62 protein-coding genes and 1 tRNA gene (1 of these 63 running past the window's edge) are annotated in these 57,491 nt (G+C 46.2%); 5 read left to right on the top strand and 58 right to left on the bottom strand.

Annotated elements, in window-relative coordinates:
* The 48 genes from HMPREF1039_RS01655 to HMPREF1039_RS01420 form a co-directional block, all read right to left on the bottom strand.
* Positions 1–1,075, bottom strand: the 5' portion of a protein-coding gene (locus HMPREF1039_RS01655; RefSeq protein WP_007390658.1) for a S1C family serine protease. Its footprint begins 35 nt before the window's first position; the window shows 1,075 of its 1,110 coding nt (coding positions 1–1,075); it begins with the start codon at positions 1,073–1,075; its stop codon lies off the left edge, out of view.
* 19 nt (positions 1,076–1,094) lie between these two features.
* On the bottom strand, positions 1,095–2,036 hold the full coding sequence (locus HMPREF1039_RS01650) for an MBL fold metallo-hydrolase (RefSeq protein ID WP_007390732.1): 942 nt from the start codon (positions 2,034–2,036) through the stop codon (positions 1,095–1,097).
* On the bottom strand, positions 2,026–2,178 hold the full coding sequence (locus HMPREF1039_RS08315; RefSeq protein WP_007390690.1) for a hypothetical protein: 153 nt from the start codon (positions 2,176–2,178) through the stop codon (positions 2,026–2,028). Before HMPREF1039_RS08315 ends, HMPREF1039_RS01650 begins: the two co-directional genes overlap by 11 nt.
* Positions 2,179–2,192: 14 nt before the next feature.
* Positions 2,193–2,681, bottom strand: a complete 489-nt coding sequence (gene deoC / locus HMPREF1039_RS01645; protein WP_007390627.1) for a deoxyribose-phosphate aldolase — start codon at positions 2,679–2,681, stop codon at positions 2,193–2,195.
* Between the two features lie 91 nt (positions 2,682–2,772).
* On the bottom strand, positions 2,773–3,528 hold the full coding sequence (gene deoC / locus HMPREF1039_RS01640; protein ID WP_007390657.1) for a deoxyribose-phosphate aldolase: 756 nt from the start codon (positions 3,526–3,528) through the stop codon (positions 2,773–2,775).
* Positions 3,529–3,706: 178 nt separating this feature from the next.
* Positions 3,707–4,630: a homoserine kinase gene (thrB, locus tag HMPREF1039_RS01635; RefSeq protein WP_007390716.1), complete on the bottom strand. Its 924-nt coding sequence runs from the start codon at positions 4,628–4,630 to the stop codon at positions 3,707–3,709.
* Positions 4,631–4,633: 3 nt separating this feature from the next.
* Entirely contained in the window at positions 4,634–5,920 is a 1,287-nt protein-coding gene (locus tag HMPREF1039_RS01630) for a homoserine dehydrogenase (RefSeq protein WP_007390652.1), read from the bottom strand.
* A 20-nt stretch (positions 5,921–5,940) separates the two neighbouring features.
* Positions 5,941–6,390: an ACT domain-containing protein gene (locus tag HMPREF1039_RS01625; protein WP_007390727.1), complete on the bottom strand. Its 450-nt coding sequence runs from the start codon at positions 6,388–6,390 to the stop codon at positions 5,941–5,943.
* Complete coding sequence (locus HMPREF1039_RS01620; RefSeq protein WP_007390680.1) at positions 6,387–7,316, bottom strand: NAD-dependent epimerase/dehydratase family protein; 930 nt, start codon at positions 7,314–7,316, stop codon at positions 6,387–6,389. The genes HMPREF1039_RS01625 and HMPREF1039_RS01620 overlap by 4 nt, the downstream gene beginning before the upstream one ends.
* A 12-nt stretch (positions 7,317–7,328) precedes the next feature.
* A complete protein-coding gene (locus HMPREF1039_RS01615; RefSeq protein ID WP_007390606.1) occupies positions 7,329–8,177 on the bottom strand; it encodes a ChbG/HpnK family deacetylase in 849 nt (282 codons plus the stop codon).
* A gap of 7 nt (positions 8,178–8,184) precedes the next feature.
* A complete protein-coding gene (locus tag HMPREF1039_RS01610) occupies positions 8,185–9,111 on the bottom strand; it encodes a ribonuclease HIII (protein WP_007390665.1) in 927 nt (308 codons plus the stop codon).
* Between the two features lie 8 nt (positions 9,112–9,119).
* Entirely contained in the window at positions 9,120–9,932 is an 813-nt protein-coding gene (locus HMPREF1039_RS01605) for a TrmH family RNA methyltransferase (RefSeq protein ID WP_007390595.1), read from the bottom strand.
* A 138-nt stretch (positions 9,933–10,070) separates the two neighbouring features.
* Positions 10,071–11,450, bottom strand: coding sequence for a pyruvate carboxylase subunit B (locus tag HMPREF1039_RS01600; protein ID WP_007390708.1), 1,380 nt, complete (start codon positions 11,448–11,450; stop codon positions 10,071–10,073).
* Between the two features lie 303 nt (positions 11,451–11,753).
* The gene (locus HMPREF1039_RS01590; RefSeq protein ID WP_007390734.1) at positions 11,754–13,160 is read right to left on the bottom strand and encodes a radical SAM protein; all 1,407 of its coding nucleotides are present in this window, start codon (positions 13,158–13,160) and stop codon (positions 11,754–11,756) included.
* A gap of 153 nt (positions 13,161–13,313) precedes the next feature.
* Complete coding sequence (locus tag HMPREF1039_RS01585; RefSeq protein ID WP_007390685.1) at positions 13,314–14,069, bottom strand: LytR/AlgR family response regulator transcription factor; 756 nt, start codon at positions 14,067–14,069, stop codon at positions 13,314–13,316.
* Positions 14,062–15,138 carry an elongator complex protein 3 gene (locus tag HMPREF1039_RS01580; protein ID WP_007390686.1) on the bottom strand — a complete coding sequence of 359 codons (1,077 nt, stop codon included), beginning with the start codon at positions 15,136–15,138 and terminating at the stop codon, positions 14,062–14,064. Before HMPREF1039_RS01580 ends, HMPREF1039_RS01585 begins: the two co-directional genes overlap by 8 nt.
* Positions 15,139–15,180: 42 nt before the next feature.
* A complete protein-coding gene (gene rnc, locus HMPREF1039_RS01575) occupies positions 15,181–15,891 on the bottom strand; it encodes a ribonuclease III (protein WP_007390736.1) in 711 nt (236 codons plus the stop codon).
* Between the two features lie 7 nt (positions 15,892–15,898).
* On the bottom strand, positions 15,899–17,155 hold the full coding sequence (fabF, locus tag HMPREF1039_RS01570) for a beta-ketoacyl-ACP synthase II (RefSeq protein ID WP_007390679.1): 1,257 nt from the start codon (positions 17,153–17,155) through the stop codon (positions 15,899–15,901).
* 26 nt (positions 17,156–17,181) lie between these two features.
* Positions 17,182–18,141, bottom strand: coding sequence for an NAD(P)H-dependent flavin oxidoreductase (locus tag HMPREF1039_RS01565; protein ID WP_176603332.1), 960 nt, complete (start codon positions 18,139–18,141; stop codon positions 17,182–17,184).
* A gap of 15 nt (positions 18,142–18,156) precedes the next feature.
* Positions 18,157–18,456 (bottom strand): acyl carrier protein, encoded by a 300-nt coding sequence (locus HMPREF1039_RS01560; RefSeq protein ID WP_007390598.1) that lies wholly within the window; start codon positions 18,454–18,456, stop codon positions 18,157–18,159.
* 44 nt (positions 18,457–18,500) lie between these two features.
* A complete protein-coding gene (fabG, locus tag HMPREF1039_RS01555) occupies positions 18,501–19,244 on the bottom strand; it encodes a 3-oxoacyl-[acyl-carrier-protein] reductase (protein ID WP_007390672.1) in 744 nt (247 codons plus the stop codon).
* Between the two features lies 1 nt (position 19,245).
* Positions 19,246–20,187, bottom strand: coding sequence for an ACP S-malonyltransferase (gene fabD, locus HMPREF1039_RS01550; protein ID WP_007390612.1), 942 nt, complete (start codon positions 20,185–20,187; stop codon positions 19,246–19,248).
* Between the two features lie 17 nt (positions 20,188–20,204).
* Positions 20,205–21,206 carry a beta-ketoacyl-ACP synthase III gene (locus HMPREF1039_RS01545; protein WP_039891664.1) on the bottom strand — a complete coding sequence of 334 codons (1,002 nt, stop codon included), beginning with the start codon at positions 21,204–21,206 and terminating at the stop codon, positions 20,205–20,207.
* Positions 21,190–22,218, bottom strand: coding sequence for a phosphate acyltransferase PlsX (plsX, locus tag HMPREF1039_RS01540; RefSeq protein WP_007390670.1), 1,029 nt, complete (start codon positions 22,216–22,218; stop codon positions 21,190–21,192). Before plsX ends, HMPREF1039_RS01545 begins: the two co-directional genes overlap by 17 nt.
* A gap of 15 nt (positions 22,219–22,233) precedes the next feature.
* On the bottom strand, positions 22,234–22,776 hold the full coding sequence (gene fapR, locus HMPREF1039_RS01535) for a transcription factor FapR (RefSeq protein WP_007390714.1): 543 nt from the start codon (positions 22,774–22,776) through the stop codon (positions 22,234–22,236).
* A gap of 147 nt (positions 22,777–22,923) precedes the next feature.
* Complete coding sequence (locus HMPREF1039_RS01530; protein ID WP_007390650.1) at positions 22,924–23,160, bottom strand: YdbC family protein; 237 nt, start codon at positions 23,158–23,160, stop codon at positions 22,924–22,926.
* 116 nt (positions 23,161–23,276) lie between these two features.
* Entirely contained in the window at positions 23,277–24,134 is an 858-nt protein-coding gene (locus HMPREF1039_RS01525; protein ID WP_176603331.1) for a YitT family protein, read from the bottom strand.
* Positions 24,134–24,550, bottom strand: a complete 417-nt coding sequence (locus HMPREF1039_RS01520; protein ID WP_007390596.1) for a RuvC family protein — start codon at positions 24,548–24,550, stop codon at positions 24,134–24,136. The genes HMPREF1039_RS01525 and HMPREF1039_RS01520 overlap by 1 nt, the downstream gene beginning before the upstream one ends.
* A gap of 9 nt (positions 24,551–24,559) precedes the next feature.
* The gene (locus HMPREF1039_RS01515) at positions 24,560–25,843 is read right to left on the bottom strand and encodes a DUF3084 domain-containing protein (protein WP_007390675.1); all 1,284 of its coding nucleotides are present in this window, start codon (positions 25,841–25,843) and stop codon (positions 24,560–24,562) included.
* 92 nt (positions 25,844–25,935) lie between these two features.
* Entirely contained in the window at positions 25,936–27,024 is a 1,089-nt protein-coding gene (locus tag HMPREF1039_RS01510; RefSeq protein ID WP_007390597.1) for an LptF/LptG family permease, read from the bottom strand.
* Between the two features lie 16 nt (positions 27,025–27,040).
* The gene (lptB, locus tag HMPREF1039_RS01505; protein ID WP_007390683.1) at positions 27,041–27,760 is read right to left on the bottom strand and encodes an LPS export ABC transporter ATP-binding protein; all 720 of its coding nucleotides are present in this window, start codon (positions 27,758–27,760) and stop codon (positions 27,041–27,043) included.
* A gap of 17 nt (positions 27,761–27,777) precedes the next feature.
* Positions 27,778–28,506: an LptA/OstA family protein gene (locus HMPREF1039_RS01500; protein ID WP_007390628.1), complete on the bottom strand. Its 729-nt coding sequence runs from the start codon at positions 28,504–28,506 to the stop codon at positions 27,778–27,780.
* 2 nt (positions 28,507–28,508) lie between these two features.
* Positions 28,509–29,060 carry an LPS export ABC transporter periplasmic protein LptC gene (gene lptC, locus HMPREF1039_RS01495; RefSeq protein WP_007390711.1) on the bottom strand — a complete coding sequence of 184 codons (552 nt, stop codon included), beginning with the start codon at positions 29,058–29,060 and terminating at the stop codon, positions 28,509–28,511.
* Positions 29,041–29,973 carry a lysophospholipid acyltransferase family protein gene (locus tag HMPREF1039_RS01490; RefSeq protein ID WP_007390647.1) on the bottom strand — a complete coding sequence of 311 codons (933 nt, stop codon included), beginning with the start codon at positions 29,971–29,973 and terminating at the stop codon, positions 29,041–29,043. Before HMPREF1039_RS01490 ends, lptC begins: the two co-directional genes overlap by 20 nt.
* An 18-nt stretch (positions 29,974–29,991) precedes the next feature.
* A complete protein-coding gene (locus tag HMPREF1039_RS01485) occupies positions 29,992–30,528 on the bottom strand; it encodes a KdsC family phosphatase (protein ID WP_007390737.1) in 537 nt (178 codons plus the stop codon).
* A complete protein-coding gene (locus HMPREF1039_RS01480) occupies positions 30,525–31,496 on the bottom strand; it encodes a KpsF/GutQ family sugar-phosphate isomerase (RefSeq protein WP_007390593.1) in 972 nt (323 codons plus the stop codon). Before HMPREF1039_RS01480 ends, HMPREF1039_RS01485 begins: the two co-directional genes overlap by 4 nt.
* Positions 31,497–31,513: 17 nt before the next feature.
* On the bottom strand, positions 31,514–32,359 hold the full coding sequence (gene kdsA, locus HMPREF1039_RS01475; RefSeq protein ID WP_007390693.1) for a 3-deoxy-8-phosphooctulonate synthase: 846 nt from the start codon (positions 32,357–32,359) through the stop codon (positions 31,514–31,516).
* Between the two features lie 3 nt (positions 32,360–32,362).
* Complete coding sequence (kdsB, locus tag HMPREF1039_RS01470) at positions 32,363–33,100, bottom strand: 3-deoxy-manno-octulosonate cytidylyltransferase (protein ID WP_007390720.1); 738 nt, start codon at positions 33,098–33,100, stop codon at positions 32,363–32,365.
* Entirely contained in the window at positions 33,097–34,233 is a 1,137-nt protein-coding gene (lpxK, locus tag HMPREF1039_RS01465; RefSeq protein WP_039891629.1) for a tetraacyldisaccharide 4'-kinase, read from the bottom strand. The genes kdsB and lpxK overlap by 4 nt, the downstream gene beginning before the upstream one ends.
* A complete protein-coding gene (locus HMPREF1039_RS01460; RefSeq protein WP_007390684.1) occupies positions 34,214–35,524 on the bottom strand; it encodes a 3-deoxy-D-manno-octulosonic acid transferase in 1,311 nt (436 codons plus the stop codon). Before HMPREF1039_RS01460 ends, lpxK begins: the two co-directional genes overlap by 20 nt.
* A gap of 12 nt (positions 35,525–35,536) precedes the next feature.
* Positions 35,537–37,291 carry an ABC transporter ATP-binding protein gene (locus HMPREF1039_RS01455; RefSeq protein WP_007390656.1) on the bottom strand — a complete coding sequence of 585 codons (1,755 nt, stop codon included), beginning with the start codon at positions 37,289–37,291 and terminating at the stop codon, positions 35,537–35,539.
* Positions 37,288–38,430 carry a lipid-A-disaccharide synthase gene (gene lpxB / locus HMPREF1039_RS01450; protein ID WP_007390726.1) on the bottom strand — a complete coding sequence of 381 codons (1,143 nt, stop codon included), beginning with the start codon at positions 38,428–38,430 and terminating at the stop codon, positions 37,288–37,290. The genes HMPREF1039_RS01455 and lpxB overlap by 4 nt, the downstream gene beginning before the upstream one ends.
* Before the next feature lie 8 nt (positions 38,431–38,438).
* A complete protein-coding gene (locus HMPREF1039_RS01445; RefSeq protein WP_007390695.1) occupies positions 38,439–39,254 on the bottom strand; it encodes an LpxI family protein in 816 nt (271 codons plus the stop codon).
* Positions 39,255–39,370: 116 nt separating this feature from the next.
* Positions 39,371–40,180: an acyl-ACP--UDP-N-acetylglucosamine O-acyltransferase gene (gene lpxA / locus HMPREF1039_RS01440; RefSeq protein WP_007390620.1), complete on the bottom strand. Its 810-nt coding sequence runs from the start codon at positions 40,178–40,180 to the stop codon at positions 39,371–39,373.
* A 197-nt stretch (positions 40,181–40,377) separates the two neighbouring features.
* The gene (gene fabZ / locus HMPREF1039_RS01435) at positions 40,378–40,821 is read right to left on the bottom strand and encodes a 3-hydroxyacyl-ACP dehydratase FabZ (RefSeq protein ID WP_007390691.1); all 444 of its coding nucleotides are present in this window, start codon (positions 40,819–40,821) and stop codon (positions 40,378–40,380) included.
* 14 nt (positions 40,822–40,835) lie between these two features.
* The gene (gene lpxC / locus HMPREF1039_RS01430; RefSeq protein WP_007390645.1) at positions 40,836–41,675 is read right to left on the bottom strand and encodes a UDP-3-O-acyl-N-acetylglucosamine deacetylase; all 840 of its coding nucleotides are present in this window, start codon (positions 41,673–41,675) and stop codon (positions 40,836–40,838) included.
* 167 nt (positions 41,676–41,842) lie between these two features.
* A complete protein-coding gene (gene argH / locus HMPREF1039_RS01425; protein WP_007390664.1) occupies positions 41,843–43,279 on the bottom strand; it encodes an argininosuccinate lyase in 1,437 nt (478 codons plus the stop codon).
* 21 nt (positions 43,280–43,300) lie between these two features.
* Positions 43,301–44,530, bottom strand: a complete 1,230-nt coding sequence (locus HMPREF1039_RS01420) for an argininosuccinate synthase (RefSeq protein ID WP_007390611.1) — start codon at positions 44,528–44,530, stop codon at positions 43,301–43,303.
* Positions 44,531–44,705: 175 nt separating this feature from the next.
* Between HMPREF1039_RS01420 and HMPREF1039_RS01415 the strand changes: the two genes are divergently transcribed.
* From HMPREF1039_RS01415 to HMPREF1039_RS01405, 3 genes are all read left to right on the top strand, one after another.
* On the top strand, positions 44,706–45,473 hold the full coding sequence (locus HMPREF1039_RS01415; protein ID WP_007390610.1) for a transglycosylase domain-containing protein: 768 nt from the start codon (positions 44,706–44,708) through the stop codon (positions 45,471–45,473).
* Positions 45,474–45,645: 172 nt separating this feature from the next.
* Positions 45,646–46,281 (top strand): lactate utilization protein, encoded by a 636-nt coding sequence (locus tag HMPREF1039_RS01410; RefSeq protein ID WP_007390692.1) that lies wholly within the window; start codon positions 45,646–45,648, stop codon positions 46,279–46,281.
* Between the two features lie 239 nt (positions 46,282–46,520).
* A complete protein-coding gene (locus HMPREF1039_RS01405) occupies positions 46,521–48,038 on the top strand; it encodes an L-lactate permease (RefSeq protein WP_007390607.1) in 1,518 nt (505 codons plus the stop codon).
* 63 nt (positions 48,039–48,101) lie between these two features.
* Here the strand turns inward: HMPREF1039_RS01405 and HMPREF1039_RS01400 are convergent, their stop codons facing one another.
* The 4 genes from HMPREF1039_RS01400 to HMPREF1039_RS01385 all read right to left on the bottom strand — a co-directional run bounded on the left by HMPREF1039_RS01400 (position 48,102) and on the right by HMPREF1039_RS01385 (position 53,124).
* Positions 48,102–48,662 carry a hypothetical protein gene (locus tag HMPREF1039_RS01400; RefSeq protein ID WP_007390694.1) on the bottom strand — a complete coding sequence of 187 codons (561 nt, stop codon included), beginning with the start codon at positions 48,660–48,662 and terminating at the stop codon, positions 48,102–48,104.
* Positions 48,663–48,868: 206 nt separating this feature from the next.
* Positions 48,869–52,360 (bottom strand): DNA polymerase III subunit alpha, encoded by a 3,492-nt coding sequence (locus HMPREF1039_RS01395; protein ID WP_007390640.1) that lies wholly within the window; start codon positions 52,358–52,360, stop codon positions 48,869–48,871.
* A 106-nt stretch (positions 52,361–52,466) separates the two neighbouring features.
* Positions 52,467–52,769 carry a DUF4417 domain-containing protein gene (locus HMPREF1039_RS07650; protein ID WP_235720017.1) on the bottom strand — a complete coding sequence of 101 codons (303 nt, stop codon included), beginning with the start codon at positions 52,767–52,769 and terminating at the stop codon, positions 52,467–52,469.
* Positions 52,759–53,124 carry a hypothetical protein gene (locus HMPREF1039_RS01385; RefSeq protein ID WP_007390728.1) on the bottom strand — a complete coding sequence of 122 codons (366 nt, stop codon included), beginning with the start codon at positions 53,122–53,124 and terminating at the stop codon, positions 52,759–52,761. The genes HMPREF1039_RS07650 and HMPREF1039_RS01385 overlap by 11 nt, the downstream gene beginning before the upstream one ends.
* Before the next feature lie 783 nt (positions 53,125–53,907).
* On the opposite strand from HMPREF1039_RS01385, the gene HMPREF1039_RS08550 reads away from it, so the two are divergent.
* A complete protein-coding gene (locus HMPREF1039_RS08550; RefSeq protein ID WP_407635199.1) occupies positions 53,908–54,036 on the top strand; it encodes a helix-turn-helix domain-containing protein in 129 nt (42 codons plus the stop codon).
* Here HMPREF1039_RS08550 and HMPREF1039_RS08100 read toward each other — a convergent pair.
* The 6 genes from HMPREF1039_RS08100 to HMPREF1039_RS01360 all read right to left on the bottom strand — a co-directional run bounded on the left by HMPREF1039_RS08100 (position 54,009) and on the right by HMPREF1039_RS01360 (position 56,956).
* On the bottom strand, positions 54,009–54,176 hold the full coding sequence (locus tag HMPREF1039_RS08100) for a hypothetical protein (protein ID WP_007390663.1): 168 nt from the start codon (positions 54,174–54,176) through the stop codon (positions 54,009–54,011). The genes HMPREF1039_RS08550 and HMPREF1039_RS08100 overlap by 28 nt on opposite strands.
* The gene (locus HMPREF1039_RS01380) at positions 54,176–54,505 is read right to left on the bottom strand and encodes a hypothetical protein (protein ID WP_007390706.1); all 330 of its coding nucleotides are present in this window, start codon (positions 54,503–54,505) and stop codon (positions 54,176–54,178) included. The genes HMPREF1039_RS08100 and HMPREF1039_RS01380 overlap by 1 nt, the downstream gene beginning before the upstream one ends.
* A 393-nt stretch (positions 54,506–54,898) precedes the next feature.
* Entirely contained in the window at positions 54,899–55,486 is a 588-nt protein-coding gene (locus tag HMPREF1039_RS01375) for a CdiA C-terminal domain-containing protein (protein ID WP_007390621.1), read from the bottom strand.
* Positions 55,487–55,544: 58 nt separating this feature from the next.
* On the bottom strand, positions 55,545–55,793 hold the full coding sequence (locus HMPREF1039_RS08610; RefSeq protein ID WP_050789546.1) for a DUF7675 family protein: 249 nt from the start codon (positions 55,791–55,793) through the stop codon (positions 55,545–55,547).
* Positions 55,794–55,801: 8 nt separating this feature from the next.
* Complete coding sequence (locus tag HMPREF1039_RS01365) at positions 55,802–56,683, bottom strand: hypothetical protein (RefSeq protein ID WP_007390710.1); 882 nt, start codon at positions 56,681–56,683, stop codon at positions 55,802–55,804.
* Between the two features lie 75 nt (positions 56,684–56,758).
* Positions 56,759–56,956, bottom strand: coding sequence for a hypothetical protein (locus tag HMPREF1039_RS01360; protein ID WP_007390604.1), 198 nt, complete (start codon positions 56,954–56,956; stop codon positions 56,759–56,761).
* Positions 56,957–57,383: 427 nt separating this feature from the next.
* Here HMPREF1039_RS01360 and HMPREF1039_RS01355 point away from each other — a divergent pair.
* Positions 57,384–57,460 (top strand) — tRNA-Pro (locus HMPREF1039_RS01355).
* Positions 57,461–57,491: the final 31 nt, after the last annotated feature.

Here is a 57,491-nt window from a genome sequence, read left to right as displayed (position 1 = left end):
AAACCACTGCGGCAGAAAACGATCGGCCTTGCCGTTTTCCGTGTACCGTAACTTTTTCTCCAATATGATATTCGTTAAGCGCCCCTTGTAACGCATTCAAATTGGGCACCGGCCGCTCATTAATCCGTACCAATACGTCTCCGGCATGCACGCCCGCCCGCGCCAACGGGCCGTTCGCCACCAACTTATATACCAACACGCCGTCTTCTTCCAAGTCCAACCCGAATCGCAGTGCCATTTTGCTATCCATCCCGAAAAATCCTAAATACGGACGCCGTACTTTACCATTTTCAATGAGTTCTTTTAAAATCGGACGAGCCGCATTGACAGGAATGGCAAACCCCAATCCTTCCACTCCCGCTTTGGCAATTTTGGCACTATTAATGCCGATAACCTTGCCGGTAGCATCCACCAATGCCCCGCCGGAATTTCCCGGATTAATCGCCGCATCGGTTTGAATCAGGCGAAACGTATCTCCCAATGGGCCGAAAGCCCGATTCACGGAGCTGATCACGCCCGCCGTAACCGTTCCTTGAAATTCCAATCCGAGAGGACTGCCGATGGCAATCGCCGTTTCTCCCGGTTGTAAACTGTTACTGTCGCCAAAAACGGCTACAGGAAGATTTTTTTCCGTCACTTTAACCACGGCCAAGTCCGTTAACGAATCGCGCCCTACAACCGTGCCTTTTATCCTCTTCCCGTCCGCTAAGGAAACCGTCACCTGCGCAGCATTTCCTACAACATGTGCATTGGTCACAATATAACCGTTCGGTTCAAAAATAATGCCGGAGCCGATGCCCTCATTCACCGTCACTTCCCCGTGAAAAGGGTCGCGAGTATACACTTGCGCGGTAATCCCCACAACGGCCGGACCGACTCGTTTAACGGCCTGCACAATTGCCGTATTTCGTGCCGCTGTCAACGAGGCTTCCACTCGTTGGCGAGGCGCATTTTGACCGGCCACCGCATTCCCGTCCACGGCATGATTCCCGCGCCAAATAAACCCGCCGAAGGCGCCTACGGCGATTAACGCAATCGCAAAAATAGCGGTTACGGTTTGTTTATGCTTAATCATATGTGCCTCCCTGTCCGCATCAATATGTACGCTGCCGCTGTCCGAAGTCCGGATGTTCCATCCGTACGGCGCCGTGCTGACCGGCCAAACGTAAAATGACATCTTGTCCGACCGCTCTGCCGCCTTGACTCAAAATCGTGCGCACCGTGCGTAACGCTAAAGACGGCGTATTATTTGTTTCACTGCGATGCGCCAGCAACACTTGCATCCTTCCTTTATTCGGAACTTCCCGTAAAAACGCGGCCGCCGTACGATTGGACAAATGCCCCAACTGCCCTAAAATACGCTGTTGTAAATAATACGGATACGCGCCGTTCCGCACCATTTGTTCATCATGATTGGCTTCCAATATAAAAATATCCGAATATGCCGCGGCTTGCAAAACCGCCGGCGTAATTTTCCCCAAATCGGTCGCCAACGTAACTTTTACTTGTTCATGATATACGGAATACCCTACAGGACGAGCCGCATCGTGAGAAATGGCAAAAGGAACGATTTGCATTTCTCCCACCTGCGTCCGACGCATTACGGGCATAAACCGATTTTGGTGCCCTACAACCGCATTCCCGATCGCCTGCCAGGTTTCCCGCGTCGTATATACAGGCATTTGCGACTTTTTCAGCAGAGTCCGCAACCCGCTTACATGATCCTGATGTTCATGGGTCAAAAATACGGCATCAATATCCGCCAACGTACATCCGTACCGTCGCAATCCCGTTTCCACACGACGACAGCTGATCCCCGCATCAATCAGGATTCTTGTATTGCCGCAGCGAATATATGCACAATTTCCCTTACTGCCGCTCGCCAACATGCTTACCAGGCAATCCTTCTTCCGCATCGTTTCTTTACGAACCGGCACGGATTCCGGCGTTCCCGCCGCCGTATTCAACAGGTGACGTTGTCGTATACAACCGACCGTATGTGCCAAATCCTGCAAGGTTTGCTCATTATCCCTCATGCAGAGCGCCCTCCATAATCCGCACACTCGCCGACGTACCCAACCGCGTCGCGCCGGCGGCAATCATCCGCATAGCCGTCTGATAGTCACGAATCCCGCCGGCCGCTTTGATTCCTAATGCGGGAGCAGCCCAGCTTGCCATCCGGGCAACATCTTCTACCGTAGCGCCGCCGGGCGCAAATCCGGTAGACGTTTTGACAAATGCGGCACCCGTTTCTCCGGCAAGGTAACATACTTGTTTTTTTCTTTCTCCGTCAAATATGCTGTTTCCAAAATCACTTTAACCGGTCTTCCTTCCGCCGCAATCACCACTCTTCGCATATCGTCCGCCACATAGTCCCAATCTCCCATTTTGACGCGACCAATCGCTACCGTCATATCCACTTCATCGGCGCCGCAAGCTATTGCATAAGCGGTTTCCGCCGCTTTTACCGCCGCCCCGGTCGCCCCCAAAGGAAAACCGACAACCGTAGTAATGCGGATATCCGTATGTTGTAAACATTGTTTGGCATACGTTATATACGAAGGATGAACGCAAACCCCGAAAAATCCATATTGTTTCGCTTCGTTACATAAGGAAGCGATATCTGCCGCCGTAGCAACGGCCTGAAGATTCGTATGTTCAATATATCCGGCAATATTCATACTAAGACCTCTTTTATAATTAATTCTCATTTATATTATACCATAGTACCGATAAAAAAAGCCATGACCGCCCCGAATCACAGCTTTTTCCTTATTCGCGTTGCTGTTTTTCCTGTAAATATCGAAACAGTTCCTCCGGCGTCATCTTTTCAAAGGGATTCGTTTCATCCCAATCTTTATACAATCCCTGCGTCTCCGCTTCCGCAACGGCGGCACGCACCAATGCTTCCCCGCAAGTCGTGCCGAGGTTCGCGGCGCCGGCGGCCAGGACCTGTTTTCCTTCTTCATAATCGGTAATACCGCCCGCACTTACGGCGATTTTTCCTTCCCCCGACTTCCGCAACAACGTAATGTCCCCGACAGTTGTCGTATACGGGAAAAAACCGGAAACCGTACGCACGGAAGTCGCCCCCGCCAGAACGGCCATATGGCAGGCGCGTGCTTTTTCATAATCATTTAACAATCCCGCTTCCAAGATCACCTGAACCTCATGTCCGTCCGCCGCCTTAACCACACGGCGCATATCTTCCGTCACATAATCCCATTCCCCGCATTTGGCCCGTCCGACAGCCAACACCATTGCTACGCTGTCGGCGCCGTGCGTAATCGCATACGCACATTCTTCCGCCTTTACCGAAATAGCGGCGCCGCCCGACGGGTAGCCTACGGTGCAGGCTACCCGCACCGGCGCATGCGCTACTAAACTTTTGGCGTATTGTACATATATGGAATTAACACAAATACCGTAATAATGAAACCGAATCGCCTCTTCACATACTTTTTTAATATCCGCCGGCGTCGCATCGGGCGCCGTTTGCACCTGTTCTATATAGGACATAATATTCATCGTCATTCCCCCTGCCCGTCTCTTTTATCGTTGCCAGTATATCATATACGATAAAAAAAGTCATCTTTATAATCAGATGACTTTTCCTTCCCTTCCCCCTATAAACAGTGTCCATTTCACTATGTTGACGGGACGTTTTCTCCGTCCGAACGCCCCGTCTCGAAAAGTAGCCGAACCCTCAAACTACCGTACTGATTCTTGCCCCTTCCTCGTCACAATGCAAGATATGTGATTCCGTGCGTATATGATATGACGCAAACACTGCCGCCATCGCCGCCGCAATTTGCGGTGCGTTTGCCGTCGCTATAGCTATCAACGTGGAGCCCGAACCGCTAATCGTCGCGCCCTTGGCGCCGGCAGCCAATGCGGCTTGTAAGGCCTCTTTCCCGCCGGTAATAAGCGGTAACCGATACGGCACATGCAACATGTCCTGCATACCGTATTGTAATTGATCATACTGTTGTGCCCATAAAGATGCCAAAAAAAATCCCACCCGCCCTGCATTATATACCGCCGCGGCATGAGGTACCTGCTTGGGCAAAACCTTGCGTGCCGCCGCCGTCGGGACTTCCGCTTCCGGCACAACGACTACCGCCTGCAGCGCTTCCGGAAAAGGCAGCTTTTGACAGAATATACGCTTATTTTCTTGTATAGATACGGTTAGTCCCCCTAAAATGGCAGGCGCTACATTATCCGGGTGTCCTTCCATCAAGGTAGCTAAATCCAACAGTTCTTGCGTGGACAGAGAACCTTCCGTCACCGCATCGCCTAATAATAATCCGCCTACAATAGCGGTAGAGCTGCTGCCCAGGCCGCGATTAAGGGGAATGCGATTGACCGCACGTAAATGTCCTCCCGACGGCAGGACGGTATGTTTGGCCGTTGCCGCATATTGCATAGCGCGACCGATTAAATTGCGGGAAAAGTCACCGGATAAGGTGCCTTCTCCCTTTCCCGAAACCGTCACGGTTATCGTATCGACCTGCGAATCTGCAGTAAAATAAAAATCGTTATATATCGTTAAAGCCATGCCGAGCGAATCAAAGCCGGCTCCTAAATTGGCCGTAGTGGCCGGTATCCGTACGTGCCATGTTTTCCGCATAGGCTATACCTCAATGACGCGAATCGCATTCGCTATCGTATGTACACAAGTAAGTTCGGACAATTCTTTTAACGCCTTTTGTACCACGCAATGGGAAGATTGATCAATCAGCAATACGACTTCCGCAATATCTGCGGTTTCATCTTTTTGAATAAGCGAACGAATGCTGATATGATAGGTCGCCAAGACAGTGGCAATGCCGGCTAACACTCCGGTAGTATTTTGCACCAGCAAGCGTAAATAATACGGCGAGCAAATAGACGCTTGCGGTTTTAATTTCGCTTCATGACTGACAAAATCCCGCTGTCCCGTAACGCCGATATGTTCGTGCAAAACAACATTCATAATATCGCTGACAACGGCACTGGCAGTCGGCAAAGAGCCGGCGCCCGCACCGTAAAACATAACATCGCCGACACAGTTTCCCCGCACACAAATGCCGTTATAGGCATCGGCAACATTCGCCAACGGGTGCGTCTTACGAATAAATCCGGGATGCACATTGAGAGAAATCCCTTCTTTATCCTGGCGGGCAATGGCCAGTAATTTGATGACATAGCCCATTTCCAGGGCATTGCGAATATCTTCCGCCGTAATTTTTTCAATGCCCTCCACCTGCACATCACGAAACGTGACTTCCGAGTGAAAACCCAGTGTTCCCAGGATCGCAATTTTGCGGGCGGCATCATATCCGCTCACATCATTCGTCGGGTCCGCTTCGGCATATCCTTTTACTTGCGCTTCCCGCAGCGCTTCCTCATAGGTAATCCCCCGGCAAGTCATTTGTGTCAAAATATAATTCGTCGTACCGTTCATAATGCCGATAATTTCATCAATTTTATTGCCGTTAAGTGACGCATACATGGCCCGTACAATGGGAATGCCGCCGGCTACACTGGCTTCAAATTGAAAATCCACCTGTTTTTCCTTCGACAGTTTTAATAAAGGAATTCCGTAATCGGCAATTAAATCTTTATTCGCACTTACGACACTTTTCCCGCGTTTAAAGCATTCTTCAATACATTCCTTGGCAAAATCGGCACTTCCCATCACTTCTACAACAAGAGAAATTTCTTCGTCGTCTATAATATCCTGAAAATTATTCGTAAATAAAATGGCCGACGGTAAATTCATTTGTTCATATTTATTAATATCCCGAACCAATACCCGTTTGACCGTAATTTTAGTATTCAGCTGTTCCTCAATAATGGGGCCGTTCATTAACAATACATCAATGACACCTTTTCCCACCGTACCGCATCCCAATAACGCAATGGAGACTTGCTTCATGCGTACATACCCTCCTTTTTTTATGCCTGTCCGATAATTTCCACCTTAGTAATCCCGGATAAATTACGTAATCGCTTTACTAATTCATCGACAGGAATGCTTAAATTCTTAGTTTCCACAGAAATACTGACATCCGCCATACCCTGCAACGGAATCCCCTGATTAATCGTTAAAATACTTCCTTTGTGTAACGCAATGGCATGTAATACTTGCGACAATTCTCCGGGCTGATCATAAATCAATAATGCCAGCGTGACAATTTTTCCTTGTGATACTTCATAAAAAGGAAATACGTGATCCTTATATTTGTAGTACGCACTGCGACTTAAATCCATTTTTTGCACCGCTTCATGAATCGTCTGCCCCTGATGATGTTTGAGAAGCTCTTTGACTTTAATCGTTTTTTTTATCGCTTCCGGCAAAATATCTTCACTGACTAAATAAAATTTCTGCCCATTTTCTTTTTTCATTTCCCTACTTCCCCCGCAAAGTAACGATAGGTTTGCTGTAATCCGCCGAGCAACTTGGTAGTCGGTTCCCACCCCAAATCTTGCACGGCTTTTGTGTTGGCCAATACAGAACGATAAATATCGCCGGATCGTGCCGGTTCGTAGTGTACATGCGTAGGCGTGCCCGCTATGTATACCAACATTTCTTTCAACGCGTTGACCGTGGTTTCTATGTTCGTAGCGATATTATAGGTTCCCTCTGTCCCATTTGCCTGCAACGCACAAACATTTGCCCGGGCCACGTCTTTCACATATACGAAATCCCGGGTTTGTTCCCCGTCGCCAAAGACGGTTATCTCCTTCCCCTGCGCCAAGGCCTGAGAAAAGACAAACACGACGCCGCCTTCCCCGTTACCGCCTTGTCGTTCTCCATATACATTCGCATATCGTAAAATAACATAAGGCACTTGGAATATGTCATGGTACATGCGAATATACGCTTCCGCCGTGCATTTCGTCAACCCGTAAAAAGAAAGCGGCGTCGTCGCTTCCGTTTCCTTTAACGGCACGCGCGTATTATCGCCATATACTGCCGCGGAAGAAGAAAAAATAAATTTTCGCACCGTATGCCGCCGGCATAATTCCAAGATTCCCACCAAACCCATGACATTTAATTCCGCATCTTCCCACGGATGGGCTAACGAGTAAGGAACCATAGTTTGTGCCGCTTCATGGTATACCGCCTCAATGTGTTCTTGAGAAAAAATGTTTTCCATATATTCGCGGTCCCGAATATCCGCCTCATAAAACACGGCCTGCGGCGGTATATTTTCTTTTCTTCCTGTCGATAAATTATCAACGACAATCACCCGATGCCCTGCCGCAATGAGGGCATCGCCAATATGAGAACCGATAAAACCGGCACCGCCTGTAATTAAAATATTCATTTGCCCACCTCCTCAAGGTAGTTCGCCATAATGAATAAGCTGTATCTTTTTCTGCGATAATACGTGTCGAATATACGGCGATACTAACGCCCGATATTCTTCTTCCCAACGGTATCCCCACGCAAAGGTTTTCGCCATTGTCGCCGTACTGATCGCCGGATGCATCATAATTTCATGCACTCCGAACGGAAGATTTTTAAGAATATACCCTAAATGCGTTTCGTCCATTGAACCGCCGTCCAACATCCCCCAAAAATAATCACTCGTAGTATACCCGAATTGTCGTACTCCCCGCATCGCTTTTTCAGAAAGCCAGGTCAAGCCATTGCGTCCCATAATCCGCACCGGATTGCCGGTAAACGGTTTAAATAAGTACGATTCCCGCGGAATACGCACCCGATGCAACCCGTATTTTTTCATCAGCGCCTGTACTATTTTCCAAACCGGCGGTAACATATGCAGATGTTGATGACTGTCCACATGGGTCACCCGAATCCGAGCGCGCATAATTTTTTCAATTTGCGCATCCAATTCCCTGTATATTTCACCGTAATCCACTTTGCCCAACAATATATTTTTCATAACCGTACCGTAAGATTCCGGAAACACCCCTTCTTCCGTAACCAGCGAAGGCACTTCCTTCGGATCCAGAACCGGCGACAACGAGCCGACCAGACATAAGTGAATACCTATGCCCAATCCGGGATTGTCGTTTGCCGCCGTAACCGCTTCTTCATACGCCGCGCCGGCAGCCAACAACGACGTGCTGGTCAAAACGCCCTGTTGAAAAGCTTGTACAACCGCCCGGTTAACGGCGGTATGAATCCCGAAATCATCCGCATTTATAATTAATCGATTCATATGCACCTCAACGTACGCCATTAAAAGTCTTAAAATGCAACTTGCCCACCTGCTGCAATTCAGCGGCTGTATGGCCGGATAAAAACGTATCTATCGCCATTTGAATTCCCTGTGCGGCCCCCATAGGAAACGACATGCCGTAAAGCCGCCGCAACTCTTCCATGGCGGCGACAAAGGCCTCGCGAGCTAAAATAGAGGCGGCCGCTACCGCCGTATCCGCCTCGCCATGCGGAATTTGGATCACCGTATGAGTCTTTGCCAAAGTTCCCAATTCCTGCAACACATATCGTTCACTGCCGAACTTATCGACTATTATACAAGGACATTTGTGTTTTGACAATAAGCGGCGAATATTCCGAGCGTGAAGCTGTCCCAACAAATCATTTAAATTTTTACCGTTCTCTGCCAGGCAGACATACCTTCGGTTATACTCTTGCGGCATCACCACTTGTACGGAATAACGGTCTTGCAGACGTGTTTTTATGGTTTCCGCCAACCGTTTAATTTGTGTGCTTCGCACCATTTTACTGTCCCGCACCCCCAGGGCCCGCAACTGTGCCGCATCCTCTTCGGTCAAAATACACGCCGCGACTACCAGCGGACCGAACACGTCCCCCTTGCCGGACTCATCACAGCCCATGCGCAAAGAGGGCCGTATGCCTTGTAAGGCCGGTACCGCCGCCCCCGTCCCGTGCCGACTTTCTTCCCAACACCGGCGCAAAGCGGCGGCGGCATTTCCGTCTTTCCCCTGTGCCACAAAAGATAGGCCTTTTTTCTTACTATAATATATATTCGCTTGCGTTTTCCCGCCGGCGTTATCCCGACATACCACTTGGCAACCATAATTAATTTCTTTCCGGTTAAGTATTTCCCAACCCTTTTCCTGCAACAGTCGCACTAAATCCTGCACCGCCGCCTGTAACACACCTTCCATTACCGCTCCTATTCATATAAAAACCCTTGCCGTTCCCATGCTTTATACAATACGATACCCACAGCCGCCGCCAAATTCAGCGATTCCGTTTCCGGACGCATAGGAATCGTCACCGTTTCGGCACAAGCCTGTAAAAACGGGAGTGTCAAGCCGTTGCCTTCATTGCCGAACGCCAACACTCGCGCCTGCGCATAATCCAACTGCGTATAAGAAGATGAACCGCTTGCCGCGGCTCCCGTTAACCGTCGATGGGTCCGCAAACAATATGCTTGCAGCGTTTCCATATCGACATCCGTTACCAGAGGAATTTTAAAAACCGCCCCCATCGCACTGCGTAATACTTTATCATTATACACGTCGACACTGTCCCGACTCAGGACTACGGCGCCGGCATCGGCCGCGGCCGCCGTACGAATAATACTTCCCAAATTCCCCGGATCCTGCACGGACTGCAAATACACAATCGGTCGTTGCGGAGCAATCCTTTCCGTCAGGTCCAAGGCAGTCGTAAAATACGGCAATACTGCGGCAATCCCTTGAGGATGCTGCGTTTCTTTCAGTTTATCATATACCTTCGGGGCGACGACAAAGAACTGCCACGAAAGCCTCTTACCCAGCGCGTATAAGCCTTGAAACCGTTCGTGCGTCGCAGCTTGCGGCGTAATAAAGCATTGTACTGGCGACAATCCCTGCGCGGCGGCATCGGCAATGAGTCGCCACCCTTCCACTAATACTTTTCGTTGTTTCTGCCGTTCTTTTTTTTGCTTTAATGCACACGCTTTTTTAATCCTCTCATTTTCCCGAGAAGTAATTTCATCCATACTATAACTCCGTCTATCAATAAATTTTATACATATCACACCGGTACACTTTTATAATATGCTTTTTTTACCCTAAAAATCAACCGCTTCCGATATAATTTTATTCCCTAAAATAAAAATGGCCCATAAGGCCATTTTTTATTTTTGTTCCCCTATATCCGTTCCCGCGTTTCTTTCTGCACGCTGTTTAAAAAACGGTAAAGCAACTTCCGGGAACAACGCAAAACTTAGCACATCTTCCGGTGCGGCATCGGGAAATCCCTGTGCCGCCAATTCTTCTTTCGCCTTTCCTAATTCAGGCGCTATATCATCCGCCGGGCGATGATTGATAACCGGTTCGTCACCGATACACATTTTGCGAAATGCCGGGTCGAGTTTTCCCGGCACGCGACCGTATTTCCCCCGCACAATATCCCGCACTTCATTGGTAATAATTTTATACCGTCCGTATAACACATTCAAGGCCGCCGCCGAACCGGTAATCTGGCTGGTAGGCGTAACTAAGGGCGGATACCCCAAATCTTTTCGCACCTGCGGCATTTCCGCCAACACTTCATCAAAACGTTCTTCTGCACCTTGTCCTTTTAACTGGTTATACAAATTCGTCAACATCCCGCCGGGGATTTGATATTTACGCACAGCCGGATTAATTTGATCGGGCATGGTCAACTTGAATTCCGCCGCCAACTCTTTACGAACCTTTTTAAAATGCTCCGTCAACGGCCATAGCCGTTCCACATCAATATCGGTATCATAAATACTTCCCTGCAATGCCATGACCACCGATTCGGTAGGCGGCTGACTGGTAACTTCCCCGAACGGCGATAAGGCCGTATCAATAATATCCACGCCCGCTTCCACGGCTTTTAAATACGTCATTTCCCCCAATCCGCATGTACAGTGCGTATGCAACTCCAAGGGAACGGAAATATGTTTTTTCAACATGCGCACTAAATTATACGCATCATACGGCGTCAATAATCCCGACATATCTTTAATACAGATAGAATCCACACCCATTTCCTGCAATTCGACAGCGACTTCGGTAAAAGATTCCATCGTATGAATCGGGCTGATCGTATAGACCAACGCCCCCTGAATCTTCACGGCTTTTGTATCTTTTGCCGCTTTAACGGCCGCTTCCAAATTTCGCGGATCATTTAACGCATCGAAGACCCGAATAATGTCAATGCCGTTATCTACAGCCCGATTGACAAATTCATACACCACATCATCGGCATAATTACGATACCCTAAAATATTTTGTCCGCGAAACAACATTTGCAGCGGCGTTTTCTTGACATAACGCTTCAATGTCCGCAACCGTTCCCACGGATCTTCATCAAGAAAACGCATACACGTATCGAACGTAGCGCCTCCCCAACATTCCAAAGCATTATAGCCGACTTCATCCATTGCCTCCAATACGGGAATCATTTGTCGCAAGCGCATTCGCGTAGCCGCAATCGATTGATGTCCGTCACGTAATACGGTTTCCGTTATCTTGATTCTTGCCATTCCTTTTATTCCTCCACACCACTTTGCAATAACTGTATGATATTTGCACCGACTATTAATATATGGTCATAATTTTTTATTATTATAACACAAATAGAGAGAAAAAACACCTCCCGTCCCGCGCCCGCTTGAAGAGACGAAACCGAAAAAGACCCGCATACGCCTCCTGAAGATACGTATGCGAGTCTTTTTTCGTACGGTTCCGCGCTTCGTAAAAACGGCGCGTACCGCTGTCGCCGTCCCATGCGGTCGACAACTCTTTCTATATGAAGATGTGTCTTATGAACCGGTTCTATGCCGGACTTATTTTGCTTCCTTTTGCATATGATCCGTTTCCGTAAATGCTTCCGTACCGACTTGTGCCCATTGGTCTTTCGCTACAGGCGCCCAATGTTTGGCATAACTTACGCACTTTCCGCATAAGTGTTCCACCGGTTCCGGCGATTGCAAATCCGTCGAATGCGCCCCGCTGCGACGTACCATTTTAACCAAAAATTGCGGATTTTCCAACATCGGGCAAGGTTGTAAATGGTTTTTGTTGAACGGTTGATGCGCACCGTATTCTTTAAAGAGCGGTTGCTGTAAACATTCCAACAAGCTTTGTTTTTTAATATTGGCGCTGGAATAATGAATAAATACGCAAGGTTCCACGTCCCCGTTCGGATTAATGTGGCAGTAATTCCGACCGCCGGCTACGCAACCGTCAACGAATTGACCGTCGTTCTGAAAGTCCATGGCAAAAATAGGCTTGCCGCCTTCGACACTGCGAATTTCACGAATACGGTGAATCATGTATTCACGTTGTTCTTTGGTCGGCAACAAATCAATCGAAGCGTCATTGCCTACGGGCATGTAATGGAAGTACCAAGTATACCAGGCGCCCTTGCTGATAATCATATCAAGGAATTTATCCGAAGTAACGGTATCAATATTCTTGCTGGTATAGCAAATAGACGTTCCGAAAATCAACCCGTGTTCACGCAATAAATCCATGGCATGCATAACATGCTGGAAGCAACCTTTGCCCCGACGACTGTCGTTAACTTCTTCAAAACCTTCCAAACTGATGGACAAGCTTAAATTTCCTACCCGCTGCATTTCTTTACAAAATGCTTCATCGACCAGAGTACCGTTAGTAAAGGAATGAAATTCGCAATCATTGTGTTCTTCACAAAGACGAATTAAATCCGCTTTACGGGTTAACGGTTCACCGCCGGTAAACAGGTAGAAATGAATGCCCAAGGCTTTTCCTTCACGGACAATCTTGTCCATCACTTCATAATCCAAGTTTAACGTGTGGCCGTATTCTGCCGCCCAGCAGCCGATGCAGCGCAAATTGCAGGCACTGGTCGGGTCAAATAAGATGGCCCAGGGAATATTACATTTGTACTTTTGTTTAGCCGCATCCCTGGTTTTCAAACCGAAGAACCCCGCTTCAAACCCCAAATTCATGACAGCATGCTTCACAACATTGCGATCCAATTCATTTAAGGCCCGGTTTAAAAAGCGCAGCCACTTGCCGTCGGACTGAATCAATCGCCGTGCGTCATCAAAAGATTGTTCTTGGAATAGCGTACCGAAATATTTTTGCATAACATCCGTCAAATGAAGTAACGTCTTTTGACGATCTTTAAGGTCACGTTCATCCAAAATATGATCAACAATCTTTTCAACGACTTTCATTTCTGTTTCATGTAATAAATTAATCATAATAAATCCACACTCCTTTATTAGCAAGTACACACATGATACCCCTTTAACCGTTGCAAATAAAGTACTTGCGACTTAAACCGTCCATATTTCCGCGTAAACCGCCATATTGATGGATAAACAAAATGAGAGCCTTTTCGGCTCTCATTTTGTTTACATTTTAATATGTTCTTTAAGAATCTCGATGTACGCCCGTCCCACCGGTATTTCCACCTCTTCGGCACCTTTTAAAATCAATAAATAGCCGCGTTTAAACCAAAGTTTGATTTGCTTAATATATTCTACATTAACGATATAATTACGATGGCAGCGAAAAAAAAGACTATGCGGCAATTGCTTTTCTATATCCCGTAAACTGATACGCATTTCATGGCAATCGCCGTTCTTCATGGAAATGTACGCATAACGATTTTTGCTGAAAATAAAACGGATATTCAAACAATCAATCACTTCCATCGTATCACCTTTATCTACTGCCAAATGACGTAACTCGGAAGTTTCATCCGTACCGACCGCTTTTGTTTCCATCATTTCTTCCGCTCGTAAAATCCAATGGCAGCGCTTGGATACATGTTGAATTTTCTTTTTATCCAACGGTTTTAAAACGTAATCCAAGGCATCCACCAAAAATGCTTCGGCGGCAAATTTTTCTGAAGACGCCAAAAAAACAATAAGCGGGTGTTCTTTCATCTTTACTAATGTTCTGGCTATTTCCACACCGTTAATTCTCGGCAATTCCACGTCTAAAAATACGATCCCCGGAGCTTGCGTCATAATTTGCGCCAATGCGTTCTCTCCATCTGAACAGACCGGCTGAATACAAAAATTGGGATCCAATTCCGCCAGCCAATCCTGTAATTGTTCGGCAATCGCTAAATCCGCTTCCGCAATAATAACTTTCCTATTCATAACTCCCCTCCTTTTTCGTGATTAAAACTCCCCCCGTATCTACATCTATAGTATACACCATCTGTCCGTAATGAACAAAAATTCTTTTATTCGGCAGGTCTTTTCCTGCCTGCCAAATAAAAGGAACCCGGTAACGCCATAAGCAATACTTATAGGTTATATTACGATATCCCCGGACACGCGAAGTCTCGGAAGGTGCATAGTATATATGAACGGATGTGCATAGATTCAGCCGATCCAATAACGAAAATAATTGTCTTCTATATCGATAGGTATCAATTAGTTCTCCCATTGCCGGCGTATACGCCCCGGCCAACACTTGCTCCCCGTCATCCAATACTTTCGTAGCCTGCAATCCCGTACGTATGACGGGAATGCCGTGTTCCAGCAACCGTTGTTTCAGATAGGCGCCCCGTCGAATCCCTTCCGCCGTCGTTAACGGCCGATAAAGTCCCTGTCTGTACTGCGCCGCCAACTCGGTTTCGGCAAGCACCGCCACCGGATAAATCCGGGCCGCATCGGGTTGCAACGCACAAACCGCCGCTGCCGTTTGCTGTAAACTCCGTTTGTCTTCTCCCGGCAATCCCGGCATCAATTGGTGCCCGACCAGCAAGCCGTATTTATGTAACCGCCTCGTGGCCTGTACCACATCGGTTGCCGTATGCCCGCGTTTAGCCCGTTGCAATACGGTATCATCCATAGACTGTACACCCAATTCCACCGTGTTCACGCCGAATCGAAGCAATCGTTCTATTACTTCTTTCCCCACCGCATCGGGACGTGTGGAGCAACGAATGCCGTGAATCTTGCCTTGTCGCAACGCTTGAGTTGCCGGTTCCAACAAGCTTTCCTGCAGCGCGGTCGGAACGGCCGTAAAACTGCCGCCATAAAAGGCGACTTCCCAATGCCGCGATAGGGTTGCCGCTTGCATATATTGTTGTATAGTTTCCTTCACAAAGGTTGCCGTAGGCACACGATGTTGACCGGTAATCTTCCATTGATTACAAAACACGCACCGATACGGACACCCTATATGAGGAATAAAAATAGGAATAATCGATGTTTTCATAAAAACTCCCAAAAAAAAGAGATGTGGCAGTATACCACACCTCTAAATTGCATGTAACCGCAACAACGCTTGCCGGGCGGCATGCTGCTCAGCCATTTTTTTACTTTTACCGCAGCCTTCTCCCAATACTTTCCCGTCTGCCGCAACCTGCATTGTGAAGGTTTTATCATGATCGGGACCGCTTTCTTTACAAAGGCTGTACGTAATATGATGTTCCCCGTCTCGTTGAATATATTCTTGAAATAACGTTTTATAATCCTGATCATAGTGGCCGTTCTCTACTAATGCCAAATAATCCCGAAGGTGTCGCAAAATAAACTTACGCGCTTCTTCATAAGAAGCATCCATATAGACCGCCCCTACCACCGCTTCAAAAGCATCCGCCAAAATACCGGGCCGTTCTCGTCCGCCGGAAGAAATTTCGCCATGCCCGAGAAGTAAATACTTTCCCATATGAAACGCCGAGCACACCGCCGCCAATGGCGCTTCGCTGACTATACTGGCACGCGCTTTGGACAGTTCGCCTTCCTGCATCTGCGGATATTGCAGAAACAAATATTCGCCCACTACTAAATCCAAAATGGCATCCCCTAAAAATTCCAACCGTTCATTAAAATACCCGTGACGTATTTTATGTTCATTCGCATAAGACGAATGAGTCAACGCCTGATCCAACAATAACAGATTTTGAAACGGCGGCAAGCCCACCGTTCGGAGGAACTCTTCCAACTGTTTTTTACGTGTGTTATCCATACCCGCTTTAGGCATCCGCATATTTTTTGAACACCAAGGTGGCATTGTGTCCGCCAAAACCGAAAGAATTGGACAAGGCTACGCGAACTTTCTTGGCCACTGCTTTTCCGGGCACATAATTCAGGCCCAACGCTTTTAATTCCTCTTCCGATTCCACTAAGTTAATCGTCGGATGAACCTTATCGCTGACCAAGGTCATGGCACACGCAATCGCTTCTACGGCACCGGCGGCGCCCAACAAGTGTCCTGTCATGGATTTCGTCGAACTTATCAGCAATTCTTTTGCATGGTCTCCGAAAACACGTACTACCGCTTTGGATTCATTCAAATCATTCAAATGCGTCGATGTTCCGTGGGCATTAATATAATCGACGGCTTCCGGCGCAATACCGGCATCCGCTAATGCGGAAGCCATGCATTTGGATTGCTGCAGACCGTCCGGTGCGGGCGCCGTAATATGATAAGCGTCCGCATTGCTGCCATATCCGGACAACTCGCAATAAATACGGGCGCCACGCTGTTTTGCATGTTCCAATTCTTCCAAAACAACAATCCCGGCGCCTTCACCCATAACAAAGCCGTTCCGATCTTTGTCAAAGGGACGAGAAGCATGTGCCGGATCATCGTTGCGCGTACTCAACGCTTTCATAGAGGCAAAGCCCGCAACCGATGCGGGAGAAACGGCCGCTTCCGTACCGCCCGCAACCGCCGCAAACAATTCTCCGCGCTGAATCATCCGAAACGCTTCCCCGATAGAGTTGGTTCCCGTAGCACAAGCCGTAACCACACTGATACAATGGCCTCGCAAACCGAAAGAAATAGACACTTGTCCCGAAGCCATATTGCCGATCATTTTCGGAACAACAAACGGATTCACCCGCGACGGTCCCTTGTCAAATAAGCCCTTATACAAGTTGTGCAAGGTTTCAATCCCGCCGATCCCGGTGCCCACAACCGTACCGATACGATCCCGATCTTCCGCATCCAAATCCAATCGGGAATCATCTAACGCCATTTTTGCCGCCGCCACTGCATATTGCGTCGACAAATCCATATGCCGAGCTTCTTTTTTATCAATACCGTAATCTGTGGGCTGGAAATCTTTGACTTCTCCGGCAATTCTCGCCGTATATTCTTCGGCATCAAAATGAGTAATCGGTCCAATACCGTTTTTTCCGGCCAACAAGGATTGCCAAAAGGTTTCCACGCCGATGCCTACAGGAGAAATAACACCCAGGCCTGTAATTACTACTCGTTTTTCCAATCTCTTCACCTCATTATCACTATTTTTTATTCGGGGATTGCCGCCACTTCGCGTTTCAGATTGGCAAATATTTCTTTTACCGGCAAAATGTCATGTATTTCACGCATCCGCTTGCCGGAAAACACCAATCCGGTTTCCACATCGCCCTGTTGTGCCCGCGACAAAGCCCGGATAATACAGTACTTATGACTGCACTTTTTAAGACATACATCGCATTGCTTCGGTTTCGGTGCATCATCCAACATAATCCGTTCCGAAAACGGCGTCCGTATCGCCTGTCCCGGCAATCCGACCGGGCTGTGTACCAAGACAAAATCCTCCGGTTTATTTGCCCGAAGGTATACTTTTTTTAATTCTTCCGATCCATTGGACTCCACGCTGGCAGCAAATCGGCTCCCCATTTGTACGCCGTCGGCTCCCAACTTGAGCATCTCCATAATATCGCGTCCGTACAGTACTCCGCCTGCGCCGATAACCGGCAATTTCACAGCCGCTCGTACTTCCGGTACAATCTCCCGACTGGATCGGTTCGTTCCCAGATGCCCGCCTGCCTCGGCGCCTTCCACAATAATCGCCGCTGCACCCAGGGTTTGGGATATTTTAGCCAGTTTTGCCGAAGAAACAATCGGTACAATGGGAGTTCCGCTTTCCTTCCCCCAAGAGAACATATCTCTTGAAAAACCTGCTCCGGCAACAACCAGATCAATGCCTTCTTCAATAGCAACGGCAACCAATTCTTTAAATTGTCGCGCTGCAACCATCACATTAATGCCAACAATACCGCCGTTCGGAGTTAATTTTCGGGCCAGCCGAATTTCATGTCGCAATTCTTCAAACGGCATTCCTGAAGCCGCAATCAAGCCGATTCCGCCTTCATTTGCCACGGCTGCCGCCAAACGGGCCGTAGATAAACGGATGGCCATACCGCCTTGAATAATCGGCACTTTCGCTATGAGCTTACCTATTTTAAGTTCCGGCAGCTTCACCATGTTGTCCTCCTATCAAGATACCGCAAGGGGAGACCGCCCCGGTTCCCCTCCGGTTCTTATTGCGTTCTTACGCTTTTTTTCCTTTTCGATGTAATCCACCGTATCCTGTACAGTTTTGATTTTTTCCGCCACATCGTCGGGAATTTCAACATTGAATTCTTCTTCAAAAGCCATGATCAATTCCACGATATCCAAGGAGTCGGCGCCCAAATCGTCAATAAAAGCAGCGTCGAGTTTAACTTCCTTTTCGTCGACACCCAACTGTTCAACAACGATGCTTTTTACTTTTTCAAAAGTACTTTCTTCACTCATTATCAACTTCACCCCCTTTCATTGGAATATGCCATTGTATTATATTACATAATCATGCCGCCGTCTACATTTAACACTTGTCCGGTTATATATTGCGCTTCATCCGATGCTAAAAAGACCACCGCTTTTGCCACTTCTTCCGGCCGGGCCATGTATCCCAACGGAATGGAAGCCAAAATACCTTTTTTCGCATCCTCACTTAAGACCGCGGTCATATCCGTTTCAATAAATCCCGGAGCTACCGCATTGACCCGAATGCGACGCGCAGCAAATTCTTTGGCAACGGCTTTGGTAAACCCGATCATCCCGGCTTTAGCCGCCGCATAATTGGCCTGCCCCGCATTGCCGATCTGTCCCACAATGGAGGTAATATTGACAATCGCGCCGCTTCGTTGTTTCATCATCCACTTGACCGCATTTCTGGTGCAATAAAAAGCACCTGTTAAATTCGTATCCAATACGGCCTGCCAATCTTCCGTTTTCATGCGCATAAGCAGCGTATCACGCGTAATCCCGGCATTATTTACTAAAATATCCACAGAACCGAAGTCGTCTTTTACTTCTTTGACCATAGCAGCCACCGCCGCTTCTTGCGACACATCACATTGAATAATCTTACCTTTACTGCCCGCCGCTTGAACCAGTCGCAACGTTTCTTCCGCCGCTTCCGTCCGCCCGGCATAAATAATGGCGACATTCGCTCCCGCCTGTGCCAATTGCTCGGCAATAGCGCGCCCGATACCGCGGGATCCGCCCGTAACAATAGCTGTTTTACCCGTTAATTGCATATCAGTTTCCTCCCTGAAAAAACGCCGCTGTTTTTTGCAATGACGCAATGTCTTCCACATTTTCACTATGAATAGACCGATCAATCTTTCGATTAAACCCGCACAACGTTTTTCCCGGTCCGACCTCTACAAATACGGACGCCCCGAATTGCTGTATCGTTTTTGTGCAATCTACCCAAAGTACCGGACTGGCAGCTTGTTTTATCAACGCATCCTTAATCACAGCCGCGTCCGTTTCCATTTTACCGTTTACATTAGCCACCACCGGAATAGCGGCGGGTTGAATAGTAATCTGCGCCAACACTTCCGCCAGCCGATGTGCCGCCGGAGCCATTAAAGAACTGTGGAAAGGGGCGCTTACATGCAGCAGAACCGCTCTTTTCGCGCCGGCCGCCTTTAATTCGGTAATAGCGATTTCTACCGCTTTTGCCGTACCGGCAATAACAATTTGCCCGGGGCAATTAAAATTCACCGCTTCCACTACGCCGCCTTGTGCGGAAACGGCGGCACAAATTTCTTTGATTTTATCGCCTTCCAATCCCAACACGGCGGCCATCGCTCCTTCTCCTAAAGGTACCGCCTCTTGCATAAACTGCCCCCGTGCCCGAACGGTTCGAACGGCATCGGCGAAGGACAGCGATCCTGCCGCCACCAAAGCGGAATATTCTCCTAAACTATGACCGGCGACAATATCCGGCATAATCCCTTCCGCACGCAATACCCGAAAACATGCCGTACTGGCAGTTAAAATCGCGGGCTGTGTATTACAGGTTTTCATCAGTTCTTCGTCCGGCCCTTCAAAACATAAGGAGGTCAGCGAAAAGCCCAACGTATCATCAGCTTCCTCAAATACTTCTCTAACAATACTGTATGAATCATATAAATCCTTTACCATCCCTACCTTTTGTGCCCCTTGTCCGGGAAAAACAAAAGCTTTTTTCATTGATTTTCACCTCAATTTCAACGTATTGCCCATTTCATGGCTAAAGCCGCCCATGTTAAACCGGCACCGAATCCCGCCAAAACCACATTATCACCATACTTTATTCGCCCTTGCCGCTGCGCTTCATCCAGCGCAATCGGAATGGAAGCGCCGGAAGTATTGGCATATTTATCAATATTGACGAATACTTTTTCCATCGGCAGTTGCAACCGCTTTGCCGCCGATTGAATAATGCGTATATTCGCTTGATGGGGGACCATTAAATCCACATTTTCAGGCGCAATGCCGGCTCGCTCCAACGCATTCACCGCCGTCTGGCCCATAACTTTCACGGCAAATTTATAAACTTCCTTGCCATTCATTTTAATATAAGTCAACCCTTGTTTTCTGGCTTCTTCAGTCGGTAAAACGGCAACCCCGCTGGCGGGAATATTCAAATGCTCTCCGCCCCGACCGTCCGCGCCCATGTCCGTACCTAAAATGCCGAATCCCGCTTCTACCGGTCCCAACACCGCCGCGCCGGCACCGTCTCCGAATAACACACACGTATTGCGATCGGAAAAATCCAAAAAACGACTCAATACTTCGGCGCCTATAACCAACACATGGGTAAACATACCCGTTTCAATATATTGCGCCGCCGTGACGGCACCGTAGGCAAATCCCGAGCAGGCCGCATATAAGTCAAAAACTGCGGCGTGCTCGGCGCCCAAATTTTTTTGCACAATACATGCCGTTGACGGAATGGTAGTATCCGGCGTCAACGTACAAACAATAATCATATCTATATCTGTCGCAGTAATGCCGGCCATTTCCAACGCTTGCCGAGCGGCGATGGTACACATATCCGAGGTATTCATACCCGTTTCTGCGAAATGACGTTTACAAATTCCCGTACGAGATTGAATCCACGCATCGGAAGTATCTACAATCTTTTCTAAATCCGCATTTGTTACCGTCTTTTCCGGAACATAATGTCCGGTCCCTAAAATACCCGCGTAATTAGACTTCTTCACCATCGTATTGTTCAACTTGTTCCTCCTCGATACTTTTGCGAATATGGCCGACTACATCCTGTACCACCAATTCATCCGCAACGCGAATTGCATTTTTAATCGCCTTTGCCTTTGAACTGCCGTGACAAATGATAAAGCTGCCATTTACACCTAATAACGGGGCACCGCCGTACTCTGTGAAGTCCAAGCGTTTTTTTAAGGTCTTTAAAGCCGGATATACGGCCAAGGCCCCGAGTTTTGCAATAAAACCGCTATTTTTAATCGCTTCTTTCACTAATTTAATAATGAATAAAGCCATTCCTTCTCCGAATTTTAAAATGACATTTCCTACAAACCCGTCACAAACCACCACATCCACCGTACCTTCCGGAATGTCACGCCCTTCGACATTACCGAAAAACGAAATGGTTTTCAATTGCTCCAATACAGGGTACGTGGCCTGACACAACTCATTTCCCTTAGATGCTTCTTCCCCTATATTAAGTAATCCCACTTGCGGCTTATTTATGCCCAAAATATATTTGGCATAATGAGAGCCCATAATAGCGCCTTCAATCAGATGTTTCGGTTTGCTGTTGGCATTGGCCCCCGAATCCAAAAGAACCGTAATGCCTTTTTTGGACGGAATAGGGGTCGCAATACAAGGGCGTTCAATCCCCTTAATCCGTCCCAACCCCAATAATGCGGCGCTGACAGCGGCCCCCGTGCTTCCCGGAGCCACTACGGCATCACATTTTCCTTCCTTTACCAACCGCGTAGCTACCAGGATCGACGCATCTTTTTTCTTGCGAATGGCCTGTGCCGGATGTTCATGCATTTCAATTACCTGACCGGCATGAACAACAGCTATATGTATATTCTCCGCCGCGCCGTGTTTTTCCAATAACCGACGTATTTTTATTTCTTCTCCTACCAGCACAACATCCAATGAATATGCGTGCACGGCTTCAATCGCACCTAATACAGTTTCTTCCGGTGCATAGTCACCACCCATGGCATCTACAGCAATTTTCATTTAAAGCAACTCCAATTATTCTAATGATTCAATAATAAATTTAGTCCGAAAAACTTCTTTGCCGTTTTTTCGGATTTTGACCCAAATATAATGCTTTGAATCACGCCGGCGAATGACTTCCGCCATAGCCACCAACTTATCCCCTGCCGTAACCGGCTGCTTGTACTTAATATTGGCGATTGCCGTAATCACTACCGGCATATCCAATACTTTTCGGGCTAACGAGTTCGCTTGTGCATACAAAAATTGAGAACGGACAATATGCGCTTCATCTACCATATCTTCCGTTGCCGTCATAATTGAAATGGCGGTTTTTCCTACCGTACACTCCACGAGCTCGCCGACCAATGCTTCCGCACGCGGTTTCGTTTGTACCGCCTGTGCCCGCTTCTTGATACGAATCCGCATTTCCGGGATTCCCAGAGCCATCCGATCCAAACGAATCGTCGCCACGCTTACGGAAAACGCTTCCGCCAACTCTTCATCATTGATAAACGGATTTTCCGCAATTCGCTGTTGCAATAACGCATGTCGTTTTTCTCTCGCAATACGAACCATTTCATCACCTTTATTTATGACCAAGTATTAATAGTACATACAACTAGAGATTATATAATGATTTTCCCGATTTTGCAAGCAAACAGAAAAAGCATGCCCGCCGCGGCCGCTTTTCCCGGTGTCTGCAGGCATACTTTTTCCCGTATCTCAATACTTGTCAAAGTCCAAAGAATCCAATAAGTCCCGCAAGGCGATCGCTTCCTCTTTGGTCAGCGTAATCCCTTTTGTCATGGCTTGATATTCCGGTTCCCATGAACGCAAATCAAACTTCGGGGCGCGCTTATTCCAACTGATATACGTTAATTCCTTACGCCACCCGTCTTTGTTCTCCGATAATGTACCGCATACATCTTCAATGTTAAAATTCAGCTGCTTCTGTGCCATCTTATTCCTCCCGCTTTACAAACTTTGTCTTGTTATAGTTTTATACATTATTTTATATAATAGCAAATATCCGCATTCTGTCAATCACCCCGCCGGCAGTCTGCCAAAATTTTCTCTTACGGCTTACTCTCGGGTACCGAATGGTGGCGCTTAAAAAGTCCTCCGTGCGCCTCACTGATATCGAAAATAGATACAAAAGCCTGTGCATCCACTTGATATACGGCCTCTTTAATTTTCATCATTTCCAAACGGGAAACCACGCAATACAGTACTTTCGTGGTTTCCTTTTTATATGCCCCTTCACCATGCAGCAGCGTGACGGCACGTCCCATGTGATGCAACAGGTAATGCGCCACTTGATCATGGTGAGATGTAACAATAAGTACGCCTTTCATTTCCTCCAGCCCGTTCGTCACTACGTCAATCATTTTGTAGGCAATAAAATATGCGACTAACGAATACATAGCGCTGTCCCAACTGAAAACGAATCCGGCCGTTCCCAAAATAAATAAATTAAAGAACATAATAATTTCCCCTACAGAAAACGGCGTTTTCTTATCGACAATAATCGCCATAATTTCCGTACCGTCCAAAGACCCGCCCCAGCGAATAATCAAACCGACTCCCAAGCCGATAATAATTCCGCCGTAAATAGTGGATAAAAACGGATCGTATGTAACCGGGGTTAAATGTGCCCAATGCACGATTTTATTCCAAAAGGACAAACTCACCACGGAAAAAAGTGACAACAATGTAAAAACGGCGCCTATTTTTCTGTAGCCCACAATAAAAAAAGGAATGTTCAACAAGACAATAAAAATACTGAAACTCCAGCCGCTCACCTGCGCGGCCATAAGAGAAATGCCCACCACGCCGCCGTCAATAACATGATTGGGTACTAAAAACACATCCAACCCCAACGTATAAATCAAAGAGCCCAGGGCGAGTCCCAACGCACGCGGAATATATCTCATCATACGTCGCCTCCTTTGGCCTCCAAATAGCGTTTACCTATAATCCAAGCCACAAAATCGTCTACCGGCTCCGGCGGATATTGCCACGCCCGCGGAATAAATCGTCGCCATCCGCGTAACGGCGTATATTGAAAATACAAGCGCCGCCCTTCTACAGTCGTAAATTTTTCATTAACCAAGGAAAAGTCAATGGGTACCCTGTTGCTCTGCAGCCATTGTTCCACCTGCACCTGTAACGGTTTATGATTAGTACCGTCTCCCATCACAATATGCGCGATCGTGTATTGTTGTGTTTTATCTTGCAAAACGGAAAGCAATGCGGCAGTAGGAATAATATGTTTTTCAACCAACGTGCCGTCCTGTCTGATAACGGCAATCCCTGTTTTTTCCGATCCCGGATCAATAGAAAATATCATACGCAGCCCTCATCCATTAACCGGCGCAATAGACAACACAATGGGCAGCGGTCCCGCCGTATAGGTATCCGCGGCACATACCGCGGTAATGCGCAGCGGCACATTACCGTATTGTTTTATTTCCGTAATCGCCCGGAACATATCGGTTGCCGGCAACGTACCCACATTGCCGGTTAACGGATCCGGCAACACGCCCCGACTCCGAGCTTCCTTGTTAACCATACGTAAAATTCGCATTACTTCCAGTTCCGCATTCCCGCGAATATCCTGCGGATTAAGCCGGCCTTCATAGACAACTTCATGTTGTCTGTAAATTAATTTATTATCATATAACTGCACATGCACCAACGCCGGCTCCCCTACAATAATATTGCCGGCCGCAATGACTCGTACCAATTTCGGCTGCGGTCCCGCATGTTGCAATACTTTGGCAGTCTCTTTAAATTCTTCGGGGGAAATATATACCAAAACGGCCTGAGTATCGCGAATTCCTAATTGACTGCAAATCATACGATTGGTCATTTGCATCGCTTTACTTAACTCTTCCCGGGCCTGTATTTCTTGTCCGCCACCGTGAACCACCGTACTGGACAGCACTTCTCCTACACGAAACATAACCGTACCTTCCCGAATATGCGTCATAGATTCTTTTAATAACTGAATCCGCTTGTCCAAATGTTCAATCGTTTGTACCATCTGCGTTTTCGTGTTTTCCAATTCCGTCAATTCTCGTTGCGCCGCCGCTTTATCCGCAACCGCCGAATTTTTATCTCGTTCCGCCTGTTCCCGTTGCCGTTTCGCTTCCTTCAAGGCCAGTTGAATGAACGATAATTGCTTTGCTTGTTCATCTCGTGCCAGCTGTGCTTGCTGCAAATTTACCTGTGTGACCCGCAACTGTTTCGTTTTTCCATCCAATTGAACTTGTTGTTGTTGTAATAAGTGCGTTTTTTCCTCAATCAGCCGATTCTTTTCACCGACAGTTATACTCAATATTTGTCCTTGTGTAATCAACCGATCCCGTTGTTCCTGCAATGCCTCTTTTTGACGTTGTAATTGTTGCATTCCGAATAGCGCAATTCGCACATTTTTTGATAAAACGGACATGATGCCCAACGTAACCGCGGCAATACAAACCCCGGTAATAATCGTAATTAAAATAGAAGAATATTTAGGTCGCAACCCCAATAATTTCACTCTTCTTTTTCCTACCCGCGAGCCTATTTTATCTCCCAAATACGCAATAAAACCACCCATAACGGCTAATATGACCAACATGACCGTCCCGTATTCCATGATACACCTCCTTTATATATCATATACTATTGTGCCGGATATGTCATGACTTATTTTCTCAAGAAAAAAAGCTCCCCCGGGAGCTATCTTTCTTACTGCATTTTCCGTATCATCAAGAAAATTCCCACGGAACCGCAAATAATATCCGGTAAAAAAGCCGCCGCCGCGGGAGCAATCGTGCCGCCGTTTCCCAAGGCATCGGCAAGCGTCATAATGGAATAATAAATAAAAATCGTGACCACACTGATCCCGAAGCCGATAGAAGAACTTCCTCTCTGTTTTTGCAAGCCCAGCGGCGCCCCGATCAACGCACATACCAGACTGGCCAAAGGTAAGGCAAAACGATTATACATTTCTACTTTCAACTTGTTTACATCCACGCCATGAGCCGTTAATACTCGAATTTGTTGTCGCAATTCCCGAATGGTCAATTCTTCCGGTTTCTTTTGCGCCTCTTGCACTTTTTCGGGACGTTGCATAAACGGCAATTCTTGATTTTCAAAAGTCATCGTGCGAGAAGTATTATCATTAGACGAAACATCATATATACTCCCTTGATGCACTATCCACTTCTTTCCGTTCCACTTCGCCCGATCCGCTTTTTCCACTCGCACTAACCGATCCTGTTCAAACTCTTGTACCGTAATATCACGAAACTCTTTTTCCGTACCGTCATATTGACGGGCATATAATAACCCGTAAATATTCTGTCCATGTACATTTTTAATAATCACATGCTCTTGCGAAACCGGCAAAGCATGATGGCGGATTTCTTCATTAATAATACGATTGTACGCATTATTGGCACGCGGTACTACAAATTCATTAAAAGCCGTAGTCCCCAATGAAATAAAAAAAGCCGCCACCAATACGGGCATGGCCAACCGTACAAAATGTTGTCCTCCGGCTCGCATAACAATAATTTCACTGGCTGCCGATAATCGCCCGAACGCCATCAAAGCGCCCAATAAAACCGACATGGGAAACGTGAGCACCACAATAGACGGCAATGCCAATACCAGTACTTTGGCGGCCGCCGCGGCCGATGCGCCATATTCATTAATCATAGAGGCAATCCGATATAAGGTTCCCGTGCCCACAAATACAGCGGTAAAAGCACACACGCCGAATAAAAAAGGGCCGATAAATTCTTTCAGTATGTACTTATCTAAAATACGCATCCGTTTCTCTCCCGCCTTACATACAAAATTCTTCCCCTAAATAAAATTTTTTAGCCACCGGATCCGTCGCAATCTGCTCCGGCGTTCCCTCCAATAAAATTCGCCCTTCACTTAAAATATACGCCCGATCTACAATCCGCAAGGTTTCCCGTACATTATGATCGGTAATAAGCACACCGATCCCCCGTTTTTTCAAATGATTAATGATACTTTGAATATCATTCACCGCCAACGGGTCAATGCCCGCAAACGGCTCATCCAACAAAATAAAAGACGGATCGGTCACCAAACAACGGGCAATTTCCACTCTCCTTCGTTCTCCTCCGGAAAGTTGAATCCCCAAGCGATGGCGCAATTTCGTAATAGAAAACTCTTCCAGTAACGCCATGGCTTTCTCTTTTTGTTCTCGCGGCGATAAAGAAGTAGTTTCCAACATGGCCAATAAATTTTCTTCTACTGTCAATTTTCGAAAAATAGAGGCTTCTTGCGGTAAATAGCCTATACCGTACGCCGCCCGACGGTGAATCGGCAAGTGTGTAATCTCTTGTTCCTGCACCCGAATACATCCCCGTGTCGGATGTTCAATGCCGACAATCATATAAAACGTCGTGGTTTTTCCCGCCCCGTTCGGGCCCAACAAACCGACGATTTCTCCTTGCGCCACCCGGAGGGACACACCGTTCACCACATTGCGCGATTTATATGTTTTTACCAAGTTTTCCGTTTGAATCTGCATACCCCGCCTCCTATGGGTCACGCGTCTTTAGGAATTAAAACTAAAGTCGAACGACCGAATGTCCGCACGGATTTATCCGCGGCCCGTACCTGCACGGCCGGTCCTTGCACTGTATTTCCTTTTTGTACGGCGTGTACATTCCCGGTAAGATTTAAAATGCCGTCATTTTTTCCGGGGGTTTGGGTATATGTCGCCATATTGCCGGTTGCCGACAACTGATTTTTAGAAGATTCCACTCGCACCTTTCCGGTCCCTACCGCCCGTACCTCCTGTAACCACGCTTCAATACGATTGGCCCATATTTTCGCACCTTGCGCTTCCAAAAACGCATGTCCCGTAATGATCCCGTAGTTTCTATCTATATAATAATCCACGCGAGCGCCCTGCAATCGTTTATCCCCTTTTACAGCCTGCACATTTCCGGCGGCTATAATATGATTTTTTTGATATGCTTCGATTTTTGCCGCCCGCACTTGCAAATCCGGCTGTACAATACACGCATTCCCGCTTACTTCCGCAACATCCGTTTTAATATTATATATCGCATGCTGTCCCGTGAGTCCGGTCTCGCCTTGCCGGATGTACACATTACCGTCAGCGGTCGCCACCCGGGTTTCCCCGTCATACGCCAATACATCCGCAGTAATCGTTATCGGCCGAGCCGCGGCCTGTAAAACACCGACAGGCAGCCCGCAAAGTACGGCAACACTGATAGAGAATACCATTTTTTTCCATTTTTTTTCCATATCTATACTCCCTTGCTGACCTGTGCGTGTCCGCGCAACATAATTTTTTTCAATGCCGCATCCGCCGTAAATTGATCGCCCTGCAGCCGTACTCCATCCCGTCGTTTTACCACTACTTTTCCCCCTGAAAGCTGTTGCGTATCCATCCGATAAGTAATATTTTCCGCCGTTTGTAACGTATCGCCTCTATTCGTCGACACCTGTAAAGGCGCCTGCAATATAATTCGCTTTTGCGCCCGTTCCACTTTACAAGCGTTCGCCGCCGTCGTCATTTCCACCCCGTCGGGAGCACGAAAAAACACGGACGGATGTACAACATACGCATTTTGCGTTTTCGGATTCACTTGAATTTTTTCCGCCTGTATTTTCCAAATTACTTGCCCGTTCCGCCGTTCTTCCAAATGTGATCCGTTAAATTCCACCAATGTATTCGCCGGTACTTGAAAAAAATCATCCGGAGTCTCCTGTAACAACGAGTATAATACTATAACCAAGAGCAACACAACGATGCTTCCCGAAATAGAAAATTTATATTTACCTATCCTTTTCCACACAAGTATCGTCTCCTTTATGCGCTTGTAACGCGGTCATCTCTTCGGGAGGCGTATTCCACCGATGTTGGAACCAAAGCCATTCAGACGGATACGTTCGAATCCACGTTTCTGTTACTGCCGTAATCGCCGCGGTTAACGCGGCAATATCTTTACGAGGGTCCCCGCAAAACGGACAGGTCACCGCTTCTCCTACGACGACACGATGATGATGATTCGCATCATGTACGGCAAATACGGGAATAACGGGAGAACCGAATTTATAAGAAAATTGTGCCGCGCCTTTAGGCGAAGAAGCAATTTTACCGAAAAAAGTACATGGAATTCCTTCTTTCCCCCCATCTTGATCAGCTAAAAATCCCAATATTTTTTTTCTCTTTAACGCCCGGGCGGCGATAATCATGGCATTACCGCCTCTCGGAAATACTTCCAATCCTTTTTGTATCCTATATTCATTCAGCAACCGCGTAACCTGATCATTCGGTTGATTTTTTACAATGGTGGTCGTCGGATACCCGTACAATGCTAAAGAAGCCCCCATCCATTCCCAATTGCCGAAATGGCCGGTCAGGACAATAACTCCCTTATCGGCCTGCAACGCCTCCTCCAACCGTTCTTGATGTTCCAAGGTAACAAAGGAAGAAATATTTTCCGATTGTAGCCGCGGAGTATACATAATTTCCAATAGCGATTGCCCCAAATTCGCAAACATTTCCGCGATGATCCGTTCCGCTTCTTCTGTAGAACAATGCAAGCTTTCCCGAACTTGTAAAAGCCCTCGTTGCCGTTGTTTTTTTAATAATTTTTCGCCCCACGGCCCCAACTTTCTTCCCCAAGCGATAATCCGTTCATAGGAAAAAAGACACACCACTGCGCTCAATACCCGCATCACATAATATTGCCAACCTTTTCCCATACCCGTTATCACCTCTCTTTATTGGCAAATTTCAGAAACCGACGTATCATATGCGCTTACGACGTCTTGCCATTTTCCCTGCGCCCGCAAAATATATTCTATCCATTCCCGTACGGCACCCTGTCCGCCTTTATAGCTTGAAACCCATTGCACCGCTTGCCGTACTTCTTGGCAGGCATCCGCCGGTGCGCCGCTGAATCCGCAATTGCGCAATACTTGTAAATCGTTCCAGTCATCTCCCATATACGCCAATTCTTGTATGTCAATCTGCAAGGTACGACATACGTCACGCGCCGTTTGCCACTTATTTTCTTTGCCCTGAAAAACATACTTTATTTTTAAATCGGCAGCTCGCTTGGCAACCGGCGTCGAAGTTCTTCCGGTAATAATAACGGGCTGTAACCCGCCTAAACGAGCCAAAGAAATCCCCATGCCGTCACGAGCGGAAAAAGCCTTCATGATTTCTCCCCGGGCACCATAATATAAAGTTCCGTCCGTCAATACCCCGTCCACATCCAAAGCCACCGCCCGCAATGCCGTCAAGGGAACCATCATACCACCCCCTGTTTCAACAGATCCGTAATATGCACCATGCCTACCGCTTGTCCGGTTTCATCGACAACCGGTAAAACAGTAATCGGACGCGGTTGATTCTTTTCCATAATATGCAAAGCTTCCGCCGCCAAGCGGTCCGCACGAATTTGTCGCGGATTTTTTGTCATCATCGCGTCTAACGGCCATTGTAAAAAATTAGCTCCCGTTTCCAAACCGCGACGCACATCGCCGTCCGTGACCAAACCGATAAGTTTACCGGCCGTATCCACTACCGACACGGCGCCCAAACCTTTTTCCGTCATTAAAAACAACGCATCCTGTACCGTTCCGTCTGCCGAAATGGTAGGATTATCCGCTTCTTTATGCATAACTTGCGCCACCGTAAGGAGAAGTTTTCGCCCTAACGCTCCGCCGGGATGAAACACGGCAAATTGATCTTTTGTAAAATGATGACACGACAATAAAACCACTGCCAATGCATCTCCCAAGGCCAGAGCGGCCGTTGTACTGGTAGTCGGCGCCAACCCTAACGGGCACGCCTCTTTTTCCACGGCCACATCCAAAATAACCTCCGCATTTTTAGCCAACGTCGAATACGGATTTCCCACTACGGCAATAATAGGGGCGCCAATTCGTTTTAACGACGGTAAAATATTCAATATTTCCATCGTTTCCCCGCTGTTGGAAAAAGCCGTCACCACATCATTTGCGGTGACCATTCCCAAATCCCCGTGAATGGCTTCTCCCGGATGTAAAAATACGGAAGGTGTTCCCGTACTGGATAATGTGGCGGCTACTTTTCGCGCAATATGCCCGGATTTTCCCATCCCCGTAACGATAACACGTCCGGAAGATGCTAAAATCAGCTGCACGGCATTAATAAAACTTTGATTAAGACGAGGAACGAGGGCTTCAATCCCTTTCGCCTCTTGCAAAAGAACATCCTTTGCAGTTTCTACAATATCCATCCCTACCACTCCCGTTTTTATTTTGCCGTATCGACACTGCGCTTGGTTATCTCATGAATTGCCGTCATATCCCGCAACACCGCTTCCACCTGTGATAAATATAACATATTCGGTCCGTCGCTCAAGGCTTCTTCCGGATTATCATGCACTTCCATAAATACACCGTCAATACCGGAGCCGGCGGCGGCACGAGCCAAATTTCCGATAAATTGCCGTTGCCCTGAAGATTTGGTGCCGGCGCCTCCCGGCAATTGCACACTATGCGTCGCATCAAAAATCACCGGATACCCGAACTCTCTCATGATCGGCAACCCGCGCATATCGACCACCAAATTATGATACCCTAAACAAAATCCCCTCTCTGTAAGCATCAAATTCTCATTTCCCACATGTACCATTTTGGCCAATACATTTTTCATGTCTTCCGGCGCCATAAACTGTCCTTTTTTTACATTGACACATTTCCCGGTTGCCGCCGCCGCTTCCAGTAAATCGGTTTGCCGACATAAAAAGGCCGGAATTTGCAAAACATCCAAGACTTCCGCCGCCCGTTTCGCTTGCTCCGCAGTATGAATATCACTGACAATCGGTACTTGCAACGTGTCCTTAATGCGTTGCAAAATTTCCAATCCTTTTTCCAAACCGGGGCCGCGAAACGAAGTATAAGAAGAACGATTCGCTTTATCAAACGATGCTTTAAATACATACGTAAGCCCCAACCGCGCACAAATATCTTTCATCGTTTGCCCGATTGCCAAGACCCGTTCTTCCTCTTCCAATACACAGGGCCCTGCCAAAACAAATAATTTTCCGTCTCCGCCTACTGTTTTATTGCCAATCCTTACCGCTTTTACTGGTTTCATCGGTTATTCTCCTTTATGTAAAAAATACGCCTGTACGCGTTGTAAATCTTCCGGCGTATCAATGCCTATAAATCTTTTATCGGTCCGTATTACTTTTATGGTATACCCGTTTTCTAAAACACGCAACTGTTCCAATGATTCCGCTTGTTCCGCCGGCGTTTGCGGCAGCGTTGCATATTGCAACAAAAAATCTTTTTTATACGCATATATACCGATGTGCTTATACGGCCCCCGTCCCGCTGCAAACGCATGGCGCGGATACGGGATTAACGAACGTGAAAAATACATCGCTTCATTGCGGCAATTCAATACCACTTTAACCGCCGCCGGATCCTCATACTCATCGGGCGCCAAAGGAGCGGCCACCGTCGCCATTTGTAAATCCTCATAGGTAAAAAAAGCGCGACATAATTCGTCAATAATCTCCGGCGCAATTAACGGTTCATCCCCCTGTACATTAATGACTACCTGAGCCTGCGGAAAATGTTCCGCCGCTTCCGCAATCCGATCCGTGCCGGTAGCATGGTCTTCTCTTGTCATAACGGCCTGCCCGCCAAATTGAATCACCGTGTCATATACTTTAGGAGAATCTGTCGCCACTACCGCATTCTGTATCAACGTTGCCTGCCGTACCTGCTCATATACCCGTTGAATCATAGGTTTGCCTGCAATATCGGCCAGCGGTTTTCCCGGTAAACGCGTCGAAGCGTACCGGGCAGGTATAATGCAAATAAAATTCATGATTTATCCTCCCATTGTGCTTGTATTACTTTCTCCGCCGTTTCCCGTCCCTGTGTAATGGTCATCGTAATCGACAATACATATAAGGGGAAAGCGGCTTCCGTAAGCGCCGCTATTTTTACAGCATCTTTTTCTGTCGTCACCAGTATAGCCCCTGTCGCAGCGGCTAATTGTCGCCACACGGCATACTCTTTCTCCGTATACGGATGATGGTCGGCATACTGCAATGAATCGATTACCTGATAACCAGATTGTACCAACGTTCGTTCAAACACTTGCGGATTTCCCAAGGCCGAAATCGCAATCACCTTGGTTCCTGCTACCGGCGCATCCGTTCTATATCCTTGCCGCCACCGTACTAACGGAGTACAACCGCAAACCGTCAACTGCGCTTCCACTAACGGCGCCGTTTTATTATACTGCCGAATATGGCATACTACTTTCTTTTTTTCATCCGCCGACAAGCTTTCCCCTTTCGTCAACACTAATAACCCGGCCCGTTGCAACTGCTCCGGTTTTTCTCGTAAAATGCCTCTCGGCAAAACATGTCCATTGCCGAACGGATTCGTTCCGTCAATCAGCACAATATCCAAATCGCGATGCAACTGCCAATGTTGAAAGCCGTCATCCAAAAGCAGTACATCGCAGGCGAAGTCCCGAATAGCCTGCCGCGCCGTTTCATACCGCCGTTTCCCGGCAAGCACAGGTACTTGCGGAAGTAAGCGGCCCATTAAAACCGCCTCATCCCCGCCGACTTCGGGGGTAACCAACAGCCGCTTTCCGTCACTGACCGTTACACCCGTATGTTCCGCAGTTCCTCCGTATCCGCGCGTCAATACGGCCGGTTTTTTACCTTGCTGTTGCAATACCGCCGCAAAAAAACAAGCCAACGGCGTTTTTCCGGTTCCTCCCGCCGTAATATTCCCTATGCTGATGACCGGTACGGATACTTTCTTTATGACTTTTTTTCCTTGTACGTAAGAGCCGCGAATATATTGAACTCCCCACCCGTATATATACGAAAAAAAAGACAGCAGCCCTAATACAATACGATCAAACACGGAAAACGACGACGTGTGCATAAGGTATTGAAAATACGCATTTACTTTATTTTTATATCGTATTTTCATCATTTCCGGCCTCCAAAACACGTTGTACGACGGCTATGTTTTTATCCGTCGTGCCGCGATTTTCTTTTATAATCCGCAAAGCTTCCGCCGCCATTTGTCGGCACCATTGTCGATGTTCCGCCGCATATACACACCGGGTAACAAATTCCTCACCATCCGCGACTTGCATACACGCCCGCCGCTTTGTAAACAACTCGCAAATTTCAGAAAAATGAAACATATACGGGCCGGTCAACACCGCTTTTCCCCAAGCGGCGGGTTCCAATATATTATGACCGCCCACAGGAAGTAAACTGCCGCCGACAAACGCAATATCCGCCAACCCATACAAAAGCCCCAGTTCTCCCGTCGTATCCACGACTACCCCTTGGGTTTCCTGTACAGGTGACCGTGTACTGCGTCGCACCAGTTCCACTCCTTGCGCCGCCGCTTCCTGTACGGCAAACGCACAATCCTCCGCATAGCGCGGGGCCAAAATAAGTTTCGCCAAAGGAAATATCCGCCGAATGGCCAAAAAGGCTTCCAGCACCCATCGTTCTTCACCCTTGTGCGTACTGCCCGCCACCAATACCGGATACGTTTGTTCCGTAATGCCCAATTGCCGCCATAAATCCGCCCGCACGGAACGGCTCATATACGGAATCTCTCGGTCATATTTCGTATTTCCCGTAACATATACCTTTTCCGACGCGACTCCCATCTGCCGTATGCGGCTACTGTCCACCCGGCTTTGCATAAGAAATACGCGGACCGATTGTAAAATATATCGTGTCAAAGGTGTTACCCGCATATATTTTCGCATGCTCCGTTCACTAATCCGACCGTTCATCATAATGACGGGAATGCCGGCCTTTCGCGCACTATATAAAAAATTCGGCCATAATTCCGTTTCCACCAAAATAATCAGTTGCGGCCTATATCGCCGCAAAAGACGTGCAGTCACATACGGCAAATCCCAGGGAAAATACAGCACTCGCACAGACGGCCAGGTACGTGCCAACTGATATCCCGTTTCCGTAACGGTGGAAAGAACTAACGGCACCTGCGGATCTTGTCGTACCAGTTTTTGTACAATCGGTTCCGCCGCCCGCAGTTCGCCCAACGAAGCGGCATGAATCCAAATCGGCGAAGCACCTCCGGCCGCAGAAGTATCCGCTATAAAGCCTAACCGTTGTCGAATTTTCTTAAAAAACGACGGCCGCCGTATACATTTATACAAGAAAAAAGGCAATAACACCACACTTGCCGCAATTTGCAACCCTATATATATTCTATATAAAACCGCTCCCGCCATCCTGCTCTCCTCCTATTCACCACGCTCCTCCTGTTTAAATTGCACTGCATATAACTTGGCATACAATCCTTTTTGCGCTATTAATTCTTCATGCGTACCGGCTTCCGCCATTTTCCCGTGATCAATGACGACAATATAATCGGCATGACGAATCGTACTCAACCGGTGTGCAATAACGACAGCCGTACGATTTTTCATTAACTGCTCCAATGCCGCTTGTACAATTTTTTCACTTTCCGTGTCCAATGCCGAGGTCGCTTCGTCTAAAATAAGAATCCGCGGATTTTTTAAGATAGCCCGCGCAATGGCAATGCGTTGACGTTGTCCCCCCGACAACGCCAAGCCCCGATCGCCGACAAGCGTATCATAGCCTTGCGGTAATTGCTGAATAAAGCTATACGCATTCGCCGCTTTGGCCGCGGCATCCACTTCTTCCCGAGTCGCATCCAGACGCCCGTACAAAATATTTTCGTAAATCGTCGTATTAAACAGCATGGTTTCCTGCGGTACCAAGCCGATTTGCCGCCGTAAAGAAGCATAGGTCACATCCCGTACATCAATTCCGTCAATACGAACGGACCCGGAAGTTACATCGTAAAACCGCGGCAATAAATTGGCAATCGTCGATTTTCCGGCACCGCTGGGCCCTACCAAGGCTACGACCTGCCCCGGCTTTATGGTCAAAGTAAAATCTTGTAACGCCGTTTTTTTTCGATCATATGAAAACGTAACATGCGAAAAAACAATATGTCCCGCTACGGGCGGTAATACTTGTGCCCCTTTCTTTTCCTGCACTTCCGAATCGGTATCCAAAATCTCAAAGACTCGGTCCGCCGCTGCCAAAGAACGCTGTATATCTCCTAAAATTTCACTAATACGACGCACCGGATTCGTCAGATTAATGGCATAAATCAGAAAAGCGATTAAAGCACCGGCCGTCATTTCCCCGCGAATAACGCTGACGCCTCCGTACCAGATAATCCCGGTAACCGCAATGGCCGCCAAAAATTGAATGACGGGGGTCAACAAAGCCGTTAACTTGGTGGCCTTCATAAGCGCCTGAAAATTATAATCATTTTGCACTAAAAACCGCTTGATTTCAAAGTCTTCCCGATTAAACGAACGAATAATACGAATCGAAGAGAGCGCTTCTTCCAATAAGGTCGTTATATCCGCCAGTTTTCCCTGCACATCATGCCCGGCCAACCGCAATCGCTTACCGAAATAATTAACCGTAAAAATAACCAGCGGTATAATCAGTAACGTAATAACGGTCAGCTTCCAATAGAGTACGATCATAGAAATTAACGAGCCTATGAGAATAACCGCTTCTTGCACTAAGGAAACCATATTATTCGTAATAACATTTTGTAAGGTCGTCACATCGTTCGTCAAATTGCTCATAAGAGCACCCGTCTTATGGCGATCAAAATAGGACAAAGACAGCCGCTGTAAATGGCGATACAATCGTTCGCGAATATCATTGACAATCCGCTGTCCCACAAAGGTCATAAAGTATTTTTGCCCGAAATAAAACACGCCGCGTAACGCAAATAACACTAAAATAGCAATGGCAATTAAATTTAAGGTATATATATCCTTATTTGCCAATACCTTATCAATCACATCTTTTATCAGCCACGGCACCACTACATTGCTGGCTCCCGAACAAGCCATGCAAATAAAGCCGATAAACACCCGTACCCGATAGGGCTTTAAAAAGACAATGAGCCGTTTATACCCTTGCCAGCTGTCATATTGCTTCATACTCGTTGTTTCTCCTTAACAAAACGTACTATAATCGCCGCAATCCGCCGTACGGCGCCGCTCTGACCCAACGCCGCCCGTACCGAGCTCATTGCCCGCCGTTGTTGTTCCCGTATAACCGCATTCGTCAGCACCGGCAATACGGTATCCACAATTCGTTGCGGCGTAACCTGCCCCTGCCATAATTCCGGCATAATACGCCGCCCCATAATAATATTAGGCAAGCCGATACTGTCAAGATGCACCAATACTTTCGCCAAGGCATACGTCAACGTATTCACTTTATAGACCAGCAAGGTCGGCACTTCCATTAAAGCCGTTTCCAACGTAGCCGTACCGGATGCAACGATGGCCGCCGTACTGATTTGCATCATGTCGTAAGCGGAATGTTCCCCTATCCGGACAGGTACCCCCGACACCGCTATAAACCGTTCCAATTCCGAACGCGGAATAGTCGGAGCGCGCGGTACGATAAACTGTACTTGCGGCACATATGATTGCAGCCTCCGGGCAGCCTGCAACATAACAGGAAATAATCGCCGTACTTCTTGTTGCCGACTGCCGGGCATAAGCAAGACCGTTTTCGTTTCCGGCACTATCCCCATTTGTTTATACACTTCTTCTTTAGGCATCGTCGCCCGCACCGTATCCAGCAAAGGATGCCCGGCATATACCGCCTTCGCGCCGATTTGTTGATACAACTCCGTTTCAAAAGGAAATAAAGAAATCGCCAAGTCCGTATAGTCGACAATCGTTTTACCCCGCTTTTTATTCCAAGCCCAAATAGTGGGCAATATGTAATAAATCACGGGAATACCTAAAACCTTCGCTTTTTTCGCCAGCCGCATGTTAAATCCGGGGTAATCTACACACACCAGTACATCCGGCCGTTCTTTTTTCATAACCGTCAGTAAATACTGCCGTAAATGTAAAAAAAAGGGGATTTTTCGAATGACTTCCCCGATGCCGATAACACCCAAGTTTTCTATATCATACACAATGCGTACACCGGCTTGTTTCATTTTTATGCCGCCCATGCCGAACAGCTCCGCTTCCGGCACTATTTTTCGAATCGCCGCCGCCAGCACGGCGCCATGTAAATCGCCGGAAGCTTCGCCGACAGAAAACATGATCTTCATCTTTCCTCCTATACCGATACGTTTACGGCACATATACAAAGTTTATGTTTCGCAGCCAATGCCAATACCTCTTCTTGTTCTACAAACAAGGTTTTATCCGCTTCCATCGCCAGCACCGTACACCCGGAAGCCACCATGGCTTCCACTGTCGCTTTACCGACTGTCGGCATATCGAAACGCCAATCTTGTTTCGGCTTGGCCACTTTCACCACCACGCCGTCGCCTTGTGCCAGCGTTCCGCCCCGACGAATACACGCATCCGTTCCTTCTATTGCTTCGACGGCCATCACCGCTTGCCGCTTGACCACTACAGTTTGCCCGATATCCAGCTTCCCCATCGCTTTCGCCGTAGCCGCACCGAAGCGAATATCCTGCCATTCCGCTTCACTCGGTTGCCGTCGTGTCAACACGCCGCAAGACGGCATAAGCGCTTTTAAATATTCCGTTTGATCCGCCACTTCCAAACCGTCTTTGGCCAATTCTTCAACAATTGCCAACATAATCGTATCATCCTTACGATTATGCAGAGTCGCCAACAATTTCATGGCTCTGAAATCCGGAAAAGATAAACCTTTAAATAAAAGCTCTTTCGTAACCTTGCCAATCATCGTCACTTTAGTAACGCCTGCACGCCGCATCGTTTTAATCACTTTATCCAATTTGGCTACATTAATTTCATAATACACATCGGCCGCCTCGGCCAACTCCGGATCCGTTCCCGGTACCAACGCAATAACCACCGTTTCATGTCCCGAGGTCTTGGCCGCACGCACAAACTCTACGGGCAACCTTCCCACGCCGGCAAATAAACCCACTTTCTCCATGTTCCGACTCCTTCTTTCAGACGACCTTCCACCCTTATAAAACAGGGGAATCGGTCGCACCGATTTATATGAAAAAAGGGAGGCGAGCCACCTCACCTACCCCGGTATAGTCAACCTTATTCTTTCGTGCCTCGACAAATTCCCCGTTCCGCATTGCGTAAAAAGCGGAGAAAATGTTCTACTTCTTCCGAACTGTCCAATTCTTGTTCCATTGCCGCAATAGCCTGTCGTAAATTAAGACCGGAACGATATAATAACCGAAACGCCTTCTTCAAATCGCTACGCACCGCTTCCGGAATGCCCGCTCTTGACAGTCCGACACTGTTCAAGCCGATGCAACGCGCCGGCTGTCCGTCAACGATAACAAAGGGAGGAATATCCTGTACCACCTTGGCCAGACCGCCAATCATACAATTTCTCCCCACCTTGACAAACTGATGAATCCCGGCCATACCGCCGATGACCACTCGATCTTCCACTACCACATGCCCGGCCAATCCTGCGCAATTACTCATAATAACATTATTCCCGACAATACAATTATGCGCAATATGCGTATTGGCCTGAAACAGGCAATCATTGCCGATACGGGTTTCTTCTCCTTCTCCCGTAGCACGACTGACTGTTACGGATTCCCGAAATACCGAACGTGCGCCAATGCAAACATAACTTTTTTCACCGTGAAACTTCAAGTCCTGCGGTTCCGAACCGATCGAAGAAAAAGGAAAAAAACGACACTCTTTACCAATCTTGGTCCAGCCGTCCAACACGACATGTGCCATGATTTCCGTTCCGTCTCCAACTTCCACATGCGGTCCGATAACTGCATAGGGACCCACCGTCACGCCCGCGCCCAAAGAAGCCTGCGGGTCTATAATAGCCGTGGGATGCACCAAACATGGTCGGTTTTCTTTGTCCTCGGTCATTAAAGTCACTCCTCATTTCCCTACCGTTCCTGTAATAGGGACTTAAAATTCAGTATAACACTGCGCCATCCTATACTTTTATAATCGTCGCTAAAAACGGATAGTATACCGATGAAAATTATTAAAAACACACATGTTTTATAAATAATACGCGCAAATACATTCTTTTTCTATCGTTTTGTACTAAAATTCACCTATTATTTTGTTGCTTGTCCCGGTTGCAGCGCAAACATATACTCGCCTTCCGCACACAGCATTTCACCGACATGACACTGCGCTTTTACCTTTCCCATAGAACGCTTGATTTTTACTACATCCGCCCGCATGATCGCTTGATCTCCCGGACGGACGGGATGGCGAAACCGCATTTTATCAATACCTGTAAAATAAGGAATAAGGCCACGATTTTCTTCCGGATATAACAAAGCCACACCGCCGACTTGTGCCATTGCTTCCGCCAATAAAACGCCGGGCATAACCGGCTGCCCCGGAAAATGCCCTTGAAAAAAGGCTTCATTGAACGTTGCATTTTTGACACCTATGGCATATTTCATAGGATCCAATTCAATAATTCGATCTACCAATAACATCGGATAGCGGTGCGGTAATATTTCCATAATATCCGTGACTTCTAAAATCATCCCTGATTCCTCCTTTAATTAGCATTAAATTCTTTAATAATATGATGGGTTAATAAATTATTCAATTTATGACCGGATTTAACGGCAATAACATGGCCGCGAATCGGTCTTCCCAACAATGCCAAATCCCCGATCATATCCAATACCTTATGTCGCACCAATTCATCATCCGTTCGCACCTTGGAAAGACAGGTCGTTTCATCATATACAACGGCATTTTCCAAGGTACCGCCTTTGCCCAGACCTAACTGCCGTAACATTTCCAGTTCCCCTGTAAACGCAATGGTACGTGCAAAAGCAATTTTTTGTACATACGTTTCTTTCGTAATTTCCGTATCTAAAAATTGGATCCCCAACAACGGATGCGGATTAATGGAGGTAAACGTAATGCGATATCCGTCATACGGCACTACCGCCACAAACTTGTCCTCTTCCTGAATTAAATGCTGTTCTTTTATAATCCATTCCCGTCGCGGCGCATCCAACACTTGCACTCCCGCCGTTTCAATCAATCGCACAAATTCCAAACTGCTGCCGTCACCCACCGGCGGTTCGGGAGAATCCATTTCCACCGTACAATTATCAATTTGTAACCCGGACAATGCCGACAAAATATGCTCCACCGTAAATACCTTGGCCGCTCCCGCTTCCAAGGTAGTAGCCCGCATCGTATTGGTAACATGCGATAAATGCGCCTGTACGGACGGACGCCCCGGTAAATCGGTACGCACAAATACAATCCCCGTATCCGCCGGTGCCGGACGCAATACCATATGTACTTCCAAGGCCGCATGCAATCCGATCCCCTGATAAGATACGGGCTGCACTAAAGTCGTTTGCTTCATCGTAACCATAGGGATGTCCCTCCTTCCCTTCAGTATGAGTATTTCAATTATTCGATTTATTATACCCTATTTATGTAAAAAAGCCAACTGTACGCCCCTCTTTTCACAAAAAAATCTCCTCTTCCGCACACGGCTTACGAAGAGGAGAGCAAGTTTTCTTTTCTTCTTGTATTCGTTTATTGTTTCAGCACCCCATACACAGCGTCCGTAATCTCTTGCCACTGCCGCTGCCGCTGTTGCGCCTGTTGCAGATACTGTCTGCCTTGCCGGCATTGGCGCCGCACACTTTGCGGAGAAGTGCCGTTATACGTCTGTCGCTGCGCAACACACGTTTCAATTTGCAGCGCCGTCAAAATATCATTTTCAAAATGAGGACTTAACGCGGTAAATTCCGCCAACGACAACTGCGTCAATACACATTGATGATCCAAACAATACCGCACGGCCTTACCTACAATCGCATGGGCTTCACGAAAAGGAACGCCTTTTTTTACTAAATAATCGGCCATATCGGTAGCATTGGAAAAGTCATTCGCCAACGCCTTTCGCATATGCTCTTTATGTACCGTCATATGCGAAATCATCTCCTTATAGATGGCTAACGCAAATTTTAAATTATCAATCGCATCAAACAGCCCTTCTTTATCTTCCTGCATATCCTTATCATACGCCAACGGCAGGCCTTTCATAACCGTCAACAGCGCCACCAAATGACCATAAAAGCGCCCGGTTTTACCGCGTACCAACTCACAAATATCGGGATTTTTTTTCTGCGGCATAATAGAAGACCCCGTGCAGTGCGCATCATCCAGTTCAATAAAATGAAACTCTGCGGAAGACCAAAGAATAAACTCTTCCGATAATCGACTTAAATGCATCATAACTTGTGCGGCGAATTCTAAAAAAGCAATAATGTAATCCCGATCACTTACGGCATCCATACTATTTTCATATACCTTGCCGAAGCGAAGCGTCCGCGCCACCATTTCAACATCCAGCGGATACGTGGTGCCGGCCAATGCGCCGGCGCCCAACGGCATCGTATCCGCTAACTCCCACGTATATTCCAAATGCTTAAAATCTCTGGCAAACATCGAAAAATACGCCATAAGATGATGACTGAAAAGAACCGGTTGTGCCCGTTGCAGGTGCGTATACCCCGGCATAATAATATCCGTATATTGTTCCGCCGCCGTTACCAACGCCGTTTGCAATTGCAACAATAAGGCGGCGATTGCGGCAATTTCCCGCCGCACATATAAATGGGTATCCAACGCCACTTGATCATTGCGACTGCGCCCTGTATGCAGTCGCTTTCCGGCTTCGCCGATAGTTTCCGTCAAGCGCTGTTCAATATTCATGTGAATATCTTCCAAGGCGACGGAAAACGTAAACTTTCCTTCTTCAATTTGCTGATAAATAGACGTAAGACCCTGTATAATGCGCTTACCGTCTTCCGGTGAAATAACCTGTTGCTTAACCAGCATAGCGGCATGTGCAATACTGCCGCAAATATCTTCCGCATACATGCGACAATCAAACTGAATCGACGCATTAAATTCTTCTACGCTTTTATCGGTTGCTTTTGTAAAACGACCGCCCCATAATTTCATCTGCTACACCTGATTTCCCGTTTACTTCTTGTTTTGTGCCTTTAACATGGCAAGCGCTCTCATTTTAAGCGGCAGACCGAATAAATTAATAAACCCTTCCGCATCTACTTGATTATATACTTCATCTTCTCCGAACGTAACGTATTCTTCATTATATAACGAATACGGAGAGGTAGAACCGGCACTGATAATATTTCCTTTATACAATTTTAATTTAATTTGCCCGGTTACAGTTTCCTGCGTCTTTTCCACAAAGGCGCTTAACGCTTCCCGCAACGGTGAAAACCATTTGCCGTCATACACTAATTCCGCAAAGGTATGCGCCATTTTTTCTTTATAATGAAACGTATCCCGATCTAAACAAAGATATTCCAATTCCCGATGCGCATACATAAGAATCGCGCCTCCCGGATTTTCATAAATGCCCCGACTTTTCATCCCGACCAAACGATTTTCCACGATATCCACAATGCCGATACCGTTTCTTGCACCTACTTCATTTAAAGCCGTAATTAAGGAAACGGCATCCAACGCGGTGCCATTGACGGCTACCGGTATTCCCCCGACAAAATCGATCGTCACATATTCCGGCGTATCCGGCGCCTGTTCCGGCGTTTTGGAAACCATGTACACCATATCTTCAGGCGCCTTGGCCGGGTCTTCCAAATCATCGCCTTCATGGCTTAAATGCCAAATATTCCAATCCATACTGTACGGATACGGATTTTCTTCCGACTGATAATCAATCGGCACCCCATGCGCTGCCGCATATTTCAATTCGTCTTCCCGAGATTTTAAATTCCACATACGCCACGGCGCGATTAACGTCATCGTAGGCGCTAAAGCTTTAACCGTCAATTCAAAGCGAACTTGGTCATTTCCCTTGCCGGTAGCGCCGTGTGCAATCGCATCGGCCCCTTCCGCTTGCGCAATTTCCACTAATTTTTTGGAAATAAGCGGCCGTGCAAAAGACGTTCCCAGTAAATATTTTCCTTCATACACGGCGCCGGCCTGAATCGTAGGCCACACATACGCTTCCATAAATTCTTTTTTAATATCCGCCACATATACCTTATCCGCGCCGGAAGCATACGCTTTTTTTTCAATCGCCGCAAAATCATCGGGTTGTCCTACATCCGCACAAACGGCAATCACTTCCGCCCCGGCATAATTTTCTTTAAGCCACGGAATAATTACGGATGTATCCAAACCGCCGGAATACGCCAATACAATCTTTTTAATTTTTTTCATAAGGACTCCTCCTCTATAAAACTGCAAAATCATCTCAACTGTTGTCAGTATACACCTGTCAGGAATATTATGCAAGTATTTTGTATTAATATTTCTTTTTTTCTACATTTCCCCCTGATTTATCTATTTTCATGATATTTAGAGATGTGCTAAAATACATACAAAAGGAGGATATATGAAAAAAAAATTAGTACTCATCTTTTTTTTGGCCTTTACCTGTTGCGCCTTAGGAACGCAAATAAATGACGTGCTACATGAAAATACGCTGCCCGTCCGTTCGTCCGCGCTCCGCACCGACCTGTTCACCGCTTTACCCTCGCAAACCTATCCGTACCTCCATCTGCCTGCGGCAATAGAAGCCAAAAAAAAGAACATCCCCGTTTATGTGTCCCTGGCCGTTATTCCTCCGAACTTACGTCATGCCGTACTGGCCACGGAAGATAAACGCTTTTACACGCACGGCGCCGTCGATCCGTTCGGTATTCTGCGCGCCGCTGTGGTCAACGCCGCCGCCGCACATACCCGCGAAGGCGGCAGCACCATCAGCCAACAAGTTGTTAAAAATCTTTTTTTAACACAAGATCGCACGTACACCAGAAAAGGGAAAGAACTGCTGTTGGCGCTTTTATTGGAACATTATTATACCAAAGATCAAATTTTGGAACTCTATCTTAATACGGTCTATTTCGGGCCTGACGCCATAGGCGTACATGCCGCCGCCCGCACCTTTTTCCATACCGCTCCGGAACAACTTACGTTGAGTCAATGCGCCTTATTGGCGGGCCTGGTAAAAGCCCCTACCTACTACAATCCCCTGCTCCATTACAGAGAGGCCAAAGAACGGCAAAAAATCGTCCTCACCTTATTAACGGAACAACAGTACATACGACCGGAAACCGCTACACAAGCCTATTACGCACCGCTCCGTCTGCAAAAAAAATGAGCGCCTTTCCCGACCTTTTAATGTTGAGCCTATTTTCACATAGTATGTTTTTTTAACCCATATTTATTTGCTTTTCATAAATTATTTTCATTTATTTATTCTTAAAAGCTATTTGTAAGTATTATTTTATTTCTTATAGGTTATACAATCTATTCGTCAGGAGGAAACTGTCATGTCCGCTTCCATGCAAACGCTTTTTCAAAAACAAGCGCCACTATTGATAAAAAACTTTCAAAGTCACGGGTTTGCCGCTTTTTACTGTCCGACAGCAGCCGCCGCCGTACAACAAACCTTGCAACTCATCCCCCCGGATCATCGCCTGTCCTGGGGCGGTTCCGCCACACTGACAGAACTGGGTCTGCCGGATCTGCTGCGCCGCACCTACGTAACCCTGGACCGAGAGCAAGCCGCCACCCCCGCCGCCCGTCAGGAATGCATGCGGCAGGCGTTGCTTTGTGATACCTACCTCATGAGTACCAATGCCGCTACTGTCGACGGCGAACTTTACAATATCGACGGCAACGGCAATCGCCTGGCGGCCTTGCTCTACGGGCCGAAACAAGTAATAATCCTGGCCGGGATGAACAAAGTGGTTCCCGATTTGGCTGCTGCCGAAAAACGCGCACGTACCGTTGCCGCCCCTTTAAATATGCAACGGTTCCCAAACCGCACACCTTGCCGTCAAACCGGATTTTGTTCGAACTGCAACACGGCCGACTCGATTTGTAATCAATTTGTGTATACCCGTCGTTCACAACCGGCAGGAAGAATTAAAATTATTTTCGTCGGCGAATCCTTAGGTTTTTAAAATTTTTACATAAAAAAAATTTGCCCTCAAGCCTTAATTTTACTCATGTATACCGTTTTGCCCTTTTGAGTATTCTATTTAAGAATCATATTTGCATTGAATTATTCCTTTCGCTTATATATAATGAGGTCATCGACCTTTCGTTATATTTTTCACTTTCGCAGTAATGCATCCGTATAACGAAATCAACAAAGGCTTCGGTCTCTTGTTGCGATCTCATATAGAAAGGATGATGTACAATGAACTTCATTTTAGCCTTATCTCCGATCCTTTGGCTCATTATCTCGCTGGGATTTTTAAAAATGCAGAGTTATAAAGCCTGCCCTATTGCCTTGATTATTTCCTTTGCCGTAGCCTTGGGTATCCATCATATGAACGTACCGGATGCCGTGACCGCCGCTCTGGAAGGCGTCGCCTTAGCATGTTGGCCGATTTTACTGGTCATTATTGCGGCTATTTTCACCTATAATCTGACAACGTATAATAAAAGTATGGATATCATCAAACATATGCTGACCGCCGTAAGCAAAGATCGTCGAGTATTAGTTCTCCTCATCGGCTGGGGATTCGGCGCGTTCATGGAAGGGATGGCGGGGTTCGGTACGGCAATTGCCATTCCGGCCAGTATGTTGGTCGCTTTGGGATTCAATCCGGTAAAAGCCATTTTAGCCTGCTTAATTGCCAACTCCGTACCTACAACCTTCGGTTCGATCGGCATTCCCGCCAGTACTTTGGCGAATATTACCGGCCTGGATCCGATTCACTTGGCAACGTACATCAGCTTGCAATTGTTACCGTTAAACATCATTTGCCCGCTATTAATGATCATTATTTCCGAAGGCTCCATTAAAGCCTTAAAGGGCGTATTCCTTTTAACCGTACTGTCCGGCTTGGCCTTGGCGATACCGGAACTCATCATTGCCGCCTTTGCCGGTCCTGAACTGGCCGCCATGGGGTCTTCCATTGTTATTTTGGCCTTCATTGTCATTTACTCCAAAGTCAGACCTGTAAACAATCCGCAATACGCCATGGCTATCGAACCGGCACACGTACCGCTTCGCGGCGGCTTCATCGCCTGCTTGCCTTTTATTTTAATCTTCCTCTTTTTACTGTTCACCTCCAAGTTGGTTCCGGCTATTAATATTCCCTTGAATACGATTCGTACAGCCGTACAAATTTACACCGGTCAAGGCGGTACTCCCTATACCTTTGTTTGGATCGCCACGCCAGGAATTTTAATCTTCTTGGCGGCTATTATCAGCGGTAAAATCCAATCCTCCGGCTTCGGTGAAATGTTCTGCGTATTCAAGAGCACCGTTATCGGCTTACGCAATACCATTATTACGATCATCGCCGTTATTGCTACCGCCAAAGTCATGGGATACAGCGGTATGACTTCAGAAATCGCTCGTACCGCAGTCGATGCCACGGGCATTATGTATCCGTTTATCGCCCCTCTCATCGGCTCCGTCGGCACCTTCATTACCGGTTCGGGAACCTCCAGTAACGTGCTGTTCGGAAACTTGCAAACCGATGCCGCCGTTGCCATCAGTGCCGATAAAACCTGGCTGGCAGCCGCCAATTCCGCCGGAACCTGCGCCGGTAAAATGATTTCTCCCCAAAGTATTGCCATTGCCGTAGGGGCCATTGCCTTAAAAGGCAAAGACAGTGAAATCTTAAAAGAAATTGTCAAAGTATACGTTCCCTTCATCATCCTGTTGGGTTGTATTGTATATTTCGGACAAACCTGCATCTAACCGCACACCGCGCAAAAAGGCACCCTCCGCACGATACGGAGGGTGCCTTTTTGTGTGGTGCCGTCAGGGATATAACGTGCCGTTAACCTGCAAAGAATCGACAACATGAGTCAATAAAGAATAATAATACGGCATTTCTCGTCGATCACAATAAAAATATAAAGCCGCCATATAATTTCCCGTATATACGGCCTTATAATATCGTTGTATTTCTCCGTCCTGCCACCATATAACAAAAGAATGATCGCCTAATTTGGTTTGTATAATTTTTCCATGTATTTTCCCTTTTGCCTCATTGTACGCTTCCACCCAATTTTCAGAAGTCAACATGCCGCAACTTCGCAACACCGCCGTTCCCGCAACAGCTTTCAAGACAATCCCGTCACCGTTAACCGGTTCCGAGGTTTGCGTAAATTCCCGCGGGTACGCAAAACTGTAAAGTCCGCCCGAACTGTGATACACACAAAACTGCTGCTCCGCCGTCCCCTTTCCGTACGTCAACGGCTGCACCGGCAAAGCCGGCGGCGCCTCACACTGTACTTGTTGTATCCCGCTATAACCGGCCATTGAGCCTAACATAACAACCAATCCGCTTGCAATAATCGCCCATTGTTTTATGCTCATATCCCTTTTTCCTCCTTTCCGAAAAACCTGCCCTTATTTATAACGCCTTAAAATACGTTGTCAGTATAAAACAGAAGTCCGAATTTGTCTACTATACCTGCACATCCCCCTTTTCACCGGAACTAATTTGTTTCTATAAATCGGGAAGAATGTCTGCTGCTGTGCTACGAAAAATTTCCATGCATTAAACCGCCTCTCTGTACGACTTATTGCAAGACCACCGACGAAGCATCCAACAACTTTTCCAGTTCCCGTCGCAGTGCCTCATTCGGCGTTACCCAATATTTTTCTGCCGCTAAAATAGTTTTACGACTGCCGGCAAGATAAAAATATACTTTAACCGAACCGGGATATCGACACAATAACTCACCGATACGCACACTTAAATTCGTTTGTTCCAAATGAGCGGGAATTTTAATAAACAATTTTTCTCCCTGACCGGGCGACCACGGCTTGCCGGATATCCCGACGGTACGTCCGTGCGTATCCGCTTGCAATCGTCCATGCCGTAAACGCTCCTGTTGTGCCAACGGCACTATTTCATTGACAATAATTTGTACTCTGTCCTCCGATATATCCGCCGTTCCGCGAACCGCTACCGCCATATCATCCACCAATACACCGGCACATGCGGCGTACGTTTTCGGGAACACAACCGCTGTAACCGTTTGTGTATAATCTTCCAACGTTAAAATAGCCATCAGGTCTTTACGCTTAGTAGTGACTCTTCGTTGCGTACTGATTAAACCGCCGCAATAAATTTCTTTCCCGTCATATTGCCGGGCATGCTCGCCATACAAGGCGCTAAGCGGGGTCAAAGCCGCCATCTGCTCTTTATATTTATTTAACGGGTGCCCGCTGAAATAAAATCCGTCATATTCTTTTTCCATGGCCAATCGTTCTTCAATAGAAAATTCTTCTATCTCCGGATACGAAAGATCAAACAGGGCCTCTTCCGTATCGTCCTCATCAAACAAGCCCATTTGTCCCGTATCCCGATCTTTTTGCTTGGAAGCCCCCAACGCCATCGCCCGATCCAATACCTGTATAAGTTGCGAACGATATTTTCCGAACGAATCCATGGCGCCGCAACGAATCAAACTTTCAATTACCCGTCGATTTACGACATGATAATTGACACGGCTGCAAAAATCGCTTAAAGAGGTAAACGGGCCGCCCTCTTGCCGTTCTTGTAAAATAACGGCAATAACATTTTCGCCTACATTTTTAACACCCGACAAGCCGAAACGAATACGCCCGTTTTCTACAGAAAAAGTAGACACACTCGTATTGACATCCGGCGACAACACCGCAATGCCGTGACGCCGACATTCACTGATATAATAACTGATTTTCGCCACATCATTAATCATACTGGTCATGGTGGCCGCCATCAATTCCGCCCGATAATGCGCTTTTAAATACGCCGTCTGCCAAGCCACATACGCATACGCGGCAGAGTGCGATTTATTAAATCCGTACCCGGCAAAATACACCATAAGATCAAAAACTTTATGGGCCACCTCATCTTCTATCCCGTTCGCCCGGGTGCCGGCAAGAAATAAATCCCGCTGTGCCTTCAAAATGGACTCTTTTTTCTTACCCATAGCCCGACGCAATAAATCGGCCTGTCCCAACGTAAAGCCGCCCATGGAAGAAGCGATTTGCATCACCTGTTCCTGATACAAAATAACCCCGTATGTATCCCGTAAAATCGGTTCCAATAGCGGATGTAAATAGGTCACTGCCGTTTCTCCGTGACTGCGCTTAATAAAATCTTCCACCATACCGCTTCCTAAAGGACCGGGACGATATAACGCCACCAAAGGAATCATATCTTCAAAATGTTTCGGCGCCAGTTCTTTGACCAACGCCGTAATCCCGTCCGATTCCATTTGAAACACGCCGGCCGTGTCCCCCATAGTCAACATACGACAAGTAGCCTCATCATCCAAAGGAATGTGATCCGGATCAATATCCGTACCGTGATTTTCTTTAATCAGCTTAATCGTATCGCCAATGACGGTTAACGTACGCAGCCCTAAAAAATCCATTTTTAAGAGCCCTAATTCTTCCACCAATTCTTTATCGTATTGTGTAGTTAAATACCCTTCTTTTGAATACTGCAAAGGAATATAATCATCAATAGGCGCGGCGGAAATCACAATCCCGGCGGCATGCGTAGACGCATGCCGCACTAAGCCTTCCAGGGCCTTTCCCAACGCCATCCAACGTTGAATTTGCGGATCTTTAGCCACGGTTTCGCGAAGCTCCCGACTCTGTTCCAGGGCTTTATCCAACGTCATCCCCAATTCATTGGGAACCATTTTAACAATGCGATTCACTTCGCTCAAGGGAATTTCCAAAACCCGCCCTACATCACGTAACACGGCTTTGGCCGCCAACGTTCCGAACGTAATAATTTGCGATACATGATCTTTTCCATACTTGCGCGTTACATAATCAATAATTTTACTACGATTTTCATAGCAAAAATCCATGTCTATATCCGGCATGGTAACGCGCTCCGGATTTAAAAATCGTTCAAACAACAAGTCATATTTTAACGGATCCAGCCCGGTAATGCCCAACAAATACGCCACCACGGATCCGGCCGCCGAACCGCGCCCGGGACCGACCGGAATATGATGATCGCGGGCAAATTTCACATAATCCCACACAATTAAAAAATACGAAGGAAATCCCATTTGGGCAATAATATCCAGTTCATAATCCACGCGTTTCCGTACCGTCTCCGTAACGGTCGGATATTTTTCGGGCAACGATTGCTCACATAATTTCCGTAAATACGACGCATCCGTTTCACCGGAAGGAACCGGAAAACTGGGCACATGTCGTTCATCAAACTTCAATTCCACATTGCATTTTTCCGCAATTTCCAAAGTAGTAGCCAACGCTTCCGGCATGTCCGGAAATAATTCCGCCATTTCCTCATAGGACTTCATATAAAAAGAATCATTAAAAAACTTAAAATGATCCGGATTATTTAACGTGCTGCCCGTGGAAATACATAATTTTACTTCCTGTGCCGGTGCATCATTTTTTTTCAAGTAATGATAATCATTGGTAGCCACTAACCGAATCCCGAATTGTTGCGACCATTCTTTAAATACCCGACGTACAATTTTTTCTTCCGGAATACCGTGATTTTGCACTTCCAAATAAAAATCGTCCTTACCGAAAATTCCCGTCAATCGCTGTAATGTTTTAATTGCCGCCGCTTCATCATGATTTAAAATATCCTGTTGAATATGCCCTTCAATACACGCACTGAGTGCAATAATTCCTTCATGATACTGTTCCAACAGCTCATAATCCACTCGCGGTTTGTGGTAATTATTTACGCCGTCCACATATCCTTTCGACACAATTTTCACCAAATTATGGTATCCTTGTGTATTTTTGGCCAATAAAATTAAATGACAGAGACGTTCTCGCGTTTTTTTCTCAAAACGACTGCCTCGCGTCATATAAATTTCACAACCTAAAATAGGTTTAATGCCCTGTGCTTTCGCTTCTTTATATAAATGAACGGCGCCATACATATTCCCGTGATCGGTAACGGCAATCGCCGGCATATTCATAGCTTTTGCCATTTGCACCATCTCGGGAATTCTGCATAAGCCGTCAAACAGGCTATATTGTGTATGTACATGAAGATGTACGAACGGTTTCATACCCCTCCCCCTTCCTCTATACGCTGCTATATGTATTATAGCATACCCCCTACGCACTGTCCGAGAATATTTTCCGTACCGTTCCCGACGCTTATGCCTACGGCTTTCATCTCCTACCGTTTCCCCCGCATCCGTATTGACTATAATGTAATGCTACTAAAGAAAATTTAGAAAGTTGCTTTACATATACAGTAGGACGATTCCATATTCGTTCAAATTGATAATCATCCAAGAAAAAATGCACTCCTGTTTGAGTGCATTCGCCTTTATATGTATTTACTTCATTAAATCCTATCCATTTTTCCGGAAATTTTATTTTTTGCCTTTTTAATTCAGGAATATCATTCTTTCCCACGCCATGAAACCGGCCATACTGTAAATTTAAATAAGTACGTCTGTCATTTGTCATATTCCAAAGATTCATCGCTCATTAACCAATCATACCCGCGATTATATAAATCATGTATTGATTCGCCATCAAAAAGCTTTGCTTCTAATGCTTCTTCTAAAGTAGGGTATCCCGGAAGAGTTGTGTATTTTACATATGTATTATTGGTTTCAGGATTCTTTTTTATAGTATATTTCAAAAAAATCCAATCATCAATCTTTTTACCATGTTTATCCGTCGTAAATTGATTATCTAAGACCCAATAAACATTCTCAGGAAATCCCGGCAATCGTTCAAAAGGATCATATCCATCTTCTTCAAGAATATCTTTTATTAGGTCTTCCCAAGTGGGAAATTCTTCATATAATACAACCATTTTTTTATTTCTCCCCTTTTCTTTATATGTTTAGGTCTATGATACGCCGCTAATACTTTACGCACTAGCTTGCGTTCGCTCCGATTCATCTCTCGCGGCTCTTTCCTGTCATAGGTCATATGCGTATGTCCTAACTTTCCCTTACCTATTATGATGAGCTACATTAACATCAACAAATTTATACGCAAATCCCCTCTTATCTGTACACGTGATAGTCTTTACTTCTCTTTTTTTCTGTCTAAAAAAGCCAAATCTTCCATACCCGATGCTGTTGTATGATCCGGTTCTTCCCGCAACGTGCCTAAAAACGTCTTCAAGTTATTACGTGTTATCCATTTTACCGGATGTAATTTTTTCTCCTTTAAGTATAAAAAAGCACTCTACAAGTGCCCGGATTTTTTAATATTTTATGAAAAGTTCAGTTTTTTTGATTCTTCCTCTTGATCATACCTCTTATAAAGAGGTATATCTATATACATAGAGAGGCAGTGAAACAAAAGTAAACATAGAAAATATTCTTCAAGTAATAGCCAACATAGTAACAATAATAATAGGGCTTACTACGATAACTAAAAACTTGAAGAATAAATAAGGCTGATGAGGGGTGGGAGTCCACCCCTCTCCTCACTATGTTTATTATAACATCATGAAACCCAAAATACTATTATCATAACTTTTCGCTTTATCTGTTGTTAGGCTCTATTTTTCTCAAAATTGGCTAACTATAGTAGCCACTATCATTATTTTTATTGCTTTAGTTGCCGGTTTTCTTCGGAGGCCATAGTGAATATTATTGATGAAGTTCTTACTACTCCTGAGGCGGCAAGACGCCGGAGGCTTTCACAAGTTACCGTAAAGCAAGCTTGTAGCGGACAAAAAGGATACTATTCTTCCCCCTCAAAAATATGTTGAATTTCTTTTTCTGTTGCCGTCGCCACACCGTTTTCCCCTGTACCGGCATATATTCGTCCGCGCAGACAGGATACGGGTTTCAGCTTGCCGTGTAATACGCCCCGGGCGGTTACTTTTCCGTGTAATTTTCCTTGGTACATCAGTCCGTTACCTCTTCTCCGACCTCAAAAACCGACGGCGGTATAACCGTTGTGACAAACCCGTCCGCTTTGATCAGCTGTACATCATACACATACTGCCAATATTCCAATGCTTTAGTATCGCCCGGCTGTAGCCTAAATTCACCTTGAATCAAACGTTTCTGAAAAACAACATGGTCAGATTCTGTAGAGGTTTTAACGGTTAACAGCACCATATCCGCCTCTGTCGGTAAATACGGCGCTCCATTTTCGTCTTCCAATGCCAGCTGTAAAATCGCACTATCTCCTCGTGTGATTTTTATATGATTATCTCGTGTAACACTTAACACAGCCTTCACCTCCTTTATGGTATAAAAAAAGCACATCCCCGAATGGAAATATGCGTTGTCCCGTTTTCTAGCCTATTTGTCCCTTAATTAGGATATTTTGTCCCTCAATTAGGACATTTTGTCACGAAATTAGACCACTTTGTCACAAAATCCGGTTATGTTATCCCGCCGTTTTTCCTATTTATCCTACAACTTCCTAAAATATCTCACGCGGATCCGTCTGTACACAAAATTTAGAAAGTCTCCACCAAGACTTCAACAAGTATGCTAAGGATAACGATTTTCGCGTTAAATTTCTTACATTTGACTTTTCCTTTATAATTTTCTATAATACATGTAATAAAAAAGTCTTAGAACCTTTGCCCTTTATCTGGCGGGGGGGCTAGGACTTCTTTATTTCTTTTTTATCGCAAAAACAATCTCTTTATTTTTAATTATTAAAACCTGTACATTTGATATATCCCCTCGCTTAAGTCGATTCGTGGCAATTTTTTTCAAAGTAGCCCTATCAAATGCTTCACTAATATAATTTAATATGATTCCCCCCGGGTTATCCACAATTTGTTTTAAGCCATGACGTATAGCACTATCAGCGGCTTTTTCACTGGAAATACTTTTTAAATCCCAGTATTTTCCATTCCAAAGATAATCCGGGGTCTTTTTATTTTGCTCATTTACTGCTGTTAATAATTTAATATTTCCACCAAAACGCTTATACAACCATTGTGCCATTATCACTTCATTTCGATTTTTATTTACATCATAATCTTTATCATATATAAGTTCTCCGGGAGATCGTTTTCTTTTCTTTAATTCATCAGTTATAGTTTCTATTTCAACGTGTTTTGTTCTTTTTACTTTCCCTTGTTCTTCAGATAAGTAGCTCACCCTACTCTTCATCACTGTAGGGCTATAATTCCGCAAAACATCTTGCCACGGTCGTCCCGCTTCCCATGCTTTCGCGCCCTGCACGCCTAACAATTGCCGTTGTACGTCCTTGCTTTGCTTATCTAAAAAACCGCCTACTTTTGTAAGCGGTTTATTTGACTCTCCACGAAAAAAAATTCACCCAATATGGTTCTTCCTTTTTGAGTATCTCAATTTCTTCTTTGGTCATGTTATACGGATAATCTTTAAACAAGTTATATATCTTTTTTTTATCGAAACTAATGTTAACTTCTCCAATTGCATCTATCTTTGAAGTGTGCCAAATCGTAGAATTTTTCTTTCTGTAAAAATCTTCATATTGAGGATTTTTACAAACTGCATATATATTCTTCGTCTTCATAAAACTCTTCATTTGACATCGCCTTTATCCCCTTTCATTTGTGCATCCTTATCTGTGTTAATATATCCCATCAGTTTTTTAAACTCTTTGTTTTTCGATAAGCTTTCAACATCTATAAGAATATTAAGAGGTTCCATCTTCTGTCCACAAGAAGTATGTGATTTTTGACAACCAAACCTATCCTTTAATGTTGCTTTCCGAAAAGGTGTAAACCCGTTCATTGGATATCCTTGCGTCTCCGGTGATTGTAATTCCGGATACTCCAACCCTTTATCTGTTTCTTTTATAATTGCAGCATGTCCACCTGTAGCTAAATAATATTCCTTACCTTTTTTAACGTTTTTTATCAATTTTTTTAAAGCACTAAAATCGTTTGTGTTTCTTTCTTCAAAACTTATAACATCTTTTAGTTTAGCTAATCTTGCAATATTCAATTTTGAAGCAAAAACTTTTCTGCTGTTACCGCCTCTAAAATCCAATACGTCAAATCCGCCACGATTTCCTATATAAGCCAAAGCAAGCGAAGAACAAGAACCTGCTGTATTATCTCTCCCACCTAATCTTTTGACAATTTCTTCAGTACTTAAAGATTTTTTAAATTCTTTTACTTGATTATACTTAACATTATTTAATTTGCATGTTTCTTCTGAATATTTATAATTAATGCTTTTTTCTTTATTCTCTTCCATTCTACCATTTTTAGCCGCTTTTGTCTGCTCTTTAAGTACTATGCTCACCCTGCTCTTCATCACTGTAGGGCTGTAGTTCCGCAAAACATCTTGCCACGATCGTCCCGCTTCCCATGCTTTTGCGCCCTGCACGCCTAACAGTTGCCGTTGTACGTCCTTGCTTTGCTTCTGTAGCCAATGATTACCGCCTTCTTCCCGCAAGTCTTGTTGCTCGTTTAAGTCGACTTAAAATTGCGCAACCAAAAAGGACACACCATAACGGTATGACCTTTTTGGTTATTCTGTTTTCATCATTCGTATTGCCCGTTCCGGGTCTTTCTTGACGATAGAAGCAAACGCTTTAATGATCGCCCATTCGTCATCATACGCCCGCACTTGATGCTGCCGGCGAACGCCTTCCGGTTTCGTCGTTCCTTTGGGTCTTCCTGCTCCCGATCTGACACCGCCCCAACCATTCCTTTTGGTATCTGTCATTTGAACATCACTGCCGGTAATGCGCGCACGGAAACGACCAATGCGACGTGTGTCAAATATTTTGTCGTATTTTGCATTGCGCCTTGAGATATGCTATACTTTGGGTAAGCGAATCGCCTTTTCGGCGATCCGCTCCTTTTCATTAATGAACTGCTTTGTCTAGTAAAATCAATGCTGTTATCAGGTTTATGATTGCTACGATAAGCGGTTCATTTTTTTATCCACTTGACTAACTTGATTAGCTTATCTCTTTCCTCGTCTCTATAATTTATATATACGCACGTGTTTATTTGCCAATCTTTTATTTAAAATTATACTATACTTTTATAAAGTAACACATGTGTTGACAACTAAGAACAACTAAGACACCGCTTCTCCGCGTCCGTATTGACAATCTTACAGGTATTTGGTAGTATATATAAGTCGACGGGACGTGGCGCAGCTTGGTAGCGCGCTTCCTTGGGGTGGAAGAGGTCGCGAGTTCAAATCTCGCCGTTCCGACCAAAAAAAAGACTTTCTGAGGAATAGTAGGACT

It is taken from the genome of Megasphaera lornae, assembly GCF_000214495.1.
In the GTDB taxonomy this organism is placed as follows: Bacteria; Bacillota; Negativicutes; order Veillonellales; family Megasphaeraceae; genus Megasphaera; species Megasphaera lornae.
Note: the sequence above shows the minus strand (reverse complement) of the source record. Positions and strands in the feature narration are given on the sequence as shown.

Excerpts from the sequence above, each read along its gene's own strand:
- HMPREF1039_RS01650 (WP_007390732.1), bottom strand. The coding sequence starts at position 2,036 with ATGAGGGATAATGAGCAAACCTTGCAGGATTTGGCACATACGGTCGGT.
- HMPREF1039_RS08315 (WP_007390690.1), bottom strand. The coding sequence starts at position 2,178 with ATGGCAAGCTGGGCTGCTCCCGCATTAGGAATCAAAGCGGCCGGCGGG.
- deoC (WP_007390627.1), bottom strand. The coding sequence starts at position 2,681 with ATGAATATTGCCGGATATATTGAACATACGAATCTTCAGGCCGTTGCT.
- deoC (WP_007390657.1), bottom strand. The coding sequence starts at position 3,528 with ATGAATATTATGTCCTATATAGAACAGGTGCAAACGGCGCCCGATGCG.
- thrB (WP_007390716.1), bottom strand. The coding sequence starts at position 4,630 with ATGCGGAAAACATGGCACGTACGGATACCGGCCACTACGGCCAATTTA.
- HMPREF1039_RS01630 (WP_007390652.1), bottom strand. The coding sequence starts at position 5,920 with ATGAAGCAAGTCTCCATTGCGTTATTGGGATGCGGTACGGTGGGAAAA.
- HMPREF1039_RS01625 (WP_007390727.1), bottom strand. The coding sequence starts at position 6,390 with ATGAAAAAAGAAAATGGGCAGAAATTTTATTTAGTCAGTGAAGATATT.
- HMPREF1039_RS01620 (WP_007390680.1), bottom strand. The coding sequence starts at position 7,316 with ATGAATATTTTAATTACAGGCGGTGCCGGTTTTATCGGTTCTCATATT.
- HMPREF1039_RS01615 (WP_007390606.1), bottom strand. The coding sequence starts at position 8,177 with ATGAATCGATTAATTATAAATGCGGATGATTTCGGGATTCATACCGCC.
- HMPREF1039_RS01610 (WP_007390665.1), bottom strand. The coding sequence starts at position 9,111 with ATGGAAGGTGTGTTACAGGCGGCGGTGCAGGATTTAGTGCGACTGTTG.
- HMPREF1039_RS01605 (WP_007390595.1), bottom strand. The coding sequence starts at position 9,932 with ATGGATGAAATTACTTCTCGGGAAAATGAGAGGATTAAAAAAGCGTGT.
- HMPREF1039_RS01600 (WP_007390708.1), bottom strand. The coding sequence starts at position 11,450 with ATGGCAAGAATCAAGATAACGGAAACCGTATTACGTGACGGACATCAA.
- HMPREF1039_RS01590 (WP_007390734.1), bottom strand. The coding sequence starts at position 13,160 with ATGATTAATTTATTACATGAAACAGAAATGAAAGTCGTTGAAAAGATT.
- HMPREF1039_RS01585 (WP_007390685.1), bottom strand. The coding sequence starts at position 14,069 with ATGAATAGGAAAGTTATTATTGCGGAAGCGGATTTAGCGATTGCCGAA.
- HMPREF1039_RS01580 (WP_007390686.1), bottom strand. The coding sequence starts at position 15,138 with ATGAAAACATCGATTATTCCTATTTTTATTCCTCATATAGGGTGTCCG.
- rnc (WP_007390736.1), bottom strand. The coding sequence starts at position 15,891 with ATGGATAACACACGTAAAAAACAGTTGGAAGAGTTCCTCCGAACGGTG.
- HMPREF1039_RS01560 (WP_007390598.1), bottom strand. The coding sequence starts at position 18,456 with ATGAGTGAAGAAAGTACTTTTGAAAAAGTAAAAAGCATCGTTGTTGAA.
- fabG (WP_007390672.1), bottom strand. The coding sequence starts at position 19,244 with ATGCAATTAACGGGTAAAACAGCTATTGTTACGGGCGGATCCCGCGGT.
- fabD (WP_007390612.1), bottom strand. The coding sequence starts at position 20,187 with ATGAAAAAAGCTTTTGTTTTTCCCGGACAAGGGGCACAAAAGGTAGGG.
- HMPREF1039_RS01545 (WP_039891664.1), bottom strand. The coding sequence starts at position 21,206 with ATGGTGAAGAAGTCTAATTACGCGGGTATTTTAGGGACCGGACATTAT.
- plsX (WP_007390670.1), bottom strand. The coding sequence starts at position 22,218 with ATGAAAATTGCTGTAGATGCCATGGGTGGTGACTATGCACCGGAAGAA.
- fapR (WP_007390714.1), bottom strand. The coding sequence starts at position 22,776 with ATGGTTCGTATTGCGAGAGAAAAACGACATGCGTTATTGCAACAGCGA.
- HMPREF1039_RS01530 (WP_007390650.1), bottom strand. The coding sequence starts at position 23,160 with ATGGCACAGAAGCAGCTGAATTTTAACATTGAAGATGTATGCGGTACA.
- HMPREF1039_RS01525 (WP_176603331.1), bottom strand. The coding sequence starts at position 24,134 with ATGAGATATATTCCGCGTGCGTTGGGACTCGCCCTGGGCTCTTTGATT.
- HMPREF1039_RS01520 (WP_007390596.1), bottom strand. The coding sequence starts at position 24,550 with ATGATATTTTCTATTGATCCGGGATCGGAAAAAACAGGGATTGCCGTT.
- HMPREF1039_RS01515 (WP_007390675.1), bottom strand. The coding sequence starts at position 25,843 with ATGGAATACGGGACGGTCATGTTGGTCATATTAGCCGTTATGGGTGGT.
- HMPREF1039_RS01510 (WP_007390597.1), bottom strand. The coding sequence starts at position 27,024 with ATGCGTATTTTAGATAAGTACATACTGAAAGAATTTATCGGCCCTTTT.
- lptB (WP_007390683.1), bottom strand. The coding sequence starts at position 27,760 with ATGCAGATTCAAACGGAAAACTTGGTAAAAACATATAAATCGCGCAAT.
- HMPREF1039_RS01500 (WP_007390628.1), bottom strand. The coding sequence starts at position 28,506 with ATGGAAAAAAAATGGAAAAAAATGGTATTCTCTATCAGTGTTGCCGTA.
- HMPREF1039_RS01490 (WP_007390647.1), bottom strand. The coding sequence starts at position 29,973 with ATGGGAAAAGGTTGGCAATATTATGTGATGCGGGTATTGAGCGCAGTG.
- HMPREF1039_RS01485 (WP_007390737.1), bottom strand. The coding sequence starts at position 30,528 with ATGATGGTTCCCTTGACGGCATTGCGGGCGGTGGCTTTGGATGTGGAC.
- HMPREF1039_RS01480 (WP_007390593.1), bottom strand. The coding sequence starts at position 31,496 with ATGGATATTGTAGAAACTGCAAAGGATGTTCTTTTGCAAGAGGCGAAA.
- kdsA (WP_007390693.1), bottom strand. The coding sequence starts at position 32,359 with ATGAAACCAGTAAAAGCGGTAAGGATTGGCAATAAAACAGTAGGCGGA.
- kdsB (WP_007390720.1), bottom strand. The coding sequence starts at position 33,100 with ATGAATTTTATTTGCATTATACCTGCCCGGTACGCTTCGACGCGTTTA.
- lpxK (WP_039891629.1), bottom strand. The coding sequence starts at position 34,233 with ATGATGAAAATACGATATAAAAATAAAGTAAATGCGTATTTTCAATAC.
- HMPREF1039_RS01460 (WP_007390684.1), bottom strand. The coding sequence starts at position 35,524 with ATGGCGGGAGCGGTTTTATATAGAATATATATAGGGTTGCAAATTGCG.
- HMPREF1039_RS01455 (WP_007390656.1), bottom strand. The coding sequence starts at position 37,291 with ATGAAGCAATATGACAGCTGGCAAGGGTATAAACGGCTCATTGTCTTT.
- lpxB (WP_007390726.1), bottom strand. The coding sequence starts at position 38,430 with ATGAAGATCATGTTTTCTGTCGGCGAAGCTTCCGGCGATTTACATGGC.
- HMPREF1039_RS01445 (WP_007390695.1), bottom strand. The coding sequence starts at position 39,254 with ATGGAGAAAGTGGGTTTATTTGCCGGCGTGGGAAGGTTGCCCGTAGAG.
- lpxA (WP_007390620.1), bottom strand. The coding sequence starts at position 40,180 with ATGACCGAGGACAAAGAAAACCGACCATGTTTGGTGCATCCCACGGCT.
- fabZ (WP_007390691.1), bottom strand. The coding sequence starts at position 40,821 with ATGATTTTAGAAGTCACGGATATTATGGAAATATTACCGCACCGCTAT.
- lpxC (WP_007390645.1), bottom strand. The coding sequence starts at position 41,675 with ATGGTTACGATGAAGCAAACGACTTTAGTGCAGCCCGTATCTTATCAG.
- argH (WP_007390664.1), bottom strand. The coding sequence starts at position 43,279 with ATGAAATTATGGGGCGGTCGTTTTACAAAAGCAACCGATAAAAGCGTA.
- HMPREF1039_RS01420 (WP_007390611.1), bottom strand. The coding sequence starts at position 44,530 with ATGAAAAAAATTAAAAAGATTGTATTGGCGTATTCCGGCGGTTTGGAT.
- HMPREF1039_RS01415 (WP_007390610.1), top strand. The coding sequence starts at position 44,706 with ATGAAAAAAAAATTAGTACTCATCTTTTTTTTGGCCTTTACCTGTTGC.
- HMPREF1039_RS01410 (WP_007390692.1), top strand. The coding sequence starts at position 45,646 with ATGTCCGCTTCCATGCAAACGCTTTTTCAAAAACAAGCGCCACTATTG.
- HMPREF1039_RS01405 (WP_007390607.1), top strand. The coding sequence starts at position 46,521 with ATGAACTTCATTTTAGCCTTATCTCCGATCCTTTGGCTCATTATCTCG.
- HMPREF1039_RS01400 (WP_007390694.1), bottom strand. The coding sequence starts at position 48,662 with ATGAGCATAAAACAATGGGCGATTATTGCAAGCGGATTGGTTGTTATG.
- HMPREF1039_RS01395 (WP_007390640.1), bottom strand. The coding sequence starts at position 52,360 with ATGAAACCGTTCGTACATCTTCATGTACATACACAATATAGCCTGTTT.
- HMPREF1039_RS07650 (WP_235720017.1), bottom strand. The coding sequence starts at position 52,769 with ATGACAAATGACAGACGTACTTATTTAAATTTACAGTATGGCCGGTTT.
- HMPREF1039_RS01385 (WP_007390728.1), bottom strand. The coding sequence starts at position 53,124 with ATGGTTGTATTATATGAAGAATTTCCCACTTGGGAAGACCTAATAAAA.
- HMPREF1039_RS08100 (WP_007390663.1), bottom strand. The coding sequence starts at position 54,176 with ATGTACCAAGGAAAATTACACGGAAAAGTAACCGCCCGGGGCGTATTA.
- HMPREF1039_RS08610 (WP_050789546.1), bottom strand. The coding sequence starts at position 55,793 with ATGAAGACGAAGAATATATATGCAGTTTGTAAAAATCCTCAATATGAA.
- HMPREF1039_RS01360 (WP_007390604.1), bottom strand. The coding sequence starts at position 56,956 with ATGACAGATACCAAAAGGAATGGTTGGGGCGGTGTCAGATCGGGAGCA.